51 protein-coding genes and 1 pseudogene (1 of these 52 only partly in view) are annotated in these 57132 nt (G+C 57.4%); 26 read left to right on the forward strand and 26 right to left on the reverse strand.

The features are described 5' to 3' along the window. Nucleotides 1-46: 46 nt before the first annotated feature. Nucleotides 47-499: a YhcH/YjgK/YiaL family protein gene (locus IM313_RS13865; protein ID WP_192972028.1), complete on the reverse strand. Its 453-nt coding sequence runs from the start codon at nt 497-499 to the stop codon at nt 47-49. A gap of 675 nt (nt 500-1174) precedes the next feature. Between IM313_RS13865 and arcA the strand changes: the two genes are divergently transcribed. The 5 genes from arcA (at nt 1175) to IM313_RS13890 (ending at nt 6357) form a co-directional block, all read left to right on the forward strand. Beyond that, on the forward strand, nt 1175-2395 hold the full coding sequence (gene arcA, locus IM313_RS13870) for an arginine deiminase (RefSeq protein ID WP_048999498.1): 1221 nt from the start codon (nt 1175-1177) through the stop codon (nt 2393-2395). A 9-nt stretch (nt 2396-2404) separates the two neighbouring features. Then, the gene (gene arcC, locus IM313_RS13875; RefSeq protein WP_192972027.1) at nt 2405-3316 is read left to right on the forward strand and encodes a carbamate kinase; all 912 of its coding nucleotides are present in this window, start codon (nt 2405-2407) and stop codon (nt 3314-3316) included. Nucleotides 3317-3341: 25 nt separating this feature from the next. Next, on the forward strand, nt 3342-4346 hold the full coding sequence (gene argF, locus IM313_RS13880) for an ornithine carbamoyltransferase (RefSeq protein ID WP_003863360.1): 1005 nt from the start codon (nt 3342-3344) through the stop codon (nt 4344-4346). Between the two features lie 47 nt (nt 4347-4393). Next, a complete protein-coding gene (locus IM313_RS13885; protein WP_045259604.1) occupies nt 4394-5797 on the forward strand; it encodes a YfcC family protein in 1404 nt (467 codons plus the stop codon). A gap of 80 nt (nt 5798-5877) precedes the next feature. Next, nucleotides 5878-6357 carry an arginine repressor gene (locus IM313_RS13890; protein WP_028015317.1) on the forward strand — a complete coding sequence of 160 codons (480 nt, stop codon included), beginning with the start codon at nt 5878-5880 and terminating at the stop codon, nt 6355-6357. A gap of 3 nt (nt 6358-6360) precedes the next feature. Here IM313_RS13890 and IM313_RS13895 read toward each other — a convergent pair. After that, nucleotides 6361-6478, reverse strand: a pseudogene (locus tag IM313_RS13895) (hypothetical protein). Between IM313_RS13895 and IM313_RS13900 the strand changes: the two are divergent. The 5 genes from IM313_RS13900 (at nt 6458) to gbpA (ending at nt 10054) form a co-directional block, all read left to right on the forward strand. After that, complete coding sequence (locus tag IM313_RS13900; RefSeq protein ID WP_022646880.1) at nt 6458-6562, forward strand: pyrBI operon leader peptide; 105 nt, start codon at nt 6458-6460, stop codon at nt 6560-6562. The pseudogene IM313_RS13895 and the gene IM313_RS13900 sit on opposite strands and share 21 nt — an antisense overlap. A gap of 34 nt (nt 6563-6596) precedes the next feature. Beyond that, nucleotides 6597-7529 (forward strand): aspartate carbamoyltransferase, encoded by a 933-nt coding sequence (pyrB, locus tag IM313_RS13905; protein ID WP_028015316.1) that lies wholly within the window; start codon nt 6597-6599, stop codon nt 7527-7529. Nucleotides 7530-7541: 12 nt separating this feature from the next. Further along, nucleotides 7542-8003: an aspartate carbamoyltransferase regulatory subunit gene (gene pyrI / locus IM313_RS13910; protein ID WP_010427352.1), complete on the forward strand. Its 462-nt coding sequence runs from the start codon at nt 7542-7544 to the stop codon at nt 8001-8003. Nucleotides 8004-8076: 73 nt separating this feature from the next. Further along, nucleotides 8077-8463: a 2-iminobutanoate/2-iminopropanoate deaminase gene (gene ridA, locus IM313_RS13915; RefSeq protein WP_003863373.1), complete on the forward strand. Its 387-nt coding sequence runs from the start codon at nt 8077-8079 to the stop codon at nt 8461-8463. A gap of 139 nt (nt 8464-8602) precedes the next feature. After that, on the forward strand, nt 8603-10054 hold the full coding sequence (gbpA, locus tag IM313_RS13920; RefSeq protein ID WP_028015315.1) for an N-acetylglucosamine-binding protein GbpA: 1452 nt from the start codon (nt 8603-8605) through the stop codon (nt 10052-10054). A gap of 83 nt (nt 10055-10137) precedes the next feature. Here the strand turns inward: gbpA and IM313_RS13925 are convergent, their stop codons facing one another. Next, complete coding sequence (locus tag IM313_RS13925; protein WP_192972026.1) at nt 10138-12522, reverse strand: beta-N-acetylhexosaminidase; 2385 nt, start codon at nt 12520-12522, stop codon at nt 10138-10140. Between the two features lie 178 nt (nt 12523-12700). Next, complete coding sequence (gene mgtA / locus IM313_RS13930) at nt 12701-15409, reverse strand: magnesium-translocating P-type ATPase (RefSeq protein ID WP_045259608.1); 2709 nt, start codon at nt 15407-15409, stop codon at nt 12701-12703. A 390-nt stretch (nt 15410-15799) separates the two neighbouring features. Between mgtA and treR the strand changes: the two genes are divergently transcribed. The 4 genes from treR (at nt 15800) to IM313_RS13950 (ending at nt 20883) form a co-directional block, all read left to right on the forward strand. Then, nucleotides 15800-16747, forward strand: a complete 948-nt coding sequence (gene treR, locus IM313_RS13935) for a trehalose operon repressor TreR (RefSeq protein ID WP_028015312.1) — start codon at nt 15800-15802, stop codon at nt 16745-16747. 127 nt (nt 16748-16874) lie between these two features. Beyond that, nucleotides 16875-18293 carry a PTS trehalose transporter subunit IIBC gene (gene treB, locus IM313_RS13940; RefSeq protein ID WP_028015311.1) on the forward strand — a complete coding sequence of 473 codons (1419 nt, stop codon included), beginning with the start codon at nt 16875-16877 and terminating at the stop codon, nt 18291-18293. A gap of 51 nt (nt 18294-18344) precedes the next feature. Beyond that, nucleotides 18345-20000, forward strand: a complete 1656-nt coding sequence (treC, locus tag IM313_RS13945) for an alpha,alpha-phosphotrehalase (RefSeq protein ID WP_192972025.1) — start codon at nt 18345-18347, stop codon at nt 19998-20000. A 136-nt stretch (nt 20001-20136) separates the two neighbouring features. After that, a complete protein-coding gene (locus IM313_RS13950; protein WP_192972029.1) occupies nt 20137-20883 on the forward strand; it encodes an oligogalacturonate-specific porin KdgM family protein in 747 nt (248 codons plus the stop codon). Nucleotides 20884-20891: 8 nt separating this feature from the next. On the opposite strand, the gene IM313_RS13955 is transcribed toward IM313_RS13950, so the two are convergent. Beyond that, entirely contained in the window at nt 20892-21551 is a 660-nt protein-coding gene (locus IM313_RS13955) for a MurR/RpiR family transcriptional regulator (RefSeq protein ID WP_041911449.1), read from the reverse strand. Between the two features lie 179 nt (nt 21552-21730). Between IM313_RS13955 and IM313_RS13960 the strand changes: the two genes are divergently transcribed. From IM313_RS13960 to nrdG, 5 genes are all read left to right on the forward strand, one after another. Then, nucleotides 21731-23128, forward strand: coding sequence for a PTS fructose transporter subunit IIC (locus IM313_RS13960; RefSeq protein ID WP_192972024.1), 1398 nt, complete (start codon nt 21731-21733; stop codon nt 23126-23128). Nucleotides 23129-23138: 10 nt separating this feature from the next. After that, on the forward strand, nt 23139-25736 hold the full coding sequence (locus tag IM313_RS13965; RefSeq protein WP_192972023.1) for a glycoside hydrolase family 38 C-terminal domain-containing protein: 2598 nt from the start codon (nt 23139-23141) through the stop codon (nt 25734-25736). 1 nt (nt 25737) lies between these two features. Beyond that, complete coding sequence (locus IM313_RS13970; RefSeq protein WP_041911451.1) at nt 25738-26310, forward strand: PTS sugar transporter subunit IIA; 573 nt, start codon at nt 25738-25740, stop codon at nt 26308-26310. Between the two features lie 369 nt (nt 26311-26679). After that, nucleotides 26680-28818, forward strand: coding sequence for an anaerobic ribonucleoside-triphosphate reductase (gene nrdD, locus IM313_RS13975; protein WP_048960133.1), 2139 nt, complete (start codon nt 26680-26682; stop codon nt 28816-28818). Between the two features lie 85 nt (nt 28819-28903). Next, the gene (nrdG, locus tag IM313_RS13980; RefSeq protein ID WP_048999490.1) at nt 28904-29368 is read left to right on the forward strand and encodes an anaerobic ribonucleoside-triphosphate reductase-activating protein; all 465 of its coding nucleotides are present in this window, start codon (nt 28904-28906) and stop codon (nt 29366-29368) included. Between the two features lie 31 nt (nt 29369-29399). Here nrdG and IM313_RS13985 read toward each other — a convergent pair whose 3' ends face one another. From IM313_RS13985 to IM313_RS14030, 10 genes are read right to left on the reverse strand one after another with little or no spacing between them, the layout of a single operon-like run. Beyond that, a complete protein-coding gene (locus tag IM313_RS13985) occupies nt 29400-31310 on the reverse strand; it encodes a transcription antiterminator (protein WP_048999489.1) in 1911 nt (636 codons plus the stop codon). A gap of 19 nt (nt 31311-31329) precedes the next feature. After that, the gene (locus IM313_RS13990) at nt 31330-32466 is read right to left on the reverse strand and encodes a lactonase family protein (RefSeq protein ID WP_048999488.1); all 1137 of its coding nucleotides are present in this window, start codon (nt 32464-32466) and stop codon (nt 31330-31332) included. Nucleotides 32467-32491: 25 nt separating this feature from the next. After that, nucleotides 32492-33232 carry a KDGP aldolase family protein gene (locus tag IM313_RS13995; RefSeq protein WP_041911457.1) on the reverse strand — a complete coding sequence of 247 codons (741 nt, stop codon included), beginning with the start codon at nt 33230-33232 and terminating at the stop codon, nt 32492-32494. Further along, complete coding sequence (locus IM313_RS14000) at nt 33229-34347, reverse strand: DgaE family pyridoxal phosphate-dependent ammonia lyase (protein WP_048999486.1); 1119 nt, start codon at nt 34345-34347, stop codon at nt 33229-33231. Before IM313_RS14000 ends, IM313_RS13995 begins: the two co-directional genes overlap by 4 nt. Beyond that, nucleotides 34331-35464 carry an amidohydrolase/deacetylase family metallohydrolase gene (locus tag IM313_RS14005; protein WP_048999485.1) on the reverse strand — a complete coding sequence of 378 codons (1134 nt, stop codon included), beginning with the start codon at nt 35462-35464 and terminating at the stop codon, nt 34331-34333. The genes IM313_RS14000 and IM313_RS14005 overlap by 17 nt, the downstream gene beginning before the upstream one ends. 42 nt (nt 35465-35506) lie before the next feature. Further along, on the reverse strand, nt 35507-36148 hold the full coding sequence (locus IM313_RS14010) for a DUF4310 family protein (RefSeq protein ID WP_003856081.1): 642 nt from the start codon (nt 36146-36148) through the stop codon (nt 35507-35509). Between the two features lie 13 nt (nt 36149-36161). After that, nucleotides 36162-36938 carry a DUF4311 domain-containing protein gene (locus tag IM313_RS14015; RefSeq protein ID WP_023310182.1) on the reverse strand — a complete coding sequence of 259 codons (777 nt, stop codon included), beginning with the start codon at nt 36936-36938 and terminating at the stop codon, nt 36162-36164. A gap of 22 nt (nt 36939-36960) precedes the next feature. Continuing rightward, complete coding sequence (locus IM313_RS14020; protein WP_023324060.1) at nt 36961-37260, reverse strand: DUF4312 family protein; 300 nt, start codon at nt 37258-37260, stop codon at nt 36961-36963. Nucleotides 37261-37262: 2 nt separating this feature from the next. Then, the gene (locus IM313_RS14025; RefSeq protein WP_192972022.1) at nt 37263-37625 is read right to left on the reverse strand and encodes an SFCGS family glycine-rich protein; all 363 of its coding nucleotides are present in this window, start codon (nt 37623-37625) and stop codon (nt 37263-37265) included. Nucleotides 37626-37635: 10 nt separating this feature from the next. Continuing rightward, nucleotides 37636-37974, reverse strand: a complete 339-nt coding sequence (locus IM313_RS14030) for a PRD domain-containing protein (protein WP_026080657.1) — start codon at nt 37972-37974, stop codon at nt 37636-37638. A gap of 417 nt (nt 37975-38391) precedes the next feature. On the opposite strand from IM313_RS14030, the gene IM313_RS14035 reads away from it, so the two are divergent. Then, the gene (locus IM313_RS14035; RefSeq protein WP_041911460.1) at nt 38392-38547 is read left to right on the forward strand and encodes a Hok/Gef family protein; all 156 of its coding nucleotides are present in this window, start codon (nt 38392-38394) and stop codon (nt 38545-38547) included. Nucleotides 38548-38617: 70 nt separating this feature from the next. Here IM313_RS14035 and cybC read toward each other — a convergent pair whose 3' ends face one another. Further along, nucleotides 38618-39004, reverse strand: coding sequence for a cytochrome b562 (gene cybC / locus IM313_RS14040; RefSeq protein ID WP_028015297.1), 387 nt, complete (start codon nt 39002-39004; stop codon nt 38618-38620). Nucleotides 39005-39044: 40 nt separating this feature from the next. Continuing rightward, nucleotides 39045-40397 carry a metalloprotease PmbA gene (gene pmbA, locus IM313_RS14045; protein ID WP_032644960.1) on the reverse strand — a complete coding sequence of 451 codons (1353 nt, stop codon included), beginning with the start codon at nt 40395-40397 and terminating at the stop codon, nt 39045-39047. A gap of 95 nt (nt 40398-40492) precedes the next feature. On the opposite strand from pmbA, the gene yjgA reads away from it, so the two are divergent. Continuing rightward, nucleotides 40493-41044 (forward strand): ribosome biogenesis factor YjgA, encoded by a 552-nt coding sequence (yjgA, locus tag IM313_RS14050; protein WP_126326220.1) that lies wholly within the window; start codon nt 40493-40495, stop codon nt 41042-41044. Nucleotides 41045-41117: 73 nt separating this feature from the next. Here yjgA and mpl read toward each other — a convergent pair whose 3' ends face one another. Next, nucleotides 41118-42491, reverse strand: coding sequence for a UDP-N-acetylmuramate:L-alanyl-gamma-D-glutamyl-meso-diaminopimelate ligase (mpl, locus tag IM313_RS14055; protein ID WP_048999482.1), 1374 nt, complete (start codon nt 42489-42491; stop codon nt 41118-41120). A gap of 197 nt (nt 42492-42688) precedes the next feature. On the opposite strand from mpl, the gene fbp reads away from it, so the two are divergent. Together fbp and IM313_RS14065 are read left to right on the forward strand one after the other, a co-directional pair. Next, nucleotides 42689-43687 carry a class 1 fructose-bisphosphatase gene (gene fbp, locus IM313_RS14060; protein ID WP_028015293.1) on the forward strand — a complete coding sequence of 333 codons (999 nt, stop codon included), beginning with the start codon at nt 42689-42691 and terminating at the stop codon, nt 43685-43687. Nucleotides 43688-43835: 148 nt separating this feature from the next. After that, a complete protein-coding gene (locus IM313_RS14065; protein WP_028015292.1) occupies nt 43836-44192 on the forward strand; it encodes a LysR family transcriptional regulator in 357 nt (118 codons plus the stop codon). Here the strand turns inward: IM313_RS14065 and IM313_RS14070 are convergent. From IM313_RS14070 to ytfQ, 5 genes are all read right to left on the reverse strand, one after another. Beyond that, a complete protein-coding gene (locus tag IM313_RS14070) occupies nt 44164-45735 on the reverse strand; it encodes a methyl-accepting chemotaxis protein (protein WP_192972021.1) in 1572 nt (523 codons plus the stop codon). The two genes, IM313_RS14065 and IM313_RS14070, sit on opposite strands and share 29 nt — an antisense overlap. A 93-nt stretch (nt 45736-45828) precedes the next feature. After that, on the reverse strand, nt 45829-46830 hold the full coding sequence (gene yjfF / locus IM313_RS14075) for a galactofuranose ABC transporter, permease protein YjfF (protein ID WP_021240694.1): 1002 nt from the start codon (nt 46828-46830) through the stop codon (nt 45829-45831). Continuing rightward, nucleotides 46817-47842 carry a galactofuranose ABC transporter, ATP-binding protein YtfT gene (gene ytfT, locus IM313_RS14080; RefSeq protein ID WP_162268710.1) on the reverse strand — a complete coding sequence of 342 codons (1026 nt, stop codon included), beginning with the start codon at nt 47840-47842 and terminating at the stop codon, nt 46817-46819. The genes yjfF and ytfT overlap by 14 nt, the downstream gene beginning before the upstream one ends. 10 nt (nt 47843-47852) lie before the next feature. Beyond that, nucleotides 47853-49355: a galactofuranose ABC transporter, ATP-binding protein YtfR gene (ytfR, locus tag IM313_RS14085; RefSeq protein ID WP_192972020.1), complete on the reverse strand. Its 1503-nt coding sequence runs from the start codon at nt 49353-49355 to the stop codon at nt 47853-47855. Nucleotides 49356-49420: 65 nt separating this feature from the next. Next, nucleotides 49421-50377 (reverse strand): galactofuranose ABC transporter substrate-binding protein YtfQ, encoded by a 957-nt coding sequence (gene ytfQ, locus IM313_RS14090; RefSeq protein ID WP_021240696.1) that lies wholly within the window; start codon nt 50375-50377, stop codon nt 49421-49423. Nucleotides 50378-50686: 309 nt separating this feature from the next. Here ytfQ and ppa point away from each other — a divergent pair, with 309 nt between their 5' ends. The 3 genes from ppa (at nt 50687) to IM313_RS14105 (ending at nt 52488) form a co-directional block, all read left to right on the forward strand. Further along, on the forward strand, nt 50687-51217 hold the full coding sequence (gene ppa, locus IM313_RS14095) for an inorganic diphosphatase (RefSeq protein ID WP_041911466.1): 531 nt from the start codon (nt 50687-50689) through the stop codon (nt 51215-51217). A 219-nt stretch (nt 51218-51436) separates the two neighbouring features. Beyond that, nucleotides 51437-52021, forward strand: a complete 585-nt coding sequence (locus tag IM313_RS14100) for a hypothetical protein (RefSeq protein WP_192972019.1) — start codon at nt 51437-51439, stop codon at nt 52019-52021. Continuing rightward, nucleotides 52018-52488, forward strand: coding sequence for a hypothetical protein (locus IM313_RS14105; protein ID WP_045259620.1), 471 nt, complete (start codon nt 52018-52020; stop codon nt 52486-52488). Before IM313_RS14100 ends, IM313_RS14105 begins: the two co-directional genes overlap by 4 nt. 314 nt (nt 52489-52802) lie before the next feature. On the opposite strand, the gene IM313_RS14110 is transcribed toward IM313_RS14105, so the two are convergent. The 3 genes in view from IM313_RS14110 to tamA are tightly spaced (at most 2 nt apart) and all read right to left on the reverse strand, a layout consistent with a single transcriptional unit that may run on beyond the window. Next, nucleotides 52803-53147 carry a gamma-glutamylcyclotransferase gene (locus IM313_RS14110; RefSeq protein ID WP_008501424.1) on the reverse strand — a complete coding sequence of 115 codons (345 nt, stop codon included), beginning with the start codon at nt 53145-53147 and terminating at the stop codon, nt 52803-52805. A gap of 2 nt (nt 53148-53149) precedes the next feature. Continuing rightward, nucleotides 53150-56926, reverse strand: a complete 3777-nt coding sequence (tamB, locus tag IM313_RS14115) for an autotransporter assembly complex protein TamB (protein ID WP_136431075.1) — start codon at nt 56924-56926, stop codon at nt 53150-53152. Next, nucleotides 56923-57132: the final stretch of an autotransporter assembly complex protein TamA gene (tamA, locus tag IM313_RS14120; RefSeq protein ID WP_047366992.1), read on the reverse strand. It continues 1524 nt past the right edge of the window; 210 of the gene's 1734 nt are visible here — the last part of the coding sequence; the start codon falls outside the window, past its right edge; its stop codon occupies nt 56923-56925. Before tamA ends, tamB begins: the two co-directional genes overlap by 4 nt.

A 57132-nucleotide genomic window follows, 5' to 3' on the forward strand; every position in this document is an offset into this window, starting at 1 on the left:
CTATGTCCCCGGACCGTACATGGGAGAGGGCTGGGGTGAGGGGAAATTACTCCACCAGCATTTTAACAACCACTTTTCTGACCTTAGCAGGCTCCCCCACCGCGCACAGCGGCTTATGCACTTCACCCGGCCAGAACACCACAAAATCCCCTTCGCTCAGCACCACGGTTTTCTCCTGCTCGCCTTCCGGCAGGAACGCGATGTCTTTATCCGCCAGCCAGTCGGTGTCCGGCGTGCCGTGCGGCAGGGTGCTGAACGTCATCCCTTCCTGGCCCTTCAGCACAATCTGGATATCCAGATAGCGCGCGTGGTACTCGGCGCGGCGCTCGGCGAACGGGTGGGTCATGTCTTCTGACACCAGATAAAACAGGCTGTTGCCGTTGATGTCGTGCTTGCCGTGCGGCGTGGCGTCGGTGACGTGGGCTTTAACGTGCTCAATGGCCTGGCGCAGCGCGTCAGGCAGCCAGGACTGCAGATGGTGGATGTTGCCGATAATCATGGGAAACCTCTCGATGTAAAACAACGTTTCATTTTTGTCTTTTATACGAGAATCCAAGCTGCCATACCAGCCCTTTTTCGACGAGGCTTGCGCGAGCGCATGTTTATCGGGAAAGGTGTTAACCCACTGTTAATTCTGCCCAGGCAATTATGCAGCGGTTATGCATAACCTCATTTCGCGCACACTAAGGCTCTCACATAACTGACTGAAATAAAAAGCTTAATAACAAAACCCGCTGCCGTATCACATTTTACGACTTTGATAATTTCCGTTATAAGCCCATAATTATTTATGGATTTTCCTTAAGTCAAAAATAGTTAATTGTCATTATTGCATAGCCATTCTTTCAACTTTATTTAATCTTTTAAAATCAAAAGGATAACTAATAATTACAAAATGTGTAATTCTACAAAATAATAACAACCTCAAATAATGCCACCGGATCCTGCTTAGCTATTCAACTCCCAATAATATGAAATTAATCATTATCTGATGCGAATCATGCAAATGAAAACAAACTCATTAATATCCATTTTCGCGTGAGCAATATCACATTACGGATTATTTAACTGCCTAGTATAAATCACGAAATCAATTGAGCTTAGCCGCCATGTAATTAAACACACCACATGGCGCATGCCCTTTTTATTCTGAAAAACAGTTAAAGGAATAATTATGGAAAAGCATTACGTCGGTTCTGAAATTGGTCAATTGCGTAGCGTTATGCTGCACCGCCCTAATTTAAGTCTGAAGCGGTTAACCCCCTCAAACTGTCAGGAGCTGTTATTTGATGATGTACTGTCGGTTGAACGGGCGGGTGAGGAGCATGACATCTTTGCAAACACGTTGCGCGAGCAGGGTGTGGAAGTCCTGCTGTTGACCGACCTGCTCACGCAAACGCTTGATATTGCAGAAGCGAAAGCCTGGCTTCTTGAAACGCAAATCTCCGACTATCGCCTCGGGCCAACCTTTGCCGGCGACGTGCGCGGCTGGCTGGCGGATATGCCGCACCGCGAACTGGCGCGGCGATTAAGCGGGGGATTAACCTACGGCGAAATTCCGGCAGCCATTAAAAATATGGTAGTGGATACCCACACGGCGAATGATTTTATTATGAAGCCGCTGCCGAACCATTTATTTACCCGCGATACCTCCTGCTGGATTTATAACGGCGTGTCCATTAACCCGATGGCGAAACCCGCCCGCCAGCGTGAAACCAATAATCTGCGCGCGATATATCGCTGGCACCCGGCATTTGCCGACGGCGATTTTATTAAGTATTTCGGCGACGAGAATATTAATTACGACCACGCGACCTTAGAAGGCGGCGACGTACTGGTGATTGGCCGCGGGGCGGTATTGATCGGCATGTCCGAGCGCACGACGCCGCAGGGCGTGGAGTTCCTCGCCAACAGCCTGTTTAAACACCGTCAGGCCGAACGCGTGATTGCCGTTGAGCTGCCTAAACACCGCTCCTGCATGCACCTCGACACGGTGATGACCCACATCGACGTGGACACCTTCTCCGTCTATCCGGAAGTGGTGCGCAAAGACGCCCAGTGCTGGACGCTCACGCCGGACGGACGCGGCGGCCTGCTGCGCACGCAGGAAACCGACCTGCTGCACGCCATTGAGAAAGCCCTCGGCATTAACCAGGTACGGCTGATCACCACCGGAGGCGACGCCTTTGAAGCCGAACGCGAGCAGTGGAACGACGCCAACAACGTTTTGACCATCCGCCCGGGCGTAGTGATCGGCTACGAGCGTAACGTCTGGACCAACGAGAAGTACGACAAAGCGGGCATTACCGTGCTGCCGATCCCCGGCGACGAGCTGGGACGCGGTCGCGGCGGCGCGCGCTGCATGAGCTGCCCACTGGAACGCGACGAAATTTGAGGAGCCATCATGGAACGAAAACCCACTCTGGTTGTGGCCCTGGGCGGCAACGCGCTGCTCAAGCGCGGCGAGCCGCTGGAAGCGGATATCCAGCGCCAGAACATCGAGCAGGCCGCCCGCACCATCGCCGGATTAACAGAACAGTGGCGCGTGGTGCTGGTGCACGGCAACGGGCCGCAGGTCGGGCTGCTGGCGCTGCAAAACAGCGCCTACGACCAAGTGACGCCCTACCCGCTGGACGTTCTCGGCGCGGAAAGCCAGGGGATGATCGGCTACATGCTCCAGCAGGCGCTGAAAAACAATCTGCCGCAGCGTGAGGTGAGCGTCCTGCTCACCCAGGTGGAAGTGGACGCCGCCGATCCGGCCTTTAGCAACCCGACCAAGTACATCGGTCCGGTGTACAGCGAGGCCCAGGCGAAAGCGCTGGCCGCAGAAAAAGGCTGGACGTTCAGGGCCGACGGCACCTATTTCCGCCGCGTGGTGCCCTCTCCGCAGCCGAAGCGCATCGTGGAGAGCGATGCCATTACGGCGCTGATCCAGCGTGACCACCTGGTGATCTGCAACGGCGGCGGCGGCGTGCCGGTAGTGGAAAACGCCAACGGCTATCGCGGCGTTGAGGCGGTGATCGACAAAGACCTCTCCGCCGCCCTGCTGGCGCGTCAGATCGAGGCCGACGCCCTGCTGATCCTCACCGATGCCGACGCGGTGTACCTCGACTGGGGCAAGCCGACCCAGCGCCCGCTGGCGCAGGTGACGCCGGAACTGCTTAAAGACATGACGTTCGACGCCGGATCGATGGGGCCGAAAGTGGCCGCCTGCCGCGAATTTGTTGAGGCCTGCAACGGCATTGCCGGGATCGGCGCGCTGGCCGACGGCGCGGAGATCCTGGCGGGCGAGAAAGGCACGCTGATTCGTAACTGATCACTCATTTAAAAAGGATTTAGCCATGACCATCAACCTGAAAAACCGCAACTTCCTCAAACTGCTGGACTACACCCCGGCGGAAATTCAGTACCTGATCGACCTCGCCATCGAGCTGAAGGCGGCCAAAAAAGCCGGGCGCGAAAAGCAGACCCTGGTCGGGAAAAACATCGCCCTGATCTTTGAAAAAACCTCCACCCGCACCCGCTGCGCCTTCGAAGTGGGCGCGTTCGACCAGGGCGCGCAGGTTACCTACCTCGGCCCAAGCGGGTCGCAGATCGGTCACAAAGAGTCGATGAAAGACACCGCCCGCGTGCTGGGCCGCATGTATGACGGCATCGAGTACCGTGGCTACGGCCAGGCCATCGTCGAGGAGCTGGGCGAGTACGCGGGCGTGCCGGTGTGGAACGGCCTGACCGACGAGTTCCACCCAACGCAAATTCTCGCTGACCTGATGACCATGCTGGAGCATTCTCCGGGCAAAACCCTGCCGGAGTTGAGCTTTGCCTATCTCGGCGACGCGCGCAACAACATGGGCAACTCCCTGATGGTCGGCGCGGCCAAGATGGGGATGGATATCCGCCTCGTGGCACCGAAATCCTTCTGGCCGGAAGCCGGGCTGGTTGAGCAGTGCCGCGCCATCGCCAAAGAAACGGGCGCGCGCATCACCCTCACCGACGATGTGGAAGAAGGCGTGCAGGGCACCGATTTCCTCTACACCGACGTGTGGGTCTCCATGGGCGAGCCGAAGGAGGCCTGGGCCGAGCGCGTCAGCCTGATGAAGCCGTATCAAATCAACGCGGACGTCATGAAGGCCACCGGCAACCCGAACGTCAAGTTCATGCACTGCCTGCCCGCGTTCCACAACGAGCACACCAAAGTGGGCCGCGAGATCGAGATGGCGTACGGCCTGAAGGGGCTGGAGGTGACGGAAGAGGTCTTTGAATCACCGAACTCCATCGTCTTTGACGAAGCAGAAAACCGCATGCACACCATTAAGGCGGTCATGGTGGCGACACTCGGCGACTAATCACCGCCCGGCGCGCCGCGGGGTGCGCCGGGTTTCAGGAGAACATCATGGGCAAGTTCAAGTTTCCCTCCGCTTACACCATTCTCTTTTTTCTGATTGCCGTGGTTGCCGTGCTGACGTGGATTGTTCCGGCCGGGCAGTACCATATGGCGATGAACGAGGCGCTCGGCAAAGAGGTGCCGGTTGCCGGCACCTATGCGCACGTGGCATCGCACCCGCAGGGGCTGGTGTCGGTGCTGATGGCGCCGATTGCCGGACTGTACGATCCGGAATCCGGCCAGGCCGGGGCGATCGACGTTGCGCTGTTTATCCTGATCATCGGGGGATTTCTCGGGATCGTCACCAAAACCGGAGCGATTGACGCCGGGATCGAGCGCGTCACCACAAAGCTGCGCGGGCGCGAAGAGTGGATGATCCCGATCCTGATGGCGCTGTTTGCCGCAGGCGGCACGATTTACGGCATGGCCGAAGAGTCGCTGCCCTTCTATACCTTACTGGTGCCGGTGATGCTGGCGGCGCGGTTCGATCCGGTGGTTGCCGCGTCCACCGTACTGCTCGGGGCGGGGATCGGCACGCTCGGGTCCACCATTAACCCGTTCGCGACGGTGATCGCCGCCAACGCCGCCGGGATCCCCTTCACCAATGGGATCATGCTGCGCATCGCGCTGCTGGTCATCGGCTGGATCATCTGCGTGGCGTGGGTGATGCGCTATGCCCGTAAGGTGCGCAAAGATCCGTCGCTGTCGATCGTGGCGGATAAACAGGAGGAGAACCTCGCCCACTTCCTCGGCAACAAGGGCGAGCAGTCGCTGGAATTTACTCCGGTGCGCAAACTCATCCTGGTGATTTTCGCCCTCGCTTTCGCGGTGATGATCTACGGCGTGGCGGTGCTGGGCTGGTGGATGGCGGAGATCTCGGCGGTGTTCCTCGCCAGCGCCATTATCGTTGGGCTTATCGCCCGCATGAGCGAAGAGGAGCTGACGTCGACGTTTATCAACGGCGCGCGAGATTTGCTGGGCGTCGCGCTGATTATCGGCATCGCGCGCGGTATCGTAGTGATTATGGATAAGGGCATGATTACCCACACCATTTTGCACAGCGCCGAGGGGATGGTCACCGGATTGTCGACGGTGGCGTTCATTAACGTGATGTACTGGCTGGAGGTGGTGCTGTCGTTTCTTGTGCCTTCTTCGTCCGGCCTGGCCGTTCTGACGATGCCGATCATGGCGCCCCTTGCCGATTTCGCTAACGTCAACCGCGACCTGGTGGTTACGGCTTACCAGTCGGCGTCCGGCATCGTTAACCTTATCACCCCCACCTCTGCCGTTGTGATGGGCGGGCTGGCTATCGCCCGCGTGCCCTACGTGCGTTATCTGAAATGGGTCGCGCCGCTACTGGGGATTTTGACGGTGGTGATTATGGTGGCGTTAAGCCTGGGCGCGTTGTTGTGATTTGCCGGATGGCGCTGCGCTCATCCGGCCTACGGATCGGTGCGGTGCCACCGGTTATTTCGGGAACTGATATGGGAACTATGATGGATTACGAAGAGTACTCTCCCAAAGAGCAACTACAGCTAACGGTCTGCCAGCGTCTGATCGCGGAAAAGAGCTATCTCTCTCAGGAAGAGATCCGCCGCGACTTGCAGGAGCGGGGTTTTGAGACCATCAGCCAGTCCACCGTTTCACGTCTGCTCAAGCTGCTTGGCGTCATAAAAATTCGCAATGCCAAAGGGCTAAAGATTTATTCGCTGAATCCCCAGCTGCGCCCTGCCCCCGATGCCGCGCGTACCGTCTCCGAAATGGTGGTAAGCGTGGAGCACAATAGCGAATTTATCCTTATTCATACCGTTGCCGGATATGGCCGCGCGGTGGCGCGTATTCTGGATTATCACCAGTTACCGGAAATTTTAGGCGTGGTGGCGGGAAGCAGTATCGTCTGGGTCGCGCCCCGAGTGGTGAAGCGTACCGCGCTGGTGCATAAGCAAATTAATTATTTACTCAGAATGCATTAATATTCACAAAGAACCGTTTGCATTGAGTAAAGCGTGCATTAAATCGCTTGATCCCAAAAACGAGCTGCGTATAATGCCCGACAATTTGCCGGGAGGAAGCATGGTCAAGCGTGTACGACATAACGTCTTACCGCGTCTGAAATCAGACGCTGGCCTGCCGTTTTTCTTCCCGTTGCTAAACCTATTCCCAGAGCCCCTCATTTGAGGGGCTTTTTTTTGCCCGGCGTCAGGAGATAAACATGAATCCGCTTTATCAAAAACACATCATTTCCATAAACGACCTCAGCCGTGAAGAGCTGGAACTGGTTCTGGAAACCGCGGCAAAACTGAAGGCCAATCCGCAGCCGGAGCTGCTGAAGCACAAGGTGATCGCGAGCTGTTTCTTTGAAGCCTCGACGCGCACCCGCCTCTCCTTTGAAACCTCCATGCACCGCCTGGGCGCGAGCGTGGTGGGCTTCTCGGACAGCAGCAATACGTCGCTGGGCAAAAAAGGCGAAACCCTGGCGGATACCATTTCAGTGATCAGCACCTACGTTGACGCGATTGTGATGCGCCACCCGCAGGAGGGCGCGGCGCGTCTGGCGACCGAGTTTTCCGGCGGCATTCCGGTGCTGAACGCCGGTGACGGCGCCAACCAGCATCCGACGCAGACCCTGCTGGACCTGTTCACCATTCAGGAGACCCAGGGCACGCTTGAAAATCTGAACATCGCCATGGTCGGTGACCTGAAGTACGGCCGCACCGTCCACTCCCTGACCCAGGCGCTGGCGAAATTTAGCGGCAACCGCTTCTTCTTCATCGCCCCGGACGCGCTGGCGATGCCGCAGTACATCCTCGACATGCTGGACGAGAAAGGCATTACGTGGAGCCTGCACGCCAGCATCGAAGAGGTGGTGGGCAACGTGGATATTCTCTATATGACCCGCGTGCAGAAAGAGCGTCTGGATCCGTCCGAATACGCCAACGTGAAGGCGCAGTTCGTGCTGCGCGCCAGCGACCTCGACGGCGCGCGCGACAACATGAAGGTGCTGCACCCGCTGCCGCGCATCGATGAGATTGCCACCGACGTGGATAAAACGCCGCACGCCTGGTACTTCCAGCAGGCCGGGAATGGCATCTTCGCTCGCCAGGCGTTACTGGCACTGGTTCTGAATCGCGAATTAGCTCTGTAAGGGGAGACGACCATGACACACGATAACAAACTCCAGGTTGAAGCCATCAAGCGTGGCACCGTGATTGACCACATCCCTGCACAGGTGGGCTTTAAGCTGCTGACGCTGTTCAAACTGACCGAAACCGACCAGCGCATCACCATCGGCCTGAACCTGCCGTCCGGCGAAATGGGCCGTAAAGATCTGATCAAGATCGAGAACACCTTCCTGACCGACGAGCAGGTCAACCAGCTGTCGCTGTACGCGCCGGACGCCACGGTTAACCGCATCGACGATTACGACGTGGTGGGCAAATCCCGCCCGAGCCTGCCGGAGCGCATCGAAAGCGTGCTGGTCTGCCCGAACAGCAACTGCATCAGCCACGCCGAGCCGGTTTCGTCCAGCTTTGCAGTGAAAAAGCGCGCCAATGACATCGCGCTCAAATGCAAATACTGCGAAAAAGAGTTTTCCCATTATGTGGTGCTGGCCAACTAATTGAGGTTGGTAATGAAATCCCGGCTGTTATAATGGCCGGGAACATTCTTAACGCTGTAATTCTGGAGAAAAAATGAGCAAAGTACTCGCGACGGAAAATGCACCAGCGGCTATCGGCCCATACGTTCAGGGCGTTGATCTGGGCAGCATGATCATCACCTCTGGCCAGATCCCGGTAAACCCGAAAACCGGTGAAGTACCGGCCGACGTGGCGGCGCAGGCGCGTCAGTCGCTGGAAAACGTGCAGGCTATCGTTGAATCTGCGGGCCTGAAAGTGGGTGATATCGTCAAAACGACGGTGTTCGTGAAAGATCTGAACGACTTCGCCACCGTTAACGCTACGTATGAAGCGTTCTTCACCGAGCACAACGCCACCTTCCCGGCGCGCTCCTGCGTGGAAGTGGCGCGTCTGCCAAAAGACGTGAAAATTGAAATTGAAGCGATCGCCGTACGTCGTTAATACTTTTCAATAAACAGAAGGCAGCTCGGGCTGCCTTTTTTATTTCGGTTATTTTTACTCTCCGGGTAAAATGACACAGAGCCAGATCCATTATTAGACTCTCCCTCGCCTAGTAATATTCTCTAATAATGGATGAGTAATGAAACTTTCAAAAATTGCACTTGCCCTCGCAACAGTGACCGTTGCATCTTCGGCATTTGCTCACGGATATATTGAATCTCCTGCCAGCCGCGCCTATATGTGTAAGCTGGGTCAAAATATTGATTGCGGCTCCGTACAGTATGAACCGCAGAGCGTAGAGAAAACCTCCGGCTTCCCGACCGGGGCAGAGCCAGCAGACGGACACCTCGCCAGCGCGGGTATCTCTCAATATTCTCAGCTGGATAAGCAGAGCCTGAATGCGTGGACTAAAAACCCGATGACCGCGGGCCCGCATGAATTTGTCTGGCACCATACTGCGCCGCACAAAACTACCAACTGGCGTTATTACATTACCAAACAAAACTGGGATCCAAATAAACCGCTAACTCGCGATCAGTTTGAATTAACCCCGTTCTGTACAATTAACGGAAATAGCCAGGCGCCAGCCGTAACTAAATCCATGACCTGTAATGTTCCTGAACGCACAGGTTATCAGGTAATTTACGGCGTATGGGAAATTGCAGATACCACAAACAGCTTCTATCAGGCTATCGACGTTGATTTCGGGAATGGCGGCAACGTTACCCCGGACGAAACACCTGCGGTTGTGTCCGAGTGGAGCAAAACCCTGAGCGGCCAGATTGCCGGTAATAACCTGAACGTGGGCGATAAAGTTATCGCACGCTTCTTCGACGCCCACGGCGAAGTGACCGCCATGCGCACCGAGATGACCATCGGCTCTGCTGAACAAGGCGACGCTAACCAGTGGTCCTACGATCTGGCGCAGAAGATCAACACCGCGCAGCACGACGTGCGCGTCGGCGTGAAGGATGAAGCCGGTGACATCAGCCCGGTTCACGGCGCCAACAGCGTCTTCGTGAAAGACGGCAGCACCTTACAGTCCGTTGCTATCTCTTATGAAGAGCAGAAAGCGCAGGTGAGCGAAACCATCGCCGTTACCGATCTGCAATACAGCAAAATCGAACATGGCAACGCGACCGTGACCTTCCACGTGAATACGCAGGGTGACGTGAATTTTGAAGCACACGTGATGAACCACCACGGTGCGGAAAAAGGCTACCTGAAGCAGGACATGAACAACAGCAATCAGGACGTCACCATGACCCTGACCGACGTGACCGCCGGTCACCACATGCTGAAATACTACGCGACCAATAAAGACGGCACCCTGTTCGCGCAGGACGTCCTGAACCTGATGCTGGAAGGCGATGCCGCTGCGGATAGCACCGGCCACCACGACTTTACCTTCCCGGACAATATCGCGTCGTACAAGGCAGGTACCGTGGTGCTTCAGCCTAAAGACGGTAAGACCTACGAATGTAAGCCTTTCCCGTACAGTGGCTTCTGCGTGCAGTACAGCCCAACCGCAAACCAGTATGAGCCAGGCGTTGGCGCACACTGGAAAGAGGCGTGGGTTCTGAAGAACTGAGTGGCCTTTATGCCCGGCGGCACTTCGCTTACCGGGCCTACACCACGTAGGCCCGGTAAGCGCAGCGCCACCGGGCATGTGTGTTACTGATTTCGCGTGGCGCGTAGCAGCGTCTCCAGCGGATAGACCGCCGCAATCACCACCTCATCCTGCACCTTCGCCGCGCTGTCCAGCTCGCTCTGGATCGACGCGATCTCTTTGTCGTCCAGCGTCCCCTGACGCGCCACCAGATCCGTCAGCCTCAGGCCAACCGAGGCCAGCTTATCCACCTCCAGAATGACCGGCTTAATGGCCTTCAGCTGATAGCTGTTTTCGCTCAAGGCCAGCACGTCGCTGGTGTTGTTCTGCCAGCGGTTAAAGACGTGGCGCAGCGCCTCGGCGCTCTCCGTGTCTTCCGCGTCGCTCACCAGGCGGTCCGCCCACTTGTGCATCTGGCGCACGGTGGCGCTTTCGGCGTTCAACGCATCTGCAAGTCTGTTAAGCGGCTCAAACTGATGGTAGTTTCCGGCCTGGAACTTCAGGTGCTGGCGGGTGTAATACTGGGCCGGCTCGAGCGCCTGGGCGAGGATTTGCAGCGGCAGTGTGTCGGCATTGTTAGCGAGGCGCGTGAACTGCACCTGCTGCTGGGTATGCTGCTGCAGCCCGACGGACACCGTCGACCAGCTGTCCATCGCCTGCAGGCGGGTATACATGTTATCGACGTCGTTGACGTCCTGCGCGGACCACAGCCGCTCCGCCACCGCAAAGGCGCGCGGCCACAGGCGGATGTCCAGCACCGGCGCGACCACGTTTTCCGCCCACAGCGCGGCTTCGCCGCCGAGCAGGTTGGCCTGATTCGCCACGTCCGGCACGACCGGAGGGGTACCTTTCGGCACGTCGTCCAGACGCGCGCCGCTAATCGGGTAGCGGGTGTTTCCCACCAGGAAATAGCCGGTGAGTTTGTCGTTATCAACGTTGACCACCGGGCGCGTTTCACCCATCCAGGTGTCGACGGTAAAGGTCACCTGGTTGTCGTCGCGCCACTGAATGTTATTCACCGCCCGACGCGATTTCCCGGCAAAATCAATAAATCCGCGCCACCCGGCGTCGCCTTTCACCAGCGTAAAGCTGCCTTCCACCGGCTTGCCCTTCAGGCGCGGCATGGAGAAAGCCCAGCTCTGGGCGCTGTCGGTGTCCGCTATCACGTCCACGCCACTCAGCCCCTGCGGCACGATTTCGTTGCGGTAGTGATAGGCGGTGGACTGGGGCTGGTCGAGGTAGAAGCCGGTTGAGAGAATGCCCTTATAGCCGTTCTGCGCCACCTGCCCCAGCGCGTCCTGTCCCTGCCAGGACTGGATCAGAATGCTTTTCGGCAGATCGGGATGGTAGATCTCATCCCAGCCGACCATCTGCCGGTGGTGCTTCTCAAGGATCGTCTCCAGCTTGCGGTTGAAATACGCCTGCAGCGCGTGGCTGTCCGCCAGTTTGTTGTCGCGCATAAATCTCTGGATCGCCGCGTTTGCCTTCCACTGGCTGTCGTCCACCTCATCGCCGCCGATATGCAGATACGGATCGGGGAAGATCGCCGCCAGTTCGCTGACCATCGCGTCGGCGAAGGTGTAGGTCGCCTCTTTGGTGGGATCCAGCACAGGCTTCAGCACGCCCCAGTGGCGCTCCATAGCGTACGGCCCCGGCGCGCTCATCAGTTCTGGATAGGCGACGGCAATCGCTGAGGCGTGGCCCGGCATATCGATTTCCGGCACCACGCGTATGCCGCGTTCGGCAGCGTAACGCACAATCTCACGCATCTGCTCAGGGGTGTAGAACAGCCCGTCGCTGGCAAGCTGGGTTAATTTTGGATAACGCTTCGAGGTAAAGCGCCAGCCCTGATCGTCAGTCAGATGCCAGTGCAGGACGTTGAGCTTAGCCGCAGCCATGCCGTCGATCTGACGCTTGATATCGGGTAATGGGATGAAATGGCGCGCCGAATCGAGCAGCAGCCCGCGCCACGGGAAGCGCGGCGAATCTTCGATGGTAACCCACGGAATCGAGGTGTTTTCGGCACCGTTCTGCATCAACTGGAGCAAGGTTTCCATTGCGCGCAATGCGCCAAAGCGGGTGTTAGCGGAGATGTTCACGCCGTTGGCATCCACTATGAGTTTGTAGCTCTCATCGCTGTCCGGCAGCGGCTGCGGCTTCACCTTTTTAGCGATGGCGATACGGATGGTCGGCTTGTCAGGTTTTTCGGCCTGTGGCTGTAGCGTCCAGCCGGTTTGCAGCGCAATGCGCTGGCGCAGGCGGTTGACCGCGTCCCCCAGATCGTCGCCGCTGACGCTCACGGAGAGTTGATTGTTAAGCACCAGCGCGCCCTGCGTCGTCGGGCGTTCAACCTTCGCAGGCCAGGGCATCAGGGGAAGATCGCCTGCCGGCGCGGCAAAAGCGGAGGCGCCGAGCATAAGCCCGGCGGTTAAGAGACTGTACCGTAACATGAATGTTCCTTATCTGACGGGCCAAATACAGGCAAAACATTCTGTTAACATGCGTACAAATTGTCGTCAAGCGAATGCGCCGACGGAGATCACAGGTTGTTGAATTTGGGAGGAAAGCCAGATGCCGGGTGGCGGCTTCGCCTTACCCGGCCTACGTTTGGATTGTGGCAAAATGAGCTTACTGCCACCCATATCGACGCGCATAGAATCCTTTCACCATCTGGGTCAGCACCATATAACCCGCGAGGATCGCCACCAGCCATGGGAAGTAGCTCAGCGGCAGCGCCTGCAGCTGCAGGTAACCTGCCAGCGGCGAGAAGGGCAGCGCGATACCCAGCGCCATCACAATGCCCGTCATTACAATCAGCGGCCACGCGGCACGGCTCTGGATAAACGGAATGCGGCGGGTGCGGATCATGTGCACAATCAGCGTCTGGGACAGCAGCCCTACCACGAACCAGCCGGACTGGAACAGCGTCTGGTGTTCCGGGGTGTTGGCGTGGAACACAAACCACATCAGGCAGAAGGTCAGAATGTCGAAGATGGAGCTGATCGGCCCAAAGAACAGCATGAAGCGGCCCAGATCGGCCGGGTTCCAGCGCTGCGGCTTCTGGATCTGCTCGTCGTCCACGTTATCAAACGGGATCGCTACCTGAGAGACATCGTACATCAGGTTCTGGATCAGCAGGTGCAGCGGCAGCATCGGCAGGAACGGCAGAAACGCGCTCGCCACCAGCACGCTGAAGACGTTACCGAAGTTGGAGCTGGCGGTCATTTTGATGTATTTGAGCATGTTGGCGAAGGTGCGACGCCCTTCGATGACGCCCTCCTCCAGCACCATCAGGCTCTTTTCCAGCAGGATGATATCCGCCGCTTCACGGGCGATATCCACAGCGCCGTCCACGGAGATGCCAATGTCCGCCGCACGCAGCGCGGGCGCATCGTTGATGCCGTCGCCCATAAAGCCCACCACGTGCCCTTCACGACGCAGCAGCGTCACAATGCGCTCTTTGTGCATCGGCGTCAGGCGGGCAAACAGCGTCGTGCGCTGGGCAAGCTGCGCCAGTTCGTCGTCGGTGAGGTGCTCAATGTCGCTCCCGACCACCACGTCGCCCGCGTCCAGCCCCACTTCGTGACACACTTTGGCCGCCACCAGCTCGCTGTCGCCGGTGAGAATTTTGACGGTGATGCCGCTCGCCTTCAGCGCCTTCAGCGCCGGTGCGGTGGTCTCTTTCGGCGGATCGAGGAATGCGATGTAACCCTCGAGGATCAAATCGGATTCGTCGATACGCTGATAGTCCCCCTCCCGCGCGGGCAGGAATTTGCTCGCCACCGCCACCACGCGCAGCCCCTGACGGTTCAGGTTGTCGGTGACGCGCTTGATGCGGCGCAGCATGGTGTCGTCCAGCGGCACGATCTCCCCGTTATGGCGCACCTGCGTGGAGACGTTCAGGATCTCCTGCAGCGCGCCTTTGCAGATCAGCTGGTGCACGTCCGGCTGCTCGCTCACCACCACCGACATGCGGCGGCGCTCGAAGTCGAACGGGATTTCGTCCACCTTCTGCCAGCGGCCGGAGAGCGTACGGGCGGCCTCCTCGTCCACGCCTTCCAGCACCGCCACGTCGAGCAGGTTTTTCAGCCCGGTCTGGTAGTGGCTGTTCAGCCACGCGCTGTGGAGCACGCGCTCGCTGGTTTTACCAGCGATGTCGGTGTGGTTCTCCAGCACGATTTTGTCCTGCGTCAGGGTGCCGGTTTTATCGGTGCAGAGGATGTCCATCGCGCCAAAGTTCTGGATGGCGTCGAGGTGCTTGACGATCACCTTTTGTTTAGAGAGTTTGACCGCCCCGCGCGCCAGCGTGGAGGTAACGATCATCGGCAGCATTTCCGGCGTCAGGCCGACGGCCACGGAGAGCGCAAACAGCGCCGCCTCCCACCAGTCGCCCTTGGTGTAGCCGTTGATCAACAGGACAATCGGCGTCATGACCATCATAAAGCGGATCAGCAGCATGCTGACGCGGCCAATCCCTTTCTGGAAGGCGTTCGGCTCGCTCTCCTGCTCGCTGACGCGTCCGGCCAGCTGGCCAAACCAGGTGTTGCCCCCGGTGGCGGTGACAATTGCCTGCGCCGTGCCGCTGACCACCGTGGTGCCCATAAAGCACAGGGTGTCGCACTCGAGCGGGTTCATCTGCTGCGGGTCGCGGCTGCGCGATACCTTCTCAACGGGCAGGGACTCGCCAGTCAGGGAGGCCTGCGCCACGAACAGATCCCGCGCCTGGATGATGCGTAAATCCGCCGGGATCATGTCTCCCGCCGCCAGCTTCACCAGGTCGCCCGGCACCAGCTGGTCAATGGGCAGCTCAACCCAGGCGTTTTCGCCGAGGTCGTTAATCACGCGCGAGACGGTCGCGGTGTTGCTGACCATCGCCTTCAGGGCGTCCGCCGCTTTGGTGGAGCGGGCTTCCTGAATGAAGTTCAGCAGCGTGGAGATACCCACCATCAGGGCAATCACGCCCGCGGCAAAGAGATCTTCCGTCGCGTAAGAGATAATGCCGAGTACGGTCAGCAGCAGGTTGAACGGGTTGCGGTAGCAGAGCCACAGGTGCACCCACCACGGAGAGGGCTTCTGCGCCGGGATCTGGTTATCGCCGTGCACGGCGCGGATTTTTTCCACTTCAGACGCGTTCAGCCCTTCCGGATGGCCGCCAAAGGCGCGCCAGACTTCGTTTTCATCCATCGCCGCCACGTTCAGGCAGCGTTCGGTCAGGGACGCCGGGATCGCCGCTCCCGCCATGTTTTTGGCATTGGGCAGCGGATCGCGCTGAACAAGACGGTGTGGCAGATGGCGGCTCAGCAGCGCCTGCAGCTGCCGGGTGATATTTTTAAACATAGACATTCCTCCGCATCCGCCAGGCGGACGCAGCATTCCCTTCAGGCGTGGCAAAGCCGTACCTGTCAGGCACTCAATTTTTCAAGCAGGAACGTTTGGGACGTTGCTGCCTCACATTACCGGTGAGACAGCAAAAGCTGGCTTACCGGAAAGAACAAATTCTCCCGTTCAGGAGAGGTGCGGGATCGGGATCCATAAAGCCTCCGGTAAGTAAAAAAACAGGGTGTCGCCGCGCAGTATAAAGATTTAAGCGTACCCTTTGTGACGATTCGGGCGGTATTATACGCGCCTGCAAATAAACAGTACGTAAACCAGACTTTGCCCATAGCGAAATCGCGCTATAGCATTAGGCTCAATTGACCATTTTGTCGTTGTTACAGGGAAAACAGCATGCAGAACCGCCTTACAATTAAAGACATCGCGCGTTTAAGCGGCGTGGGGAAATCAACCGTCTCACGCGTGCTGAACAACGAAAGCGGCGTCAGCGAACGCACCCGCGAGCGCGTTGAGGCGGTCATGAATCAGCACGGTTTTTCCCCTTCCCGCTCCGCGCGCGCCATGCGCGGGCAGAGCGATAAAGTGGTTGCGATCATCGTTTCGCGTCTGGATTCCCTCTCCGAAAACCTCGCCGTTCAGACCATGCTGCCTGCCTTCTACGAGCAGGGCTATGATCCGATCATGATGGAGAGCCAGTTCTCGCCACAGCTGGTGGAAGAACATCTCGGCATGCTCCAGCGCCGTAACATTGACGGCGTGGTGCTGTTTGGTTTTACCGGCATTGACGAGGAGATGCTGAAACACTGGCAGCCGTCTCTGGTGCTGCTGGCGCGCGATGCCCACGGCTTTGCCTCCGTCTGTTATGACGATGAGGGGGCGATTATTACCCTGATGCAGCGCCTGTACGAAGAAGGCCACCGCCACATCAGCTATCTGGGCGTGCCGCACGCGGACGTTACCACCGGCAAGCGCCGCCACGAAGCCTATCTGGCCTTTTGCAAAAAGCACAATCTCCCTGCCGTGGCCTCCCTGCCGGGGCTGGGCATGAAGCAGGGCTACGAGCAGGTCGCCAGCGTCCTGACGCCGCAGACCACCGCGCTGGTGTGCGCCACGGACACCCTTGCGCTGGGTGCCAGCAAGTATCTGCAGGAGCAGCGCATTGATAACCTGCAGGTGGCGAGCGTCGGCAGCACGCCGCTGATGAAGTTCCTGCACCCTGAAATTATCACCGTCGATCCGGGCTACGCCGAGTCCGGCAGACAGGCCGCCGCGCAGCTGATCGAGCAGATCAACGGGCGGAGCGAGCCGCGCCAGATCGTTATTCCTGCCCGTCTCTCATAACCCCCCTGAATCGTTTATTGTGATCTTCGCCCGATTTCGGGAACGTTCCCATTTTCGCCGTCACGCTGAAGGAGTAGGCTTGCGCTCAGGTCATTACCCCCCTCAACATCTGTCATGAGGTTTCATGATGAGTAAAGTCAAACAAGCAGATATCGATCGGCTGATCGTCCTGGTCGGCGGCCGCGAGAACATCGCCACCGTCAGCCATTGCATTACCCGCCTGCGCTTCGTGCTGAACGATCCGGCCAGGGCCAACCCGAAGGCGATTGAAGAGCTTTCCATGGTGAAAGGCTGCTTCACCAACGCCGGACAGTTCCAGGTGGTGATTGGTACCGAAGTGGGCGATTACTATCAGGCTCTGCTGGCGACCACCGGACACTCTTCTGCCGATAAAGAGCAGGCGAAGAAGGCGGCGCGCCAGAATATGAAGTGGCACGAGCAGCTGATTTCCCACTTTGCAGAAATCTTCTTCCCGCTGCTGCCGGCGCTGATCAGCGGGGGCTTAATTTTGGGCTTCCGTAACGTCATCGGCGATGTGCCAATGAGCGACGGTAAAACCCTGGCGCAGATGTACCCGGCGCTGCAAAGCATCTATGACTTCCTGTGGCTGATTGGCGAAGCGATCTTCTTCTATCTGCCGGTGGGGATTTGCTGGTCCGCGGTGCGCAAGATGGGCGGTACGCCAATTCTCGGTATCGTACTGGGCGTCACGCTGGTCTCTCCGCAGTTAATGAACGCTTACTTACTTGGTCAGCAGGTGCCGGAAGTGTGGAACTTCGGCCTGTTTACCATCGCCAAGGTGGGCTATCAGGCGCAGGTCATTCCGGCCCTGCTGGCGGGTCTGGCGCTGGGCTTTATTGAGACGCGTCTGAAGCGCATCGTGCCGGATTACCTCTACCTGGTGGTGGTGCCGGTCTGCTCGCTGATCCTGGCCGTCTTCCTGGCGCACGCTTTTATCGGTCCGTTTGGCCGCATGATCGGCGACGGCGTGGCCTTCGCGGTGCGTCATCTGATGACCGGCAGCTTCGCGCCAATCGGTGCCGCGCTGTTTGGCTTCCTGTATGCCCCGCTGGTGATCACCGGCGTGCACCAGACCACGCTGGCCATCGATATGCAGATGATCCAGAGCCTCGGCGGTACCCCGGTCTGGCCGATTATCGCCCTCTCTAACATCGCACAGGCCTCTGCGGTGACCGGCATCATTATCGTTAGCCGTAAGCACAACGAGCGTGAGATCTCCGTTCCGGCGGCCATCTCCGCCTATCTCGGCGTCACCGAACCGGCGATGTACGGTATCAACCTGAAGTATCGCTTCCCGATGCTCTGCGCGATGATCGGCTCTGGCCTGGCGGGCCTGCTGTGCGGCCTGAACGGCGTGATGGCGAACGGGATTGGCGTCGGCGGCCTGCCGGGGATCCTCTCCATCCAGCCTACTTTCTGGCAAGTGTTTGCCCTGGCCATGGCGGTGGCGATTATCGTCCCCATGGCGCTCACCACCGTGGTTTACCAGCGTAAGTTCCGTCAGGGCACGCTGCAGATTGTTTAACTTCATCTTTCGGGGCGCAGTTGCGCCCCTTCGCATTTGCAGGAACGCATTATGAATACCCTTCCTCACTGGTGGCAGAACGGCGTCATCTACCAGATTTACCCAAAGAGTTTTCAGGACACCACCGGCAGCGGCACCGGCGATCTGCGCGGCGTGACGCAGCGGCTGGATTACCTGAAAACCCTCGGCATCGACGCCATCTGGCTGACGCCGTTTTATATTTCCCCGCAGGTGGATAACGGCTACGACGTGGCGAATTACACCGCCATCGACCCGTCCTTTGGCACGCTGGATGACTTTGACGAGCTGGTTGCAGAAGCGCACGAACGCGGCATTCGCATCGTGCTGGATATGGTGTTTAACCATACCTCCACGCAGCACGCCTGGTTCCGCGAGTCGCTGAACAAAGAGAGCCCGTACCGCCAGTTCTACATCTGGCGCGACGGCACGCCGGAGCAGCTCCCCAACAACTGGCGCTCCAAGTTTGGCGGCAACGCCTGGCGCTGGCACGCCGAGAGCGAGCAGTATTATCTTCACCTTTTCGCGCCCGAGCAGGCGGATCTCAACTGGGAAAACCCGGCGGTGCGCGCCGAGCTGAAAAAGGTATGCGAGTTCTGGGCCGATCGCGGCGTGGACGGCTTGCGTCTGGACGTGATTAACCTCATCTCTAAAGATCAGGATTTCCCGGACGACACCATTGGCGATGGTCGCCGCTTCTACACTGACGGCCCGCGCATCCACGAATATCTCCAGGAGATGAGCCGCGACGTCTTCACCCCGCGCAACCTGATGACGGTGGGCGAGATGTCGTCAACCTCGCTGGAGAACTGCCAGCAGTACGCGTCGCTCGACGGGCGCGAGCTGTCGATGACCTTTAACTTCCACCACCTGAAGGTGGACTACCCCGGCGGCGAAAAGTGGACGAAGGCAAAGCCGGACTTCGTGGCGCTGAAAACCCTTTTCCGCCACTGGCAGCAGGGGATGCACAACAAAGCCTGGAACGCGCTGTTCTGGTGTAACCACGACCAGCCGCGCATCGTGTCGCGCTTTGGCGACGAAGGGGAACACCGCGTTCACGCTGCAAAGATGCTCGGCATGGTGCTGCACGGCATGCAGGGCACGCCGTATATCTACCAGGGTGAAGAGCTGGGCATGACTAACCCGCACTTCAGCCGCATCACCGACTACCGCGACGTGGAAAGCCTGAACATGTTCGCCGAACTGCGGGCCAATGGCCGTGAGCCGGATGAATTACTGGCGATTCTGGCGAGTAAATCCCGCGATAACGGGCGAACCCCAATGCAGTGGGACGCGTCACACAATGCGGGCTTTACCGAGGGCGAGCCGTGGATTGGGGTCTGCGATAACTATGAAACTGTGAATGCCCGTACGGCGCTGGACGACCCGGATTCAGTGTTCTACACCTATCAGTCGCTGATTCGTCTGCGCAAAGCCCTCCCGGTGCTGACGTGGGGAGATTATGAAGATCTCCTGCCGGAACACCCTTCCCTGTGGTGCTATCGCCGCCAGTGGCAGGGCCAGACGCTGATGGTGGTGGCGAACCTGAGCCGAGAGCACCAGCAGTGGCAGCCGGACCCGGTACAGGGCGCATGGCAGGTCGCACTCAGCAACTATGAGGACGTCCCCTCTCGTCCCGATACGCTGCAACTGCGCCCGTTTGAAGCCATCTGGTGGGTGCAGGAATAAACGTCAGGAGATACAGCATGCTGTATCTCCTTTTTTTATGTTTAGCGATACGCTAAATGTACGACGATAACTTTTACATCACGGCGTACCGAAAATAAAAATAGCCCTGCCAATTAAATAACCTCGGCAGGACATGATGAAAAAGACAATTATTAAAGTAACGTGTATTAGCGCATTATTATTGAGCACACAGGGATGGTGCGGAAATACGTCCGTCGACCTTCGCTTTGGCCATAATACGCGCTCTGACGTAAATGATTCACGTATTAAGGTTATGCATCAGGCGGATAACGGTTTTTACTTCTCCGTTGAAGCTGCACAAAACCACAACGATACCTTTTTTGGTGATACCGACCGAAATAATCCCGATGACAAAGGATTAACGGAGGCGGCACAGGAGATTGAAACGCGCTGGCGCTTCAATCTGGGCAATGGCTATGCCGTTGCGCCTGGCATGGTGACGGTTTTCACCCCCAGTAATACCCACTATCGCCCCTTCATTCAGGGCTGGAAAGCGTTTGATAACGGTCTGAATCTTTCCGCCCGTTACCGTTATAACACCGTCAATGACGCGCACAGCGACAAAGAACTCGACGGCAGCGGCTATACCCGCCGCCAGTCACACCAGTTCGACATTTGGTTCGCGTACAACATTGGCAAATTCGGTATGTCCTACAACCCGCGCTTCCGCTGGCAGGATAATGTCGATCAGGGAACCGGGGATGATACCTACTGGGAGCATACCGTTGCGTTCAACTACCAGCTCGACGATGGCTGGACGCCTTACGTCGAGCTGGTGTCACTGGATAAAACCTATATCAACAATGACGGCAACCATGAAAATGATTATGCCGTACGTCTGGGGATAGTGAAGCAGCTCTGACGGCCTGACTACACCGTATCGTGCTGCAGCAGCCTGCAGCCGATACGGTCCACGGCGCTTAACAGTTCAAGCTGGCCCTCCCGCTGATACAGCGATACCGCGTTAATGTCGATCGATAACGGCCAGCATAGCGTTGAGATCGACGCCAGCGTCGCCCCCTGACGGGTAATTGCAATAATCTTTAAGCCCTTGCGCAGCGCGTTTCGCGCCATTTCTATCAGCGACTGTGTCTCCCCGGATTTGCTGATCAGCACCAGCGTCCCCTTCGATACCCGTGTCAGCTGGTGCATGTCATTCAAAATAAGATGCGGCAGGCTCGCCAGCGATAAAAAGCGCGACAGGTAGTTGAGGCTGGTAAGCGAGGCGCCGCGTGCGTACAGATAGATATGGCTGGAATGGATGAGCAGCCTGGACACCTCCGCCACAATGTCGTCCGCCTGCGGACCCGCGTCGGGCACTGCAGGCGCCGGGGTAAAATGATCGCGTAAAAAACGATACCGAAGCTCGGTATAGCTTTTATACCCCATTTTTTTACACACACGATTAACGGATGTTGTCGTTGTAAAGGTATCACGGGCAATCTCTTTTGCCGAAATATTAGAAATATTACACGCGTGATGCTGAATGTATTCAAATATCAAGCGTTCACTTCCCTGGAATGAATTCATATATTACACCCTGTTTAATCCCGGCATGATATTAACACAACAGAGAAATAGTCTCTGGAAGGCGCTTCACACATTGCATTTACGCGTATCGCGATACGTAATTAGTATTAGCAAACGTTAAAAACTGTTTTAGGTTCTCTTTATACTTTCCCTGTTTTCACATCCAGGGAATTATGACAATGACGAAACAGAAAGTTGTCGCGGTAACGGCGTGCCCGACGGGCATTGCACATACCTTTATGGCGGCGAATAAAATTATTGCATGGGCTAGAGAGCACAATATTGAGGTTAAGGTCGAAACGCAGGGCAGCGACGGCGTTAAAAACCGCTTAACGAAGCAGGATATCGCCTCCGCCACGGCCATTATTCTGGCAACCGACGTCCCCATTCAGGATGCCGAGCGCTTTGAAAACATTCCCCACCTTCAGACCCGCACGCAAGAGCTGATCAAGCATACCGATCGCTATCTGCGTCAGGCGCTTGCCATGGAAAAAAACGTCACGACTGTCGTACATGAAGACGAACTCCAGCCTTCGGCTTACCAGATTTTTATCGGCCATATCATGGCGGCCATCAGCTATATGCTGCCGGTGGTGGTCATGGGCGGGCTGATGATGGCAACGGCCAAAATTACCGGCCAGTTTATTAACATCGACCATTCGCCGTTCAGCGTGCTGGATAAAGTGGGCTTTATGACCATTAAGTTCATGTATCCGGTTTTCGCCATGTATCTGGCGTTTTCCATTGCCGGCAAACCGGCGCTGATCCCCGGACTTATCGGCGGCATCATGTCAGACGAGGTCTACAAGCGCTTCTTTGATATCGAAGGCTTTATGCCGTCCGGCTTTTTCGGCGCGATCGGCATTGGCTTTTTTGTGGGCTATCTGGTGCGCTGGCTGAATGATTCCATTCACGTCCGCCAGCAGCTCACCACCATCAAGACCATGCTGGTCGTCCCACTGATCACCGGCATTACGCTGGTGATGGTCATGGAATATTTGATTAACCCGATTTTTGGCTCGCTTAACCAGCTGATGGTGGTCTTTTTTACCTCGGCAGGTGACACCGGGCGCGGATTCTATTCCGCGATGATCGCCGCAGGCACCGCGTTCGACCTGGGCGGCCCGGTCAACAAGGCGGCAGGCTCAGTCGCGCTCGGCCTGAATGGCATGAGCGAAACGTTTGATCTCACCGCCCGCGAACTCTCCATCGTGATCCCCTCTATTGGTGTCGGCTTTGCCGCGTTCCTCAACGGCCGCTTTGGATTACCGGATGTTTTTAGCCGGGAAGAGAAAACCGTCGGGAGTACCTCGTTGCTGTTGGGCGTGATTGGGATCTCCGAAGGCGCGATCCCGTTCATCCTGAAAAACCCACGTCTGATCCCGGTGTTCATGACCGGTGCCGTCGCCGGCGCGCTGGTCGCCATTGCACTCGGCGTGAAGCAGACGCTGCCGCTGCCTGCCATCTGGGGCTGGCCGCTGGCAACCAACGTGGTGGGCTACCTGGCGAGCGTCTTTATTGGCGCACTGATTTGCGCCCTGGGCGTGCTTTACGTCAGCCCAAAGAACGCCAGCTAAGGGGAAGGTTATGAATCAGATCCACGTCATTGCCCATACGCACTGGGATCAGGAGTGGTATTTCACCCGTCAGGACAGCATGGTGCTGGCGTCATATAACTTTGCGGACGTCATCGACACGCTGGAGCAGGACCCGGCTTACAGCTGCTATCACCTTGATGGACAGATGGCGGTGGTAGAGGACTTTCTCGCCATCAATCCCGAGTATCGCACCAGGCTGGAGACGCTGGTCAGAGCGAAAAGGATTTTTGTGGGGCCGTGGTATACCCAGACGGACACCTACAACGTGCATGGCGAATCCATTATCCGCAACCTCAAATACGGCATCTTCTCTGCCCGTAAGCTGGGGCACACCATGCAGGTTGGGTATCTTCCGGATACCTTCGGCCACAATGCGCAGATGCCCACGATTTTGCAGGGCTGCAATATCGACAACATCGTCTTCTGGCGCGGCATCGATCACGACAGACAGGCGAAAAGCAGCCAGTTCCTCTGGCGCGCGCCGTCAGGGGCGACCGTTATCGCCTGCGCGATGGCATTCGGTTATGGCGCGGCTAAAAACATCTCTTCAGACGCGAGCCATTTGCAGGGAAAAATCTTCCCGATGGTTAATCTCCTGCGCTCGCGGGCCGGAATAAATGACCTGCTGCTGCCCTGCGGCGGCGATCAGGTCAGTATCGACCCGGCGCTGCCGAAAATCCTGCAGGTCGCCAGCGCACGCTCCCCGGATGAGGACCATTACGTCATCAGTTCGCTGGAGCGCTACGTCGACATTCTGCGCGCGCAGCGTGAGCAGTTTGAATTCTGGGAAGGAGAGCTGAAATCGCCGCGCTACACCCGCATCCATAAAACGATCGGCTCCGTGCGCTACGACATTAAAAAGAAAAATGATGCAGTTGAGCAGTTCATCCTGCGGCAGCTGGAGCCGACAATCGCCATGGCGCGTCATCAGGGGCTCCCGGTCAACCTCTCGGTGGTCGATACGCTCTGGAAGAAGCTGTTGCGAAGCCATGCCCATGACTCCATCGGCGGCTGTAACAGCGATGCCACCAACCGCGATATTTTGCATCGACTGGAGCAAACCGAACAGCTGTGCCACAGCCTGTGGAACCTGGTGGTAAAAACGCTGGCCGCCGGCTGCGCTCGGGAAGGCGATCTGCTGATTTTTAACCCGCTGGCCACGCAAACGCAGCGCGTGGTGAAAACCACTCTCTATAGCCGCGCTGAAAATATCGCCCTGATGTATCAGGGGCAGGCCATCCCCTTCGACGTCCTGAAAAGAGACGTGTTGCCCGGCGGAACGGCGATCTCCCTTAACGCCGAAGGCGAGTGTGAAACGCCCCTTCCCCCTTATTACCGCTGGCACGTTGCTGTGAAAACACCGGTTCTGCCGCCGGTCGGCTATCTCAGCGTTAACGTTGAAGATGACCCGGCGCCTTTCCGGCAGCCTGAACAGACAACGGGCAGCGAGATAGAGAATGCACAGTACAGATTAACGCTGGACGACGGAACGCTAACTCTGCACGACAAACGCAGTGGCAGATGCATCCCCTCGTTCTTTACCCTTGAAGACTGTGCGGATGCGGGCGACAGCTACGATTTCTCACCGCTTGCGGGCGATACGCCGACGCGATGCGACCATTTCACGCTCGTCGACTGCCTGAAAACGCCGCTTGTCGAAAAGCTGATCGTTGAAGTCACCCTGTTTCTTCCGCCAGATCTCGCCGGACGCCAGGATACTGCCCGAACGCCGTTATCCATTCGTCTGGAGTGTACATTACGCGAAGACGATCCGAACCTGTACGTCGAGGCTTCGCTGGAAAACAGCCACTGCGATCACCGGCTACGTTTACTGATCGGCAGCGATATTCGCACCCGTCACGCTATCGCCTCCCAGCCCTTCGCGATAATCCAGCGCGATACGGGGTGTGAGAGTGGAAACTGGCAGGAGCGCTATCGCGAGATGCCCGTGGATATCGAAACCACCGAAGGCATTATTGCTGTCGCGGAAGCGGGCAAAGCGCTGGTGGTGAATAGTCGCGGTATGAAGGAATTTCAGATTATCGGCAGCGAACCCGCGACGATTGCCCTGACGTTATTTAAAGCGACGGGCGTGCTCGGGCGCAACGATCTCGACTGGCGACCGGGCCGGGCGTCCGGCATTAATAATACGGTGGTTGAGACCCCCGACGCCCAGTTACTGAAACCGCTGCACTTTTCATTTACCGTCGCGCTGGCCGACAACGCCGACCATCTCACGCTTCGCCAGCTGGAAAATCAGGCGGCCGGACAGCCCTTCACCTACCAACGGCAATCGTTACACACGCTCGATCACCGCCTTGAGCGCTTTGCGTTGCGTCTGCCCGAGCATCAGCTTCCGGCACAATTCTCATTATTGACCCTGCCGGAGCCGCTAGTCCTTTCTGCCCTGCCCCATGCGCAACGATCGAATGGCACCGTCGTCCGGGTGTTTAACGCCGGGACGCAGCCGGTTCCCGTCCCGGAAAGTCTGGCGGGGCTACGTCAGATCAACTATCTGGAAGAGCCTGTGCCGCCGGTAACGGCAATCCCCCCTTTCGCAACCTGCGATTTTTTGATGGAGGCTTAATATGAACTTGCTTGCATTGACGCACCCCGATCTGGTTTTTATCAATCCGCCGCACCGTACGCCTGAAGCGCTGATCCGCTGGCTCGCCGAACCGCTCGCCAGGCGAAAAATCATCTGCGATGAAGAAACATTCATCCAGAGCGTGTTACAGCGCGAAAGCGAAGGCCCTACCGCGCTGGGTGAAGCGCTCGCCGTTCCGCACGGTAAAACCGAGGCGGTGCAGCAGGCGGCGTTTTGTCTGGCACTCTTTGACGACCCGATACGCTGGCCGGGGCTGGACGGTGATGAAGAGGTCAGAATGGTTTTCCTGCTCGCCATTCCGCCCGCGGAAGCAGGCAGTACCCATATGCAACTGCTGACGACGCTGACCAGTTTATTGACAGAAGATCGAGTGCGCGCGCAGCTTCTGGCGGCGCGCACCCGGGAAGAGGCGATGTCCGCCCTGAGTGCTGAAGAACCTCAAAAACAGGATGCGGCCCCTGACCGCTCCCTTCTCATTCCGGTGATACTGGGCAGTATCGCTACCGCAGCCTTTTTACAGGCAGGATTGAGCTGGGCCTGCGCGGTGAGTTAACCGAACGGCGCTCAGCATGTACCACGTTGAGCGCTTGTTTTTGTTGAATAATTAATCAGATTTTTCCTTCGCGTCTTTACAAAGGCTGAAGCGCCCGCCGTTTGTACTCTCGTCTTTTTACTTTGTTCTGCGTCAAATAAATCGCAAACTTGTTTGATGCAAATCACTATATGTAGAACTTAAAATGCACGCCGACCCAACATCTTGTATTAATCGTCTACTATTCCAACAACAAGACGGCGCTTACGCTGGCCGGAATTGTGGATAACATGAGCTGGGAACGGGGGAAGTCTTTGGCCTGGCGGGGAATACGTCCGGTGAATACTTCTCCACCTCTGTGGATAACCTGTTTTTAAAAATGGAGTGATCATGACACCGCATGTGATGAAACGTGATGGCTGTAAAGTGCCGTTTAAATCAGAGCGCATCCAGGAAGCCATTCTGCGTGCAGCTAAAGCAGCGGGAGTCGATGACGCAGATTACTGCGCCACCGTCGCAGAAGTCGTTAGCAGCCAGATGACTGAACGCAGCCAGGTCGATATCAACGAGATCCAGACCGCGGTTGAAAACCAGCTGATGGCTGGCCCCTACAAACAGTTAGCCCGCGCCTACATTGAGTATCGCCACGATCGCGACGTGCAGCGTGAGAAGCGCGGTCGTCTGAATCAGGAGATCCGTGGCCTGGTGGAGCAGACCAACTCTGCCCTGCTCAATGAAAACGCCAACAAAGACAGCAAAGTGATCCCGACCCAGCGCGATCTGCTGGCCGGTATCGTCGCCAAACACTATGCCCGCCAGCATCTGCTGCCGCGCGACGTGGTCTCGGCACACGAGCGCGGCGAGATCCACTATCACGACCTCGATTACTCGCCGTTCTTCCCGATGTTCAACTGCATGCTGATCGACCTGAAAGGCATGCTGACCCAGGGCTTTAAAATGGGTAACGCCGAGATTGAACCGCCTAAGTCGATCTCCACGGCGACAGCGGTAACGGCACAGATCATCGCTCAGGTGGCGAGCCACATTTATGGCGGGACCACCATTAACCGTATTGACGAAGTGCTGGCCCCGTTCGTGACGGCGAGCTTCAACAAGCATCGGAAAACTGCCGAAGAGTGGCAGATCCCGGACGCGGACGGCTATGCGCGCTCCCGTACCGAAAAAGAGTGCTACGACGCGTTCCAGTCGCTGGAATATGAAGTGAACACGCTGCACACCGCCAACGGGCAGACGCCGTTTGTGACCTTCGGTTTTGGCCTGGGCACCAGCTGGGAATCACGCCTGATCCAGCAGTCCATTCTGCGCAACCGTATTTCCGGCCTCGGCAAGAACCGCAAAACCGCGGTGTTCCCGAAACTGGTGTTCGCCATCCGCGACGGCCTGAACCACAAGTTTGGCGATCCGAACTACGACATCAAACAGCTGGCGCTGGAGTGCGCGAGCAAGCGCATGTACCCGGACATTCTGAACTACGACCAGGTGGTAAAAGTCACCGGCTCGTTTAAAACGCCTATGGGCTGCCGCAGCTTCCTCGGGGTGTACGAGGATGAAAACGGCGAGCAGATCCACGACGGGCGTAACAACCTGGGCGTCATCAGCCTGAACCTGCCGCGCATCGCGCTGGAGGCCAAAGGCAATGAAGCTGAATTCTGGAAACTGCTGGATGAACGCCTGCAGCTGGCGCGTAAGGCGCTGATGACCCGTATCGCACGCCTTGAAGGGGTGAAAGCCCGCGTGGCGCCCATCCTCTATATGGAAGGGGCATGCGGCGTGCGCCTGAAGGCGGACGATGACGTGTCCGAGATCTTCAAAAACGGCCGCGCGTCGATTTCGCTGGGCTATATCGGCATCCACGAAACCATCAACGCCCTGTCTGGCGACGCGCATATGTACGACAGCGCGGCCCTGCGCGAAAAAGGCATTGCGATTGTCCAGCGCCTGCGCGACGCGGTTGACCAGTGGAAAGAGGAAACTGGCTACGGGTTTAGCCTCTACAGTACGCCGAGCGAGAACCTGTGCGACCGCTTCTGCCGTCTGGACACCGCCGAGTTCGGGATTGTGGAAGGCGTGACCGACAAAGGGTACTACACCAACAGCTTCCACCTCGACGTGGAGAAAAAGGTAAACCCGTACGACAAGATCGACTTCGAAGCGGCCTATCCGCCCATCGCCAGCGGCGGGTTCATCTGCTACGGCGAGTACCCGAACATCCAGCACAACCTGAAGGCGCTGGAAGACGTGTGGGATTATAGCTATCAGCACGTGCCGTATTACGGGACCAATACGCCAATCGACGAATGCTACGAGTGTGGCTTTACCGGTGAGTTCGAGTGTACGAGCAAAGGCTTTACCTGCCCGAAATGCGGCAACCACGATGCAGCCCGTGTCTCCGTGACCCGCCGCGTGTGCGGCTATCTCGGCAGCCCGGATGCCCGTCCGTTTAACGCCGGCAAGCAGGAAGAGGTGAAGCGCCGGGTGAAACATCTGGGGAATGGGCAGATCGGTTGAGCCAATGCCACATTTATGCCCGGTGGCGCTACGCTTACCGGGCCTACAATCCGCACTCACACTGTACCCGGCTTGGTTAACCGCTATGAACTACCATCAGTACTACCCCGTCGACATCGTCAACGGCCCCGGCACCCGCTGCACCCTGTTCGTTTCAGGTTGCGTACATGAGTGCCCCGGCTGCTACAACAAAAGCACCTGGCGCGTAAATTCCGGCATGCCGTTTACCGCTGAAATGGAAGACCGCATCATCAACGACCTGAACGACACGCGCATCAAACGCCAGGGGATTTCGCTCTCCGGCGGCGATCCGCTCCATCCGCAAAACGTGCCGGAGATCCTGAAGCTGGTGAAGCGCATCCGCCGCGAGTGCGCGGGAAAAGATATCTGGGTCTGGACGGGATATAAGCTGGATGAGCTGAATGCAGCTCAGAAGGAAGTTGTGGATTTAATTAACGTGCTGGTGGACGGCAAGTTCGTGCAGGATTTAAAAGACCCGGCCCTGATCTGGCGCGGCAGCAGCAACCAGGTTGTGCATCATTTGCGGTGAATGAAGGCGGATAACCTCTATCCGCCTGGCCTCAAAACCGGCTCAAACTCTCCATCGCCTCAGCCTTAAACGCCGCAAAATCCTCGCACTGGCACAGGCGCGTCATCGCGCGTTCTCGCAGGAAAGTGACGAAGATGTCGTAAATCGCCATCGCCTCTTCGTACTCGCTTTTGCTGATGGCGAGCAGGAAGATGACGTGCGCCGTTTCATCCCCCCACTGAATACCCTGCGGAGCCAGCACCGTATAGACCACCGTTTTCTGTGCCAGCAGGCCGAGGGAGTGCGGCAGCGCGATACCGTCGCCGAGCATGGTGCTGACGATAGCTTCACGCTCAACGACCGAATCCAGAAACTCCGCGCCGACAAAGCCTTCGGCCTCAAGCTGTTCACACAGCTCGCGGAACAGCGTTTGCTGGTCAACAGGCTTGTCGAGAATGCGGAAATGGGCCGCGTCGAAATATTTCTCCAGCATCCACGGGCGGGTGCGGTCCACCAGCACCAGCTTGCCGATCTGCTCTAACTGATAATCGGTCGGGAACGGGGCGATCGTCACCACCGGTTTAGATTTTTCACTCACGCGGGCGGTGGAGATGACAAAGTCTTCACCGATGGCATCCGCCAGCTCGTACTCGCGCAGAGTGAGCGTGCGCGTCACCTCGATCTGCGGGTATTTGCGCTGGAGCACCGCCTCGATCATGCGCACCATCGCATTACCGGCGTCGCACACCAGCAGCACGCGCGGCTGGCGCTGGTAGCCGATGTTATAGTGGCGCTCCAGCCCCACGCCGATGTGCAGCACCAGAAAACCAATCTCGTTTTCGCTGATCGCATATGGCGTGTATTTCCCCCAGCTCGACACCGCCGCGAGGGTCATATCCCACGCCATCGGATAGTGCTGCTTGATGTTGTCCAGCAGCGGATTGGGGATCATGATTTGATAGCGCACGCGGGTGATCATGGTTTTGATGTGCGTGAGCAGATCGGCGTGCAGCTGCGCGTCGCTGAGCAGGTTGTAGTTATAGTGGGTGTTGATGTAGCGCAGGATATAGTTGACCAGCGCTTCGTCGTCGTCGGCGTTAATCGCGCTGGGGGCAATCTCCTGAATCTGCCGCGCCGCGATGTGGACGCACAGCCAGCTCTCTTCCGATGGCGCAAGCGCCTTGCCCGCCAGCTCCTGAATGGCCACCGCGATATCCTTCGCCGCCTCGCGCACGTTCTCTTCCACGTCTTCCGCGTGGAATTCCGGCAGCGGATACCCCTCGCTGATGCGCCGCACCGACACCGCGCAGTACAGGCGCAGGAACAGTTCGCCTTCGTCGGTCAGACGAATGTGATGGCGGGTGAGCGCGTCGTGAAGCACGACCACCATCTGCTCCGGTACCCCAGCGTTGAGCGCGACCTCCGTCACCAGCGGGTTAAGGCTGTCCTGCTGCGCCAGCTCCCACAGAAGATCGGTCAGGCAGGCGCGGACCGACATCTCGCTGCCAAACAGCTTCATGCCGTGGCGCGGGCGGGTTTCCAGCGTCAGGTTATAGCGCTGGAACCACTCGCGCACTTCCACCATGTCGCTCTGCAAGGTGGCGCGGCTGACAAACCACTCGTCGGCCAGATCTTCAAGCTTAAGTGAAAACGCCGACGTCAGGAAACGCACCACCAGATAGTGCACGCGCTCCGGTCCCGTTCGGGGAATACGCAGTGCACGCGGGTGCGATGCCTGCAGCTGCTGATAGCGCTCGGCATCGTCAATTTTAAGCTGGTAGCCGTTACCCCGGCTCAGAATAAACTGCGCGCCGTGGCTCGCCAGCAGCGCGTTCAGGGCGGTGATATCTGCGCGGACGGTTCGCGTGGAGACCGACAGCCGCTGCGCCAGCTCGTCCTGCGGCAGCGTCTCGTTTTGCAACAGATCGAAAAGTTGCGCTAAACGTTGGTTCGGAAATCGCACGTCGTTGTCCTCTTACTGCTCAGGGTGAAATGACCATCTGGGATGGGCTGCCGACCGGGGTATAGTCTGGCTCGGCGCTCAGCTTGCCGTCCGGCGCCACGCGGAAACGGGTAATGTTGTCGCTGCGCTGGTTCATGACGTACAGCCAGCGGCCCTGCTGATCGAGCGTCAGGGTGCGCGGGTAGTCGCCGCGCGTCCAGACATCCTCCTGATGCGTCAGCGTGCCCTCCGCTGTTACGGTAAAGTGCCCGATGCTGTTATGCAAACGGTTCGCCACATACAGCTGTTTACCATCGGCGCTTAGCGCCAGCCCGGCAGCAAAACTGGTGCCTTTGTAACCGTCCGGCAGGGCAGAGACCGTTTTGCCCTCTTTCAGCCTGCCGTTGCTGTCCAGCGCATAATGGGTGAGCGTAGAGGCCTCTTCGTTAATCAGCCACAGGGCATCGCCTTTCGGCGTAAAGACGAAGTGGCGCGGACCGGCACCTTTCGAAGAGGCGCTGATAAACGGCGGATCGTTCGGCGTTAGCTTTCCGGTTCGATCGTCAAAGCGGTACTGATAGATACGATCCAGCCCAAGATCGGTGGAAAAAACGTGCTTCCCGCTCGGATCGGCGGCGATCATGTGCGCATGCGGGCCGTTGTGATCGCTGATCGCGAAACTGCCCTCAACGGCCGCTTCCGGCTTCGCCGCGCCCGGTTCGCCCTGGTCCTGATGTCTGTCCGTCGCGTCACCCAGGCTGCCGTCCGCGTTGACGGGCAAAACGGCAATCGATCCGCTGACGTAGTTCGCCACCAGCAGATGCTTGCCGTTTGGCGTTAGCGAAAGATACACCGGCCCGGCGCCGCCGGAGGACACCTGATTCAGTTCGCTCAGCTCACCGTTATCGCCGACGCGCAGCGCCTGCACCACGCCCTGCTCCACTTCGCTTGCCAGATACAGCGTTTTACCGTCTTGCGAAAGGGTCAACTGCGCCGCGTTCGGCAGTTTGCTCACCAGCGTTTTATCGTCCAGCGCGCCGGTTTGCGGGTCGACGGTAAAACGGTACAGCCCTTCACCGTTCGGATTATAGGTGCCCACCCAGGCGTATTGCGTCTGGGCAATGGCGGCGGTGGCGAGCATTGAGAGTGAAGCGACAAGCAGGTTACGGGTGTGCATGGTGGCTCCTTTATATGTGTGAGTTCTACTTCACCAGCTTCTTCGTCATCGCCAGAAGCGTACGCACATCTTCGGGACGCGTATCGCCGCTGGCTTTGTCGATAATCGAGCTGTAGATGTGCGGGATGATTTTGCTCACGCCCGCGTCGAGGGCGATCTGCAGGATCGCCTCATAGTTTTCCAGATCGATACCCCCCGTCGGCTCCAGCCAGAAGTCGTGACGGGCGCAGGCTTCCGCCACCGCCTGGTATTCGTCACGGCACTTGAGGCCGCCCATCGGGAAGTACTTAATCGAGCTGCCGCCGAAGTCTTTCAGCAGGGCAATCGCCGTTTCAACCGGCACGATGCCGTCCGGCGCTTTGCTGCTCAGCGGGCCGGTGGAGATTTTCACCATGCCGACGGTACCGGTCGGAGAGACCAGGCCATTGACCACCGATTCATTCTGCCCCAGCAGCGCGCGGCTCGCTGCCACGCCGGTGAAGACCTGATTAACGTGCTGCGGCTGCACCTGGCGGGAGATCTCGCTCACCATCGCCGACTGGTTCGGATCGCCCGCGCCGAGGCCCACGGAGAGCGCGTTATCAATCAGCGCCGCGTATTCACGCATATCCGCGACCGCGCTCGCCACGTCCGGGTAATTTTTGGAGAGCACGCCCACCAGCACGTGACCTTCCGCCGCCTCGTAAATGGCGCTGGCGTTGGCCTTTGAGCCGGCCAGCACGTTCAGGCAGACGCGGTCACGGTAAAAATTGGGGGTCAGTTTCATGCGTTTTTCTCCTGTCCTAATACTTCGCTAATGCGGCGGTAGACGATGTTCAGCTGGTCAGCACTTACGCTGCGCACGTCCGCTTCGATAATCCCTTCGTTGGCCTTGTAGCCACGGAAATAGATGGCGTATTCGCCCTGCTTGAGTGCGTTCACCAGGTCACCCGTGCCGACGCCAGTGGTGGCTTCGTCGAACTTAATTTCGGTGCGGGCGATATCGCGACCCGCGCTGTCCCAGACCACGCGGGCGGTGACGCCGTTCAGGGTGTTGAGCGCGTCGATAAACGGCGTCATCTTCGCCACCATCTCGGCACCGCTTTCTTTGGTGGCCGTCAGGTAGTGTTCAATGGCGCAGGTCAGGCCGAGGATCCCCTCTTTACCCACCTTCATGGCGCGGCCAATGCCCGCCGTCTGGCGCTTCACCCACTCGACGTACTGGGTTTTGCCGATCACCAGGCCGCTGGTTGGCCCCTCGATCGCCTTCGCGCCGCTGTAAATCACCAGATCCGCACCGGAGCGGTAGTACACGTGCAGATCTTCTTCCGCCGCAGCATCAACGATCAGCGGCAGGGAGTGTTTACGTGCGACGACTGCCGCCTGCTCGACGCTGAGCATGCTTTTCTGCACGCAGTGGTGCGATTTGATGTAGAGGATCGCCGCCGTGCGCGGGGTGATGGCCGCCGCCAGCTGGTCGGTGGAGCATTCGTTGGCGTAACCCGCTTCCACCAGCTTGCCGCCGCCCAGCGCCACCATGGTGCCGACCGGCGCGCCAAAGTTAACGTTGTGGCCTTTCGGCAGGACGATTTCATTGTTCTCGATAGGGGTAACGTGCAGGTTTTCCAGCAGCCAGTCGCTGTCTTTTACCAGCACCGCCGCCACGGACTGGGCGATGCCCGCCGACGCGCAGGAGACCACCGTCGCGCCTTCCACATCCAGCAGCTTCGCGATGTATTCCCCGGTTTTATTGACCAGATCCTTCATCTCGAAGTAATGATTCATGCCGTCCATCGCCGCCTGCACTACTTCCGGGCGCGGCGTGGAGACGCCCAGCGCCGTCATGCGGCCAGAGGTGTTGATAACCTGCTTTAAATTATACTTCTCATAAATCGAAGGCATGTTCCGTGCTCCCTTGTTCGGTCATGTAGCCCTTGCCCGCGCGGATCGCGGCAAGCGGCACCAGAATATATTCAGCCTGCAGGCTGTCGTTTTCAGCGTCCGTCAGCACCGTTGGCTGGCGTTTAATCGTGAACAGCGTCAGGTCGGCGTCGAGACCCGGCTGGATGCGGCCCTTGCGCGTCAGGCGCAGGCCGTCGGCGGCGTTCGAGGTCACGCAGTCAATCACCTGCGGCAATGACATGCCAATGGCGAGAAACTTCGACATCACGCTTGCCAGCGAGCCCACCGGACCGTTGATGCGGTTGCGGCAGTAGATATCCGAGCTGATGGTGTGCGGCAGAATGCCCATCGCGATGGCGCGTTTCGCCACCTCAAAGCTGAAGCTCGCCGTACCGTGGCCGACGTCCAGACGCACGCCGCGCTTAAGGGCAGAGGTGATGGAGGCGCGCAGCTCGCCGGACGGCGTCAGAATGCGGTTAGGCTTGCCGTTATAGCAGTGGGTAATGATGTCGCCGGAGCTTAACAGCTCGGCGATTTCATCGAGGTTCGGCGGGTTATTGCCGATGTGCACCATCAGCGGCAAGTCGCCATTCTCTTTCTGGATGGCTTTGGCGCGCTCCAGCGGCGTAATGCCGTTTTCACCGACCACGCTGCTGCTCATGCGCGCCTTCAGGCCGACGATAAAATCAGGGTGGCGCTTCACCGCCTGCTTCACCGCATCGGCGTCAATGTTTGCCATGTTGGCCAGTTCGTTCTGGGCAATCAGCCCCACGCGGGAGATATTCAACAGGGCAAAGACGTCGGTGGAGGCTTTACGGGTGATTTCATAAAAATCGTCCACGTCGTCGGCCCCGGTACTGCCCGCGTCCACCACGGTAGTAACGCCGGTGGCAATGCCCACGCTGTCCGGCTCGTCGTGGTAAATCGGTGAGTTCGGGTAGCAGTGAACGTGGGAGTCAATCCAGCCCGCGCTAACGTACACGTCACCGTTAAGCTCAACCGTTTTACGGGCGGGAGCGTCAATTTCGCCCGTCGCTGCGATCTTCCCGTCCTGAATGGCGATATCGGTCAGGGTATCGTCGGCGAGGCGCGCACGGCGCAGGAGTAAATCAAACATGAGGATCTCCTGATAGGGCGGGCGCCGGAGCGCCCGCGGGTATTAAAGGGCGACCGGGAACAGCCAGCCCAAAATCATTGCGCCGAGGATGGCGCCACCGGTAATCGGCTTCTGCCAGATGTAGAACAGCAGCGCGCCCACCAGCGAACCGACGCCGATTGGAATGGAGGCGGTCATCGCGCTGAGGATAATCAGCGGCCCGAGGAAGCGCCCGGAGGCGTTACCCGCGCCCATCATCACGTCTGCGCCGTAGGTGGAGTTGCTCTGGTTGATGGTGAACTTACGCGCCAGGATGATGACGTAGCCAATCGCCAGACCAATCACCAGGCCGGTAATCAGCGAGGCAATGAAGTTGGTCACCGGGAACATGATCCCCGCGCCCAGCAGCAGCGCCGGTACGCCGAGGCCCACGCCGGTCTGGATCGCCCCGCCGATGTCGAGAATACCCACCAGCGACCCTTCAATAATGCGGGCGAACAGGAAGCTCGCGCCGAACGCCGCCACCGCGCCGTAGACGCCGGTATCGATGCCCGCTTTCAGCATCGCCACGAAGGCCACTTCGTTAAACGCGCCGATGCCGTAGAGGTAGTACATGTGCGTCCCGGCGAAGACGCCGGAGGAGAGCAGGCCAACGAAGATCGGGAACGACCAGTCGGCATACCAAAAACCTTTATTCTGTTCCATGTAGAGGCTCCTGTTATTTACCGCTGAGCGAGTTGTGGATCATGTCGAGCCAGTTCGGCACGGTCAGATGGAAGGATTCGATCATCTTCATGTCGAAGCCGCGGAAGAAGCCGCTCAACACGAACAGCAGGACGATCGCCGCCATCATCACTTTGGTGACGTGGTTCCAGCCGCTCTCCTCAACGCCTTTACCGATCAGGATGCCGAGAACCAGACCCGGTACGGCGTTCCCCATGATCAGCTGCGCCGCGCCGCCGAAGATGGTGGCCCAGAAGCCCGATTTTTTACCCGCGTCGATGGCCGCCAGCCAGAAGATCACCGGCATCACGGTGTTAACCAGCAGATTCGCGGCAGGCACCAGCACCTTCACGGCGGTGACCTGCAGCGCTGCCGGCACGGAGGAGGCGGTCAGGTTCAGGAAGGTGACGACGAGCATGCCAATCACGCCGCAGGCAATCGCCATTTTGCGGGGATCGTGCAGCGTTTCGCCGACGTTACGGTTTTTGATCATCAGTGCAGCAGCACCCCAGTTCGGGATGATGCGGTGGTCAACGTCCTGTGTGAAGGCACCTGCAGCCACGGAAGAGGCCCAGGCGTTAAAGAAGAAACCTAACCCAAAGGAGAAGTGGGACGCCGGATCCCCTTCACAGGAGTTCAGTTCCCCCAACGTACGAAACGCGCCCATACCCTGAGTGGTAGGCGCATGAAACATGCGTGCAGCCCCGGCTCCGACACCGACGCCAACCAGGCCGCCAATGATGAGCGATTTTATTAATATAATTAAGAACATCAGTCTGCCCTTTTATGAATAATCAGCGTTGCGTGACGAAATCCACCTGGTCGAGATTGATGGCGGTCACGTTGACGGTCACATCCAGCTCCACGCTGTAGGTGCGTCTTTCCCGGCGCAAAAAGAAGAACAGAAACGCTTCTTTACGCACCGCTTCTTGCGCCTGAACAACCTGCACATCCTGTGGCTCAATACGCAGTAAGATATGCGGTGAGGTTTTCATCACCGCGGCCTGAACGTGGTTGAGGGCGTCGGCAAAGGCGCGCGCTTTGGCGTCGCCCTTCCCCTTCACTCTCACCGTGGTTGTGAACTGTTCTTTCATGCTTATGCGCCGTATTTCTTCTGCCACGCCTGCACCAGACGCTCGCCCAGCTCATCTTTATCCATAAAGCCAAAGCCCAGCACGTTGCAGCCTTCGTTGATGGCGGTCACGCCCTCTTCCACGGAACGCATGCCGTATTTGGCCTTGTAGCCATATTTGGTTTGGGCGGTGATGGCGCCCGCGCCGCCGCTGCCGCAGAAGGAGATGCCGAAGGTGGCGTTTTCCGCTTTCATTACGTCGCCGAGCTTCATGTCCGCCGCCATGCCCGGCACAACCACTGCGCGTCCACCTGCTTTTTCCACACCCGCAGCCACTTTCTGACCTTTACCCAGGCGATCGCCAATCACGACTGTAATCTGTTCCATGTGTTGCTCCTTAAAGGTTGTCTTTCGCGACTTCAAAGTGAACGGAGAGCAGCCAGGCCTCTTCATCAGGAAGGTTGCCAAACTGCGCCACCACTTCACGGGCAAGCTGCATTGAATCTGGTGAAATTTCGTCGAACAGCTCTGCTTCAACCTCCGGCAGCGGCTCGCCGGTCACGGACCGGTGCGCCATTGCGCGAACGTGGGAGGTGAGCATCTGCTCCTGTACCGCATTGGGGATGATGTTGTGCCGGGCCAGCAGGGCATAAACCTGCTGCAGCATGGTGTTCGCGAGCTGTTCTGTTTGCACCGCCTGTTCCCCAACGTCGTTCATTACCGCTCCGTTAATCACTCGTCTTACCCCGTTAATGGCTCTGGAATAAAACTAACGTTGGGCGTGAAGGGTTTGTAGCGAGTTGTTTTCCACTTCGAAGTGGAAAGGCGAGCCGCAGCAGTGATCTGTGCCACATAAATATGGTGAATCTGGATTAACGGCCGCATTTACGTGATGAATATCACGCTATTAAGCGGCACTAAACAGGTAAGCGGAGTGGAAAAGTTTACGAGCAGGCTCGTAGAAATGTGACGTGGATAAGGTTTTCTTATGGGGATTCGCTAGAGTGGCTGCGGGTGCTTGAGACTGACCGTCTCAGGCATGGGACGGAAAGTGGAAAGCCCCGCCTGATAGAAAATCAGGGCGGGGGCTCGAAACGACACGTCACGACCGTGGAGTTCGCTACCTCGCCCGCTTTAAAGCAAGGAGGCATCCATGAAACGCCAATCCCCAATTATCCGGGTTTCGATGATTGTTGCTTTGACAATAATCATCTTAACGCTGGTGACGAGGAAAACACTGTGCGAGATCCGTTTTCGAAACGGCTCGCTTGAAGTGACAGCGCGGATGGATTGTCGCTCCGGCCAGTAGGGAGCAAGGATGCGGGGGCGCTTAGTGCGCCTCCGCATACGGAGGAAGGACGTACAGCTCAGGCACCCAATTAACGGTATTTCTTGTGATACGTGTTGCGCGTCGCCACAAACTGGTCGGCCGCCGCCTGGGCTTCCTTCACTTTGCCTTCGTTAGCCAGCTTCAGCGCGCCGTCGATCTGACCGACCAGCACGTCAAAGCCGTGGCGATAGTCTTTCATCTCTGCGCTGTCTGCCGCTTTGCTTTCCAGCTTTGGCGGCGTCGCTTTTTGCGCGTCCAGCGCCGCTTCACGCATTTTGGTCAGTGCGCCTTTCATTTCCGCCGCATTGTCCGTTTTCTGCACTACCTTCAGGTTTTGACTGAGGATGTCCATGTTGTCTTCGAGATCGGCAGCAAACGCAGAAGAGCCAAGAACCAGCGTTGAAGCCGCGACGATCGCTAACAGGTGTTTACGCATTGCTCACTTCCTTTTTTATTATTAAAACGCTTTTCGGGTATTACTGGCCGGCGATTTTCATTTCCGGCAGTAATACAGAACCACACTGTATATTGCTACGTGTTTCAATATCGTTACCGACCGTAACGATATTGCGCCACATGTCCTTCAGGTTTCCGGCGATGGTAATTTCGCTCACCGGATACTGAATTTCGCCGTTTTCGACCCAGAAGCCTGCCGCACCGCGAGAATAGTCGCCGGTGATGCCGCTTACGCCCTGGCCCATCAGCTCGGTGACCACCAGACCGGTGCCCATCTCTTTCAGCATCTGCTCGAAGTTCAGGCCCTGACCGGCAATGCGCCAGTTGTGGATCCCGCCCGCATGTCCGGTGCTTTTCAGCCCCAGCTTGCGCGCGGAGTAGTTGGTCAGCAGCCACTGGGTCAGAATGCCGTCTTTAACAATATCGCGGCGTTCAGTGCGCACGCCTTCGCTGTCGAATGGCGTGGAGGCCAGCCCTTTCAGCAGGTGCGGATGTTCTTCGATAGTCAGCCACTCCGGCAGGATCTGCTTGCCCAGCGAGTCGAGCAGGAAGGTCGATTTACGGTACACCGAGCCGCCCGCGATAGCGCCCACCAGATGACCAAACAGGCCGGTCGCCACTTCATTGGCAAAAATGACCGGGGCCTTCATAGTGGAGAGCTTACGCGGCGACAGGCGAGACAGCGTGCGTTCGGCACACTCTTTGCCCACCCACTCAGGAGACTGCAAATCCCCCAGCGCGCGGCCAATGGTGTAGGCGTAGTCACGCTCCATGTCACCGTTCTCTTCGGCAATTACGCAGCTTGAAAGCGAGTGACGGGTGGAGCAGTAGCCCTGCAGCATGCCGTGGCTGTTGCCGAAAACTTTGATGCCGTAGTGGCTGTTGAAGCTGCCGCCTTCGGTATTTGTGATGCGCTTGTCAGCCTGCAAAGACGCCTGCTCGGCGCGCGCGGCCAGCTCAATGGCTTCGTCCGGGGTCACTTCCGCCGGATGGAACAGATCGAGATCCGGCGCGTCAAACGCCAGCAGATCTTTATCCGCCACGCCTGCGTAAGGATCCGGAGAGGTGTAACGGGCGATATCCAGCGCCGCTTGCACCGTGCGGGCGATGGCATCCGGGCTGAGATCGGTGGACGACGCGCTGCCTTTGCGGTTCTGGTGATACACCGTGATCCCAAGCGCGCCATCGCTGTTAAATTCTACATTCTCCACTTCGCCATAGCGGGTGCTCACGCTAATGCCAGTGGTTTTGCTGACCGCCACTTCGGCGCCATCTGATTTACCTGAAGCGAGCGTCAGCGCGGTGGAGACGGCTTCTTCCAGAATCTTACGCTGCGCTTCAACTTGTGAGGTTACTTTCATCGCAAATGCCATACTGTAAGAGAGAGTTAAGTGAAGTCTAACAGAGAACCGTTTTTCAGTGCGCGTCTTAACTGGTAACATTAGCCTCTTTTTTTAAGGAGCCTGACATGACTAAGCAGCCCGAAGACTGGCTCGACGACGTTCCCGGTGATGACATCGAAGACGAAGATGATGAGATCATCTGGGTCAGTAAAAGTGAAATTAAACGTGACGCCGAAGAGTTAAAACAGCTTGGCGCAGAAATGGTAGAACTGGGTAAAAACGCGCTGGATAAGATCCCGCTCGACCAGGATCTGCGTGATGCCATTGAACTGGCACAGAAAATCAAGAAAGAAGGCCGTCGTCGCCAGCTTCAGCTTATCGGTAAAATGCTGCGTCAGCGCGACGTGGATCCGATCCGTCAGGCGCTGGACAAGCTGAAAAACCGCCACAACCAGCAGGTTGCGCTGTTCCATAAGCTGGAGCAGATCCGCGATCGTCTGATTGAACAGGGTGATGATGCGGTACCGGAAGTGCTGAACCTGTGGCCGGATGCCGACCGCCAGCAGCTGCGTTCTTTGATCCGCAACGCGAAGAAAGAGAAAGAGGGGAATAAGCCGCCGAAATCCGCGCGTCTGATTTTCCAGTATCTGCGCGAGCTGTCTGAGAACGCAGATTAATTCCCTTTCCCCAAAGGGGAGAGGGAGAAGAGATAATGTAGGCCCGGTAAGCGCTAGCGCCACCGGGCTTTTTTTACTCTGCGGCCGCGGCTTTCTTCGCCAGACCGTCCAGCAGCTTCTGATGGATCCCACCGAACCCGCCGTTGCTCATCACCAGAATGTGGTCGCCAGGCTGTGCGGCTTTGACCACCATATCCGCTAAGACATCCACGTCCGCGCTCCAGTGCGCAGGCTGAATGCAGGCGTCGGCCACTTCAGCCACCTGCCACGGAATATGCTGCGGCTGCAGCAGGAAGACTTCGTCGGCACGTCCCAGGGACGGCGCGAGGTCGTCTTTGCAGATGCCCATTTTCATGGTGTTCGAGCGCGGTTCCAGCACCGCCAGAATGCGCGCGGTGCCGCCAACCTTGCCACGCAGGGCGGCAAGCGTCGCCAGAATGGCCGTTGGGTGGTGCGCGAAATCGTCATACACCGTCACGCCGTTCGCTTCGCCGCGCAGCTCCAGGCGGCGGCGGGCGTTGATAAACGTCCCCAGCGCATTGGCCGCATCCGCAGGCAGTACGCCCACGTGGCGCGCCGCGGCGATCGCCATCAGGCCGTTGTGCATGTTGTGCTCGCCCACCAGGCCCCACTTCACCTCGCCCACTTTCTCACCGTCGAGCAGTACTTCCCACTCGGAGGCATCCGCGTTGAGTTTTTTCGCCTGCCAGTGGCCCTGCTCGCCCACCAGCTCCTGCTCGCTCCAGCAGCCCATCGCCAGGGTCTGCTTCAGGTTGATGTCGTTCTCCGGCAGGATAATGCGGCCCTGGCCCGGAACAATGCGCACCAGGTGGTGGAACTGTTTCTGAATGGCTTTCAGGTCGTCAAAGATATCCGCGTGGTCAAACTCAAGGTTGTTGAGGATCAGCGTGCGCGGGCAGTAGTGCACGAATTTGGAACGCTTGTCGAAGAATGCGCAGTCGTATTCATCCGCTTCAATCACAAAGAACGGGCTGTCGCCGAGACGCGCAGAGACGTCGAAGTTACCCGGCACGCCGCCGATCACGAAGCCCGGCTTGTAGCCGCAGGCTTCGAGGATCCAGGTCGCCATGCCGGCGGTGGTGGTTTTGCCATGGGTACCGGCTACGGCAACCACCCAGCGGTCGCGCAGCACGAAGTCATGCAGCCACTGCGGGCCGGACATGAACGGAATATTGCGTTCCAGCACCGCTTCAACGCACGGGTTACCGCGGGTCATGGCGTTGCCAATGATGACCAGATCCGGCTCGGGATCCAGCTGGCTGGCATCGTAGCCCTGAATTAAAGAAATGCCCTGTTTTTCCAGAAGCGTGCTCATCGGCGGATACACATTGGCGTCCGAACCTGTCACTTCATGGCCCAGCGAGCGCGCCAGCATTGCCAGTCCGCCCATGAAAGTGCCACAAATCCCCAATATATGAATGCGCATACGTCACTATCCTTCTTTAATGTGGCGCACATTTTACTCACATGTTAGCGGCTGTGAAACGCATTTCAGGTAAATCCGTATGTTGCTGGCGCGATTCACCTCTGCGCTACTATTTGAATATTTGTTAAGATTGTTGGGCTTTAGTCGTTTTAGTGAACATACAATCGCTCTACTCACAAAGATGCAGGGAAAGTGTTATGAAAACGTTAGGTGAATTTATTGTCGAAAAGCAGCACGAGTTCTCTCATGCTACGGGTGAACTCACTGCTTTGCTGTCGGCAATAAAGCTGGGCGCTAAGATCATCCACCGTGATATCAACAAGGCCGGTCTGGTCGATATCCTGGGTGCCAGCGGTGCCGAGAACGTTCAGGGCGAGGTTCAGCAGAAACTCGATCTGTTCGCAAATGAAAAACTGAAAGCTGCACTGCGCGCGCGCGACATCGTTGCGGGTATCGCCTCCGAAGAAGAAGATGAAATTGTTGTTTTCGAAGGGTGTGAACACGCGAAATACGTCGTACTGATGGATCCGCTCGACGGCTCCTCCAACATCGACGTTAACGTTTCTGTCGGTACCATTTTCTCCATCTACCGCCGCGTCACGCCTGTTGGTACGCCGGTAACCGAAGAAGATTTCCTGCAGCCAGGCAGTAACCAGGTTGCGGCCGGTTACGTCGTTTATGGCTCGTCCACCATGCTGGTCTACACCACCGGATGCGGGGTTCACGCCTTTACCTACGATCCGTCGCTGGGCGTCTTCTGCCTGTGCCAGGAACGTATGCGCTTCCCGGAGAAAGGCAGCACTTACTCCATCAACGAAGGCAACTACATCAAGTTCCCGAACGGCGTGAAGAAGTACATCAAATTCTGCCAGGAAGAAGATAAAGCGACCCAGCGCCCTTACACGTCCCGCTACATTGGCTCTCTGGTCGCGGATTTCCACCGTAACCTGCTGAAGGGCGGTATCTACCTCTACCCAAGCACCGCCAGCCACCCGGACGGGAAGCTGCGCCTGCTGTACGAATGCAACCCGATGGCGTTCCTGGCCGAACAGGCGGGCGGCAAGGCGAGCGACGGTAAACAGCGTATTCTGGACATCGTGCCGGAAAGCCTTCACCAGCGTCGTTCGTTCTTCGTTGGCAACAACCATATGGTTGAAGACGTTGAACGTTTTATCCGTGAGTATCCGGACGCGTAATATCTCTCCCGGGGAGCCAGTCTGGCTCCCCAACACATTTATATATTTTACCGTATAAGTGTTTATAAAAATCACGCTTTAATCTTCACCCCTGCTCCTGCATTATTTCCATAACAGTTTGACATTTATTTCCTGGAGCAGAATTGCAATGAAAAATTATTCCCGGGCTAATACCGGCATTGATTTAAATCTTATCCCTGTATTTATTGAAGTCGTCCGCTGCGGCAGTATGGCAAAAGCCTCTTTGCGCCTGGAGATGTCCCGTCCTGCGGTGAGCCTGGCGTTGAAGCGTTTTAATCAACTGTTTGATGAGCCGTTATTTTTTCGCAAAGGTTTATATCTCGAGCCGACTGAAAAAGCGTTAGCGTTAACCAGCTCGCTGGAATTATTAATGGGTGATATTCACGATAATATTGCGGCGGTAAATTCTGCGAAAAATAAAGCCCCGGCACAGAACGCACCGGGGCTGGGAAATATTATGCCGCAGTCTGAGCCGTCACTTTAAATGATGACATGGCTTCCATCAGCTGACGCGACTGCTCCTCAAGGGAGCGGGTCGCGGCGGAGGATTGCTGCACCAGCGCCGCATTCTGCTGCGCGGTTTCATCCATCTGGTTCACCGCAATATTCACCTGCTCGATGCCGCGGCTCTGCTCCTGAGACGCGGTGGCAATTTCACGCATCAGTTTGGTCATGCGCAGCACTTCAGTGGCAATCTCATCCATCGTTTCACCCGCCTGCTGGGCCAGCTCGCTGCCCTCGTTAACGTGGGCCTGCGAATCGCCGATCAGAGAGCGGATCTCTTTCGCCGCGTCGGCGCTGCGGCTGGCAAGGTTGCGGACTTCACCCGCGACCACGGCAAACCCGCGCCCCTGCTCGCCCGCGCGCGCCGCTTCCACGGAGGCGTTAAGCGCCAGAATGTTGGTCTGGAAGGCAATACCGTCAATCACGCTCAGGATGTCGGCGATGCGCGCCGAACTGCCGGAGATATCGCGCATTTTTTCAATCACGTAGCAGACCATTTCGCTGCCGTGATCGGCGGTGTCGGAAACAGACTTCGCCAGCTGGTGCGCCTGCTCGGCGTTGTCGGCGTTAAGCTTCACCGTGGCGGTGATCTGCTCCATGCTGGCGGCGGTCTGCTCCAGCGACGTGGCGGTGGATTCGGTGCGCTCGGCAAGATCCCGGTTCCCCGCCGTCAGCTCGCGGCTGCCGGTATCAATTTGCGAGCTGGCATCGCGAACCCGCAGAACCGAGCTCATCAGCGACTGACGCATCTCCTCTATCGCCGCGTTGAGGCGGTTAAACTCCTGGCTCGCCGGGGCATTCAGCGTGTGGGTTAAATCGCCCGCCGCCACGTTCTCCAGCTGCGCAATGGAGGCCGACAGCGGCTTGAGCAGCATATGGCGCAGCGCCAGCCAGGCGAGCACGATAATGCCCGCCGTCAGCAGCGCGGCGACAATAATCAGGATCAGCACGCGGGTTTTACTCGCCTGCACGGCGCTCACTTCCGCCTGACCTCGCGCTTCGCTCCATTTCTGAAACGCCTGCATGTCGTTATCGAACTGCTTCGCCACCGGAATCAGCGTGTTCTCCAGCAGATCGTAATAGCTGTCTGCGCTCTGGTCATTCAGGGTTTTCAGCATCGGGCCGATCCCCTGCTGGTTATACGTCGCCAGGCTGGCCGCGACTTTGTCGAGGAGCTGCTGCCCCTGTTCGTCAGCCACGCCGCCGTCAATCACGCCTTTTAACGTTTTCCGGGCCACGGCGACTTCCTGATTGATGTTTTTTACCGCTTTGGCCGCATCGTCCAGCATGCCGATTTCCATCATGCGGACGGCCTGACCCGCCTCATTGCGCGCGCGCAGGATCAGCGTATAGCCGGTGTTCAGCTGCACCATCTGCTCACCCTGAAGGTGATTAATGCGCTGCAGTGAGGAAGAACTCTGTGTGAGGGCATAAATGCCGATGCCGCTGACAATCAGCAGCAGAAGGGTCATAACGGCCAGTAAAGAGAGCAAGCCGGTACGAATCGATAGCGTTTTAAGCATGATATTATTTCCGGTAGCGAGATATTTCTGGGCATAAAAGAAGATTATCGGCCGCTACCGGAAAATGTTTAGACTTTAAGCAAATTCAGCGTGTTATCGCTCTGTTACCGATGTGTTTACGCGCGTAACAGGCGAGCTTTGACGGTTCTCCCAGAGCACCGTCAGCCCCCGCTGCAGGGCAATAAAAATAAACAGCAGAATGCCAATGGCGATCTTCGTCCACCACGAGCTGAGCGTGCCGTCAAAGTTAATGTAGGTTTGTATCAGGCCCTGGATCGCGACGCCGAACAGCGTCCCCAGCACCGTCCCTACCCCGCCGCTGAGCAGCGTGCCGCCGATAACCACAGAAGCAATCGCATCCAGTTCCACGCCGACGCCTGCAAGGGCATAGCCCGCCTGGGTATACACCGAGAAAACAATCCCCGCCAGCGTTGCCAGGCCGGTCGAAAGCATATAGATGCGGATGGTGGTGCTGCGGGTCGAGATCCCCATCAGGTTGGCCGACGTGGCGTTGCCGCCAATGGCGTATACCTGATTGCCGAACCGGGTGCGGTGGGCGAGGAAAATGCCAATCACCACCACGCCCAGCATCAGCAGCCCCATCGCGCTCAGGCGACCGCCGCCGGGAATTTTCCACGCCAGGCTGGAGAGCGTGTCATACACCGGATGGTTAATCGGAATCGACTCCTCAGAAACCAGATAACTTACGCCGCGCAGGAAAAACATCCCGGCCAGCGTGATGATAAAGGCCGGAATTTTCAGCGCGTCGATCAGCAGCCCCATAAAGGCGCCAAACGCGCAGCCCATCACCAGCACCAGCGGAAACGCCACCAGCGGCGAGATGCCCCAGAAACCGATCGCCTTCGCGAGGAATACCCCCGTGAACGCGATCACCGAGCCAACGGAGAGATCGATCCCGCCGGAGAGGATCACAAAGGTCATGCCGACGGCGATAATGCCTAAAAAGGCGTTGTCCGTCAGAATGTTGCAGATCACGCGCGTTGAGGCAAAACCGGGGAACTGCGTGAGGCAGTAGAGATACCCCAGCACAAACACGCCCAGCGTGATCATTAACGGTAAATTACGTTTTATCATGGCCACGGATCCCCTTAATGATGCTGACAAAGCGCGGCGACTGGACGATCAGCACGCAGAGTACAACTACCGCTTTTACCACCTGGTTGAGTTCCGGCTGGAATCCCGAGAGCAGGATCCCGGTGTTCATGCCCTGAATGATCAGCGCGCCGATCACCGAGAGCAGCAGGTTAAAGCGCCCGCCCATCAGCGACCCGCCGCCGATCACCACCGCGAGGATCGCATCCAGCTCCAGCCAGAGCCCGGCGTTATTGGCATCGGCCCCGCGAATATCGGCGGCGACGATGACACCAGCAATGGCGGCGCAGACGCCGCTCAGCACGTAGGTCAGCATCACCATCAGGCGGGTGTTGACCCCGGCGTTGCGCGCGGCGCGAATGTTGATCCCCACCGCCTCAATAAACATGCCGAGCGCCGTTTTGCGGGTGAAGAGCCAAAAGACAATAAGCGTGACCAGGGCAATAATCACCGGCGTCGGGAAGAACAGAAGGTTGCCGCTGCCAAGCCATGCCAGGCTCGGAGAGTTGAAGGTAACAATCTGCCCCGAGGTGATCAGCTGTGCGACCCCGCGCCCGGCCACCATCAGGATCAGCGTAGCGACAAAGGGCTGAATTTTCAGCACCGCCACCAGAATGCCGTTCCATAGTCCGGCCAGCACGCCGGTGCCTAAGGCCGCCAGCAGTACCACCGGCAGGCTGTGACCGGCCACGGTCATTGAGGCTGCCGTGGCCCCGGCGATAGCCATCACCGCGCCGACGGAGAGATCTATTCCGCCGGTGGCGATCACCAGCGTCATCCCAATCGCCAGCAGCGCCACGGGCGCGGCGCGGTTTAAAATATCGATCGGGCTGCCAAACAGGCGGCCATCCTGAACAATAATCTGGAAGAAATGCGGTGCGACAAGGCTATCTACCAGCAGCACCACCAGCAGCGCTGCAATTTGCGGCGTGCCGGTTGGCCAGCTAAAGCGGCGCTTTGACTCACCGGTTTGCGAAAGCGAACGGGACATCACGATTCACTCCTTACGCCGCGATGGCATTCATGATTGCCGGAACGGACAGTTTATCCAGCGGGATCTCTGCCACCTGTTTGCGATCGCGCATGATGATGACGCGATCGGCATAGCCCACCAGCTCCTCCAGCTCGGATGAGATAACCAGCAGGGCCAGCCCGTCCGCACAGAGCGTTTCGATAAGCCGGATAATTTCGGCGTGCGCGCCCACGTCGATACCGCGCGTCGGCTCGTCAAGGATCAGGAACTGCGGTTTGGTCAGCAGCCAGCGGGAGAGCAGCACCTTCTGCTGGTTACCGCCGGAGAGAAATTCAATCGGCTGTTCCGCGCTCGGGGTGCGGATGCCGAGCTGGCGGATAAAGCGCTCGGCGATGGCGTTTTGCTCTTTACGGGGGATCGGGCGCAGCCAGCCGCGCTGGGCCTGCAGGGCCAGGATGATATTTTCCCGCACCGAGGCGGCGGCAATGATGCCGTCCGTTTTCCGGTCTTCCGGGCAGAAGCCAAAGCCCAGACAGGAGGCCTGATGCGGCGATCGCAGGGTTTGCGGTTTGCCCTTGATCAGCGCGGTGCCGCTGTCGGCAGGCTTGATCCCGAAGATCACCTCGGCGGTTTCGGTTCGGCCCGAGCCCAGCAGGCCCGCCAGCCCGACAATTTCGCCGGGACGCACCTCAAGGTTAAACGGCGATATCACGCCTTTCTTGCCGTAATCGCTGAACGCGGCAACCGGTTTTTCGCTCAGCAGCGTACGGCCCGCACGCTGGAGCGCGTTGGTTTCCAGCTCGCGGCCCAGCATCATTTTCACCAGCTCGATCTGCGGCAGCTCGCGGGTTTCGCGGCAGCCGACAAAGCTGCCGTTGCGCAGCACCGTAATGCGGTCGCTCACCTCATACACCTGATCGAGGAAGTGCGTGACGAAGATCAGGCTCACGCCCTGATCGCGCAGCTGGCGCATCAGGGTGAAGAGCATCTCCACTTCCTGGGTATCGAGGCTGGCGGTAGGTTCATCGAGGATCAGCACCTTCGCAGAGAGATCGATCGCACGACAGATGGCGACGATCTGCTGCATCGCCACGGAAAAGCGGTTCAGCGGCTCGCGAACGTCGAGGGAGAAGCCGTAGGACTCCATCAGCTTCGTGGCGTGCGCCTCCATCTCTTTGCGGCGCAGCAGGCCAAAGCGGCGTGGCTCGCGGCCAATAAACAGGTTGTCCGCCACCGACATATTCGGCAGCAGGTTCACTTCCTGGTAAACCGTCCCGATCCCCAGCTGCTGGGCGTGGGCGGTATTTTTTGGCGAAATAGCGTTGCCTTCCAGCCAGATGGTGCCGCGATCGGCGTGATAAACGCCGGTCAGCGATTTAATCAGCGTCGATTTTCCCGCGCCGTTCTCGCCCAGCAGCGCCATGATCTCACCGCGCCGCAGGCTGAAATCAACGCTATCCAGCGCCTTTACGCCGGGGAAGAATTTACTCAAGCCCTCTGTGCGGAGGATTTCCTGGTGCTGTTCAGTTTTCATATTCACGTCCCCGGCACGTTCCCGTAGGCCGGGTAAGCGCAGCGCCACCCGGCAATTTCACTGGATCAGTAGCCCATATTTTTCTTCTTCTCTAACTCTTCTTTCGCTGTATCAGGCAGGTAGAGCGTGGACTTGGTGACGGTCACCTTCTCAGGCATCGTGCCGTCTTTCTTGAATTTCTCCAGCGCGTCGAATGCCGGGCCCGCCATGTTCGGCGTCAGCTCGACGCTGGCATTGGCTTCACCGTCGATCATCGCTTTGTAGATGTCCGGCACGCCGTCGATAGAGCCGGTGAGGATATCTTTGCCCGGCTTCAGGCCCGCTTCTTTAATCGCCTGAATCGCCCCGATCGCCATGTCATCGTTGTGGGCGTAAACCATGCAGATATTCTTGCCGTTGTTTTCAGCCTTGATAAAGCTCTCCATGACCTCTTTACCCTTACTGCGGGTAAAGTCCCCGGACTGGGAGCGGATAATCTTGATGTTTGGCGCTTTGGCAATGGCCTCAGCAAAGCCTTTCTTACGGTCGATGGCCACGCTCGCGCCGACGGTGCCCTGCAGTTCAACGACGTTACACGGCTTGCCGTCGACCTGTTTAATCAGCCAGTCGCCAATTAACTGCCCTTCAAGCACGTTATTCGCGGTGACGGTGGTCATATAGAGAGATTTGTCTTTAACATCGATGGAACGGTCGAGCAGGAAGACCGGAATTTCAGCGTCTTTCGCTTCCTTCAGAACCGGTTCCCAGCCTGTCGCCACCACTGGCGCAATAAAGATGGCATCCACGCCCTGGGCGATAAACGAGCGCACGGCTTTGATCTGGTTTTCCTGCTTTTGCTGACCATCGGCGATTTTCAGGGTGATGCCGCGTTTCTGAGCCTCGCTTTTCGCAACGTTGGTTTCCGCCGCACGCCAGCCGGATTCAGAGCCAACTTGCGAAAAACCTACGGTTAAGGGAGCGGCCATCGCCATAGACGACATGGCTGCCGAAACTGCTGTGACAAGAAGTAAGCGCTTCCACATATGAACGTCCTCGTAGGGGTGTTTATTGTTGGTTAAAAGATGTTCTGCGAAATGACTATAGCCAATGAAATATGTAACGAATTGCGTTACATCACACTTCAGGAAAGTGAATAAAATGTTAATCACAAGTTTGTAATCGCTTTCATTTCACCATTAAAAATGTGGCTGAGTTTATGGATTTTCCTGTCATGGAAACGGTCTGAAAAGTGGGACTTGCGGGGAGAGAAAGCGAAAAGAGGCGGAGACATTCAGCGTGAGTTGGCTATAATACCTGCCACTTGTTTACCATCCATTTTAAAGGACACCGACATGAGCTTACTCAACGTCCCAGCGGGTAAAGAACTGCCAGAAGACATCTACGTTGTTATTGAAATCCCGGCCAACGCAGATCCAATCAAATACGAAATCGACAAAGACACCGGTGCGCTGTTCGTTGACCGTTTCATGTCTACCGCCATGTTCTATCCGTGCAACTACGGCTACATCAACCACACCCTGTCTCTGGACGGTGACCCGGTTGACGTGCTGGTTCCAACGCCATACCCACTGCAGCCAGGCTCCGTCATTCGCTGCCGTCCTGTTGGCGTGCTGAAGATGACTGACGAAGCGGGTGAAGATGCGAAGCTGGTTGCGGTACCGCACACCAAGCTGAGCAAAGAGTACGATCACATTAAAGATGTGAATGACCTGCCAGAGCTGCTGAAAGCGCAGATCGCCCACTTCTTCGAGCACTACAAAGACCTCGAAAAAGGTAAATGGGTTAAGGTTGACGGCTGGGACAACGCAGAAGCGGCGAAAGCAGAAATCATCGCCTCTTTCGAACGCGCTGCTAAGAAGTAATTCTTACTGTCGATTGATGAAAGCCCCGCATACTGGGGCTTTTTTTATCTTTGTTAAAAGCAGCATACATTAGCTTTTAAGATAAATCCCATTCCCTTTGGCTTTCATGTTAATACAACAAAGACACCCTCTCATTTATGGTGGGAGTGGTTGAATAGGCTGTCAATTAATCACATACTGTCATAATGGGCATTAATCCCCATTGATTACAGGATTCATATGTCATCCATTAACATTGATGTTGCCCGCCCAACTGGAATTTACTTTATTATTGAAAGGCTATATTCCCGCGATGGACTTATGCCTTCCGTTGGGGAAATCAGCCCCTCTTTGACACAGGTACACCGCACTGTCATTCAGCTAAAACGCAAGCAAGATATGTTTATGGATGGTGTTAAGGTTACCCCAAAAGATATTACACTTTGGCAACAGATAAAATATCTTACGGGCTCGAAAGTAACGACCAAAGATACAGATACGTTAGTGTATACGACTGATTTTATCGGCTCTCTTGTAGCCACTACACCTTTAGGCAATATTGAGCATGAAAATATTCCTCGCTTCCTCACGACAGCGTCTATTCACTCCCTTCCTCAGGCGGTGAGCTATGGGCGTGATCCCATCCCACAGGTCCTTCTTTATGGTCGTAAGGATATTGTCTTCTTTATGGACAATGGTGGTAAAGGAACGCCAACCGCTATTGCAAAATATAATCACAACAATCGTGACCTTGCCATAATCAAAGATCAGCTGGAGGCCAGTAAAACGATGAAGGAACTGCTTTCTAAGGGAGCAAAATTATGAGTAAGAAAATCCATATCGTAAGTCTACTCGTCATTATTATTGCCTCCTTTATCTTTGGCAGAAGTACGTATATTCAATATCTGGCATGGTACTATGGAAGCGATAATTTAATATTCAGCGAAATAAACAACTCCTTACTATCCAGTTTATTTAACGGGCTTTACTTCGCTCTTTCAGCAAGTATTATTTATACGTTACTCACTCTGTTAAAAAGAATTCCAGCGAATATTGTCACTTCTTGTCTGCTTCAGTTCTGTATTAACATCGGGCTATATACGCTTTTTGTTGCAGTAGATAGAGGATATAGTAAATTACATACTTTAAGCTCGGGTGCTACTGATATCACCCACAGCTATTTTTTAGGAGCGTTGCTGACGAGCACGCTTCTGACCGTCGCGATCGTGAGCGTTATACATGCTAAGTTTCTTTCTTCAAAGCATAAAGATGGGCTACATAAAGGCGTTTGACTGTTACGGCAAAGACAGCAAATGGCAGTATCTCTGCATCCTGACATTCCAACTTGCCTGGTTTTTGTTTTACTTATGGATCCCTTATCGAAGCGATTATGCGATTTTGCTGTTTTTACTGTTTTTCCTGCCCGTCATATCAAGCAATACGCGATGCATAAACTACTATGGCCGTTCACGCGCCTTGTGTTTTTTATGGCTTATTGCCCCATACATCATGCTGTTCGTTCCTCTTTTTTTAACCCGACGCAGGGATACAGAAGAGAATTGAAAGTGAAAAAAACAACGCCACCTCACGGTGGCGTTGTCGTTTTTCAGTACTGGTCTCTGTCTAACCAGTTACCGCTTACAATCCGCGTTAACCCGTCGACCGGACGCTGGTAGACATACATCCACGCGCTTCCGTACGGTGTCTGGATCAACTGGCGAGCGTATTCACCGCCCCTGGTGCGCAAGGCATCAAGTTCGGCAAGTGTAGCATTATCAATACGATAAACTTCACCCTGTACTGTTCCTTCGCCGGGAACCGCGCCTGGATAGTGGCCCAGGCTGTACAACTGGTAGTTCTCGATATTGTAATTCCCCAGTAGCTGGGCATTGGTCATCCAGTGACTGTTGCCTTGCCTGGTTCGTAAACTGCCGTAGACAAATATTCGCATTGCTAAAACTCAAACTGATAGAGCAGATCAAGTGCCTGGTCTACGCCGGACACTGCTTCCAGATATAGCTTAGGCATCAGGCGATAGCGTAACGTGAGTGTTGCCAGTGAGTCAAAGATCCCCACACCATATTTTACCTGCAGACCCGGCAGTACATAGCCGCTGACCACCACCTGCGAGGAGTCACCCACGCCCTGGGTGTCCAGCGCCAGATTGCTTACGCCGAACGTCTCGCCGATTTTACCCACAACCTGCCCACTTTGTGCAACCCCCAGTCCGACCAACATTGAGGTCATCGCCGCACTGTCGCTTTGTCCGCTGTCCAGACCTTGTCCGCGCAGCAGATAAGAGAGGGCTTCCTGCTGTGACATCGCCGGGTCGGAGAAGATCTCCGCCTTCGGTTCGTCGGCAGAGCCGGTGACGCGTACGCCAGCAATGACGTCGTTTTCCGTCGCTTCCGGGTTACGAATCGCTTCGATGTTCAACAGCGGTTGATCCGGTGGGCCGGAGAACAGCAGCTCGCCTTTACGGACAATCAGATCCTGACCATAGGCATGGAAACGCCCTTCAGGAATATTGATCTGCCCGTTGAGGCCAAGCCCTTGTTTATCCTGCGCCACTTTCAGGTCGCCCGTGAGCCTCGCCTTCAGCCCAAACGCATCCAACCGCACGTTATTTCCCACGTGCACGATAAGGTTACTATTAATCGGTATACCAGCGCTCTTCTCTTCGGCAGGTTTCAGATTTTCATTGAGCATAACTTCATCACTGGAGACGCCGACCGCGCTTTCCGGCACCTCGTGAACCACGATGCGCGCCCACGGCACGTCCACGCGACCATCCAGGGTGAAGAGGCTTGGCGTCGCCTCAAAGACCACGTCCGGCGAGACGTCCAGGCGCACCATTGGCGGTACGGTGATGCGCACCTTACTGCCTTTCGCGGCAATACGGGCGCGCCAGTTGTCGAGCTGGCTCCAGTCCGCGTCGCCGCTCAGGTTGATTTGCCCCTGCTGAGTTAATACCGAGCCGTTCAGCGTCGAGCTCATGCCGTTGAAGTTCATCGCAATCTGGCTGGGCTGCATATCAAACGGCATAAAGTTACCGTCGATATCCACACCGCTGAGCCGCAGCTGACCGAACAGCTGGGGGCTTTGCGCGTTGCCCGCCAGGCGCAGGTTGGCATTCACCATGCCCTCGGCTTTTTCCCCGCGGGCGAAGATCGGGTTGACCATCGCCAGGTTGAAGTTACGAATATTGACGTTGCCGCCCAGATTGCGCCGCCCCTGCGGATCGGTAATCTGTATCTGCCCGTCCATCTGGCCGTTGTTGGTCAGACGGATAAGCCACCCCAGCTCCGCACGGTTATTATGCAGGTCTGCACTCACATTCAGGGTGTCGAAGGCCACCGGCAGCGGCGCGTCGTTCACCTCCTGCGTTACCTTCACGTTGCGCCCGGAAAGCGTGACGCTGCCCTGCGGCAGCCCCTCTTTGGTGGTATCCCAGGCGACATCGGCTTTCCCGCTGAAGACGCCGCTGGCCTGCGTGGTGTCCGGCATAAACGGTTTCAGCATCGCCAGATCGAAGCGGTTCAGGTTGATCTGCGCGCGCCCTTCCGCCCCCGCATCAATGGTCTGCGGCACGCACAGCTCCGCGTTCGGGTTGGTCCAGCAGTGAGGCCCGATGCTGATCTTCTGCTCGGCGTTGCGGTAGTCCAGCGCAATGGAGCGCGAGAGCGCCAGCGGCCCCACCGGGGTGTTGAAGCGGGTGTTGTCCAGCGTTCCTTTCCAGCGCGTTTCCTTCCGGTCAAAGCTGCCGGTCAGGTGAAGCTGGCCGGAGACGGGCTCGCCCTGCACGCGCAGCTGGAGGTCGTGCTGCTTCTCGTTCCCTTTGGCGTCCAGAGTCACCAGGCTGATGTTCACGTCCGGCTGGGAAATGCGCTCCACGCGCAGGTTCAGGTTGCCGCCGATCTGATCGGTGGATTTCACATCCCCTTCCACGCGGACGCGGGCAACGCTCAGCTCCTGCCAGCGCAGATTGTTGGCGGTGATATCTGCCAGCAGCTGCGGCGCGTCCACGGTGCCGCGCACTTTCAGGAGTCCTTTCGCCGTACCGCCCAGACCCGGCAGGGCGTTATCCAGATTTGGCGCGTCGATAGTGGCGTCAAGATTGAGATCTTTTACCCCCAGCTCGCCTTTGATATCCGCCGTGTTGCGGCCCAGCGCCACGTGCAGTCCCGGGATAATCCACTGCAGGTAGCTGTTGCCCTTCACCGAGCCTTCAACGTTCACCTTGTTCTGCTTCACGTTCCCGGTGAGCTTGATTTCCGGCACGTCCATCTGCCACGTGCCGCCGTAGAGGCTGCCGCGGGTTTTGATCAGCCCGTCCAGCTTCGACGGCCAGTCCGGCACCTCTTTGGCGGTGTTAATTCCCGTCAGCTTTAGCTCGCCGCGCCAGCTGATCGCCTGCTGCCAGTCGAGCAGCGCGGTCAGTTCCGTTTTGCCTTCCAGCGCCGCGACGGTCAGCTTGTCGAGGTTAACCTGCTGTTCGTTGCCTTTTGCATCCAGCGTGATGGTCGCGGGCGGCACGCCCTGCCCCTTCACCGCAGTGCGGAACGAGAGCGTGTAATCGGTCATCTTGCCGCTCAGCTTCAGCTTCAGATCGTCGGCCTGATACTGTTTTTCGCCGGTAAACGGCCAGTAAAGCTGCTTGCTGACAACCTCCAGATTGAGCGGCAGCCCGGCTTCCGCCAGCTGGGTTTGCGCGCGCAGGGCCATGTCTACCGGGCCGGAGAGATTCACCCCGATATCCAGCTTCTCGCGCAGCGCCCCGCCCACTTTAACCTTCACTTTTTCGCCCTTCAGCGGGTCGATATTCAGGGCGCTATTGAGGGTGATATCCACCGGCCAGCTGTCGCGCAGCAGGGCGTTGCCTGACGCGTTCACCGAGCCCTGGTTGGTATCGATATCCAGCGCGTCGAGCTTCATGTTGCCGTCAATACTGCTGACTTTCAGCAGCATGTTAAAGACCGTCAGATCGGTGTCGCCGGTCAGGCGCAGCTGTTCGCCTTTGAACTCCTCAATGTTGAGGTTCAGCGGCAGATGCACGTCGGTCATTTCAGGCAGGACAGGCTTCGAGAAGAGTTCTTTCAGCGTTTCGCCCAGCGGCTTCTCTTCCGGCTGCGGGTTCTGGATCTTCGGTTCGACGATCTCTTCCTGCGCCACGTCCGCCACTTTCGGCAGCGCGATCAGCAACCCTTGCAGCGAGGTTGGCGTCAGGGTGAGGTTTTTCTCCTGCCAGCGCAGGCCGGAGGTGAAATCCATCACCGAAACGGTGGTGTCGTCGATTTTGATATTGACGTTATCGAGCGCCACCCGATAGAGCGCAATCGGGTACGGCGTGGAGAGATTCAGCGGGCCGCTGTCCTCTTCCTCAACCGGCGCAGACTTCGGCATTTTCTTTGAGTCTATCGCCACGTTGACGTCTTTTAGCGACAGATCGTTCACGCAGAGCTTGCTGTCCCGCAGGCAGCCCAGCTTCACCGCGAGATGGAATTCCCCGGCGTTGACCGCCACGCCCGGCTGCTCGTAGCGGATGTTCTTCAGATGCAGGTCGCGCCAGCCGCCCGTTACCTGACCAATTTCCAGCCCCGGCACCCACCGGTTCGCGGCGTTAAACAGCAGATGCAGCCCGGTCGTTGTTCCTACCAGAAACGCCACCGTACCGAGCAGCAGCACGATAAAGATCAGCACCCCGAGGCTTATTTTCTTCCATAAACTCATAATTCAGGCCCCAGACCGATGTAAAACTGTAATCCGTGTTCATCTTTGTCGCCCACCGGCACGGCGAAATCGAGCTTGATGGGCCCGACGGGTGACTGCCAGCGCACGCCGACGCCCGCGCCGGTTTTGAAATCGCTGCGGCGGATATCGTTCACCGCTTCACCACCGTCGATAAACATGGCGCCCCACCACTTGCCGCTGACGTT

The sequence above is a fragment of the Enterobacter cloacae complex sp. P2B genome (assembly GCF_014895985.1).
Taxonomy (GTDB): domain Bacteria; phylum Pseudomonadota; class Gammaproteobacteria; order Enterobacterales; family Enterobacteriaceae; genus Enterobacter; species Enterobacter bugandensis.

What these genes read in the sequence shown, in the direction of transcription:
- pyrI (WP_010427352.1), top strand. Translation starts at nt 7,542, where the DNA reads ATGACACACGATAACAAACTCCAGGTTGAAGCCATCAAGCGTGGCACC.
- cybC (WP_028015297.1), bottom strand. Translation starts at nt 39,004, where the DNA reads ATGCGTAAACACCTGTTAGCGATCGTCGCGGCTTCAACGCTGGTTCTT.
- pyrB (WP_028015316.1), top strand. Translation starts at nt 6,597, where the DNA reads ATGAATCCGCTTTATCAAAAACACATCATTTCCATAAACGACCTCAGC.
- gbpA (WP_028015315.1), top strand. Translation starts at nt 8,603, where the DNA reads ATGAAACTTTCAAAAATTGCACTTGCCCTCGCAACAGTGACCGTTGCA.
- pmbA (WP_032644960.1), bottom strand. Translation starts at nt 40,397, where the DNA reads ATGGCATTTGCGATGAAAGTAACCTCACAAGTTGAAGCGCAGCGTAAG.
- IM313_RS13950 (WP_192972029.1), top strand. Translation starts at nt 20,137, where the DNA reads ATGAAAAAGACAATTATTAAAGTAACGTGTATTAGCGCATTATTATTG.
- IM313_RS14105 (WP_045259620.1), top strand. Translation starts at nt 52,018, where the DNA reads ATGAGTAAGAAAATCCATATCGTAAGTCTACTCGTCATTATTATTGCC.
- ridA (WP_003863373.1), top strand. Translation starts at nt 8,077, where the DNA reads ATGAGCAAAGTACTCGCGACGGAAAATGCACCAGCGGCTATCGGCCCA.
- IM313_RS13890 (WP_028015317.1), top strand. Translation starts at nt 5,878, where the DNA reads ATGATGGATTACGAAGAGTACTCTCCCAAAGAGCAACTACAGCTAACG.
- IM313_RS14070 (WP_192972021.1), bottom strand. Translation starts at nt 45,735, where the DNA reads ATGCTTAAAACGCTATCGATTCGTACCGGCTTGCTCTCTTTACTGGCC.
- IM313_RS13995 (WP_041911457.1), bottom strand. Translation starts at nt 33,232, where the DNA reads ATGAAACTGACCCCCAATTTTTACCGTGACCGCGTCTGCCTGAACGTG.
- IM313_RS13955 (WP_041911449.1), bottom strand. Translation starts at nt 21,551, where the DNA reads ATGAATTCATTCCAGGGAAGTGAACGCTTGATATTTGAATACATTCAG.
- IM313_RS13885 (WP_045259604.1), top strand. Translation starts at nt 4,394, where the DNA reads ATGGGCAAGTTCAAGTTTCCCTCCGCTTACACCATTCTCTTTTTTCTG.
- nrdD (WP_048960133.1), top strand. Translation starts at nt 26,680, where the DNA reads ATGACACCGCATGTGATGAAACGTGATGGCTGTAAAGTGCCGTTTAAA.
- treC (WP_192972025.1), top strand. Translation starts at nt 18,345, where the DNA reads ATGAATACCCTTCCTCACTGGTGGCAGAACGGCGTCATCTACCAGATT.
- ytfQ (WP_021240696.1), bottom strand. Translation starts at nt 50,377, where the DNA reads ATGTGGAAGCGCTTACTTCTTGTCACAGCAGTTTCGGCAGCCATGTCG.
- IM313_RS14025 (WP_192972022.1), bottom strand. Translation starts at nt 37,625, where the DNA reads ATGGAACAGATTACAGTCGTGATTGGCGATCGCCTGGGTAAAGGTCAG.
- IM313_RS13990 (WP_048999488.1), bottom strand. Translation starts at nt 32,466, where the DNA reads ATGCACACCCGTAACCTGCTTGTCGCTTCACTCTCAATGCTCGCCACC.
- argF (WP_003863360.1), top strand. Translation starts at nt 3,342, where the DNA reads ATGACCATCAACCTGAAAAACCGCAACTTCCTCAAACTGCTGGACTAC.
- ppa (WP_041911466.1), top strand. Translation starts at nt 50,687, where the DNA reads ATGAGCTTACTCAACGTCCCAGCGGGTAAAGAACTGCCAGAAGACATC.
- IM313_RS14065 (WP_028015292.1), top strand. Translation starts at nt 43,836, where the DNA reads ATGAAAAATTATTCCCGGGCTAATACCGGCATTGATTTAAATCTTATC.
- IM313_RS13970 (WP_041911451.1), top strand. Translation starts at nt 25,738, where the DNA reads ATGAACTTGCTTGCATTGACGCACCCCGATCTGGTTTTTATCAATCCG.
- mpl (WP_048999482.1), bottom strand. Translation starts at nt 42,491, where the DNA reads ATGCGCATTCATATATTGGGGATTTGTGGCACTTTCATGGGCGGACTG.
- IM313_RS14100 (WP_192972019.1), top strand. Translation starts at nt 51,437, where the DNA reads ATGTCATCCATTAACATTGATGTTGCCCGCCCAACTGGAATTTACTTT.
- IM313_RS14005 (WP_048999485.1), bottom strand. Translation starts at nt 35,464, where the DNA reads ATGTTTGATTTACTCCTGCGCCGTGCGCGCCTCGCCGACGATACCCTG.
- IM313_RS14000 (WP_048999486.1), bottom strand. Translation starts at nt 34,347, where the DNA reads ATGCCTTCGATTTATGAGAAGTATAATTTAAAGCAGGTTATCAACACC.
- yjfF (WP_021240694.1), bottom strand. Translation starts at nt 46,830, where the DNA reads ATGATAAAACGTAATTTACCGTTAATGATCACGCTGGGCGTGTTTGTG.
- nrdG (WP_048999490.1), top strand. Translation starts at nt 28,904, where the DNA reads ATGAACTACCATCAGTACTACCCCGTCGACATCGTCAACGGCCCCGGC.
- IM313_RS14110 (WP_008501424.1), bottom strand. Translation starts at nt 53,147, where the DNA reads ATGCGAATATTTGTCTACGGCAGTTTACGAACCAGGCAAGGCAACAGT.
- IM313_RS13925 (WP_192972026.1), bottom strand. Translation starts at nt 12,522, where the DNA reads ATGTTACGGTACAGTCTCTTAACCGCCGGGCTTATGCTCGGCGCCTCC.
- IM313_RS13965 (WP_192972023.1), top strand. Translation starts at nt 23,139, where the DNA reads ATGAATCAGATCCACGTCATTGCCCATACGCACTGGGATCAGGAGTGG.
- IM313_RS14015 (WP_023310182.1), bottom strand. Translation starts at nt 36,938, where the DNA reads ATGTTCTTAATTATATTAATAAAATCGCTCATCATTGGCGGCCTGGTT.
- IM313_RS13865 (WP_192972028.1), bottom strand. Translation starts at nt 499, where the DNA reads ATGATTATCGGCAACATCCACCATCTGCAGTCCTGGCTGCCTGACGCG.
- treR (WP_028015312.1), top strand. Translation starts at nt 15,800, where the DNA reads ATGCAGAACCGCCTTACAATTAAAGACATCGCGCGTTTAAGCGGCGTG.
- tamB (WP_136431075.1), bottom strand. Translation starts at nt 56,926, where the DNA reads ATGAGTTTATGGAAGAAAATAAGCCTCGGGGTGCTGATCTTTATCGTG.
- IM313_RS14010 (WP_003856081.1), bottom strand. Translation starts at nt 36,148, where the DNA reads ATGGAACAGAATAAAGGTTTTTGGTATGCCGACTGGTCGTTCCCGATC.
- yjgA (WP_126326220.1), top strand. Translation starts at nt 40,493, where the DNA reads ATGACTAAGCAGCCCGAAGACTGGCTCGACGACGTTCCCGGTGATGAC.
- fbp (WP_028015293.1), top strand. Translation starts at nt 42,689, where the DNA reads ATGAAAACGTTAGGTGAATTTATTGTCGAAAAGCAGCACGAGTTCTCT.
- IM313_RS14020 (WP_023324060.1), bottom strand. Translation starts at nt 37,260, where the DNA reads ATGAAAGAACAGTTCACAACCACGGTGAGAGTGAAGGGGAAGGGCGAC.
- IM313_RS13960 (WP_192972024.1), top strand. Translation starts at nt 21,731, where the DNA reads ATGACGAAACAGAAAGTTGTCGCGGTAACGGCGTGCCCGACGGGCATT.
- mgtA (WP_045259608.1), bottom strand. Translation starts at nt 15,409, where the DNA reads ATGTTTAAAAATATCACCCGGCAGCTGCAGGCGCTGCTGAGCCGCCAT.
- IM313_RS14035 (WP_041911460.1), top strand. Translation starts at nt 38,392, where the DNA reads ATGAAACGCCAATCCCCAATTATCCGGGTTTCGATGATTGTTGCTTTG.
- arcA (WP_048999498.1), top strand. Translation starts at nt 1,175, where the DNA reads ATGGAAAAGCATTACGTCGGTTCTGAAATTGGTCAATTGCGTAGCGTT.
- treB (WP_028015311.1), top strand. Translation starts at nt 16,875, where the DNA reads ATGAGTAAAGTCAAACAAGCAGATATCGATCGGCTGATCGTCCTGGTC.
- ytfR (WP_192972020.1), bottom strand. Translation starts at nt 49,355, where the DNA reads ATGAAAACTGAACAGCACCAGGAAATCCTCCGCACAGAGGGCTTGAGT.
- IM313_RS13900 (WP_022646880.1), top strand. Translation starts at nt 6,458, where the DNA reads ATGGTCAAGCGTGTACGACATAACGTCTTACCGCGTCTGAAATCAGAC.
- arcC (WP_192972027.1), top strand. Translation starts at nt 2,405, where the DNA reads ATGGAACGAAAACCCACTCTGGTTGTGGCCCTGGGCGGCAACGCGCTG.